This window comes from Streptomyces sp. H39-S7 (assembly GCF_027158205.1).
Taxonomy (GTDB): Bacteria; Actinomycetota; Actinomycetes; order Streptomycetales; family Streptomycetaceae; genus Actinacidiphila.
In genome coordinates, this window is record NZ_JAPVLU010000029.1 from 57213 (window position 1) to 113641 (window position 56429).

The window sequence follows — 56429 nt, forward strand, 5'->3', positions numbered from 1 at the left end:
GACAAGCGGGCAGGGTATCGGCCACCCTGGGCACCATGCCCGCCAAACCCGTACCGGAATTCACCAAGCTCGCCGTCGCCTCCCGACTGCGCGACCACGCCGCGACCCGCTGGCCGCAGCTGACCGACCTGACGGTGCGCTGGCGGGGCCAGTTCGTCTACGCGGCCGCCACCCTGCCCGGCGAGGACGAACCCGCACCCCTGTTCCGCCTGCGCTACCTCGGCACGCCCGACCTGTGGGACTTCGCCATCCACCTGGGCAGCAGCAACGCCTACGAAGACTCCCTCCTGCCCTCAGGCAGCCCCGAGGGCACCCCCGAAGAAGCCCTCGATTGCGCCTGCGGGCTGTACCTCAGCGACCCCTCCGCATGGCTCCAACCACCCCAGCAGGACTAACGCGCGGTAGCACTAGGCGGCGTCGCCGGCGTCCTCGCGGGGGCGCCGCGGCTCTCCTGACCTGTCCTCCTGGGCCAGGAAGAGCGCGAAGACCGGCGGGCGCTGCTGGAGCAGCTCCAGCCGTCCGCCGTCCGCCTCGGCCAGGTCGCGGGCGACGGCCAGCCCCAGTCCGGTGGAGTTGCGGCCGCTGACCGTCCGCTCGAAGACCCGTGCGCCCAGGTCAGGCGGTACGCCCGGCCCGTCGTCCGTGACCTCCACGACCGCCTGGTTGCCGGTCACCCGGGTGTGCAGGCCGACCGTGCCGGCGCCGTGCATGAGCGAGTTCTCGATGAGGGTGGCCAGCACCTGGGAGACCGCGCCGGGAGTGCCGACGGCCCGCAGGCCCGTGGTGCCGGAGCGGGTGATGGTGCGCCCGTCGCTCTGCGAGGCCGGGCGCCACTCCTCCATCTGCTGCTTGATCACGTCGTCGAGGTCGAAGTCGATCGCGGAGCCGGAGCGCGGGTCGCGGGCGTTGGTCAGCAGCCGCTGCACGACGTCGGTGAGCCGTTCGACCTGGCCCAGCGCGATCGTCGCCTCCTCCTTGACGGCGTCCTCGTCGTCCGCGGTGGCGACGATCTCCTCCAGCCGCATCGAGAGCGCCGTCAGGGGCGTGCGCAGCTGGTGCGAGGCGTCGGCGGCGAGCCGCCGCTCGGCGGTGAGCATGCGGCCGATCCGCTCGGCGCTCGCGTCCAGCACGTCGGCGATCCGGTCCAGCTCCGGCACCCCGTAGCGGCGGTGCCGCGGGCGCGGGTCGCCGGAGCCGAGCCGCTCGGCGGTCTCCGCGAGGTCGGTGAGCGGGCTGCCCAGGCGGCGGGCCTGCCGCACCGCGAGGATCACGGCCGCGAGCACGGCGAGGAGCGCGACGGCCAGGATGACCAGCAGGGTCCTGCCGATCTCCTGGCTGATCTTGGAACGGGACTCCTCGACGACGACGGTCGCGCCGTCCTCGCCCCGCTGGGTGGAGGTGATCACCCGGCCGGAGGGCTTCTTCCCGATCTCGATGGGCGCGCTGCCCGGGATCCGTACGACGGCGAACCGGTCGGCCGCCACCTGCTGCGCCAGCGAGCCGGTGTCGACCTTCTCGCCGCCGGCCCGCCGGCTCTCGACGCTCCCCGCCAGCCGGACCGCCTCGGAGTCGACGCTCTCCTGCGCGCTGCTCTCGATCGTGCGCGTCTCGACGATGACGAGCGAGAGCCCGAAGACCGCGATGACGACGAGGACGACGGCGAGCGTGGAGGAGATCAGTCGGCGGCGCATGGGAGAAGCGTGTCAGCCTTCGGCTAGTTCTTCTCGAACCGGAACCCGACACCGCGGACGGTGGAGATGTACCGGGGCGCGGTCGCGTCGTCGCCGAGCTTCTTGCGCAGCCAGGAGATGTGCATGTCGAGCGTCTTCGTCGACGACCACCACGTGGTGTCCCAGACCTCGCGCATCAGTTGCTCACGGGTGACGACCCGGCCCGCGTCGCGCACCAGGACCCGCAGGAGGTCGAACTCCTTCGCCGTGAGCTGCAACTCGTCGTCGCCCATCCACGCGCGGTGCGACTCGACGTCGATCCGCACCCCGTGGGTGGAGGGCTGCGGCGCGTCGGTGGTGCCGCGGCGCAGCAGCGCCCGCACGCGCGCGAGCAGTTCGGCGAGCCGGAACGGCTTGGTGACGTAGTCGTCGGCGCCCGCGTCCAGGCCGACCACCGTGTCGACCTCGTCGGCGCGCGCGGTGAGGACCAGCACCGGGAAGGTGTGCCCCTCCGTACGGATCCTGCGGCATACGTCGAGGCCGTCCATGCCGGGCAGCCCCAGGTCGAGCACCACCAGGTCGACGGCGCCCAACAGGGCGGCTTCGAGCGCGGTGGGCCCGTCCTCACGCACTTCGACCTCGTATCCCTCGCGGCGCAGGGCGCGCGCGAGGGGTTCCGAGATGGATGCGTCGTCCTCGGCAAGAAGTACGCGGGTCATGGGCTTGATGGTAGTCCGCGCGGACAGGGGCCGAGGTAGCGGTGCCAACACCCCTGTGAGGTAGGTCTCAAGACGCCCTATACCACGCGTCGCACTGCCATAAAGTAATGAATCGCCCGTAGCAGTACTCGGGGCCCGTACGCGCGCAACCCGCGCCGAAGGCCCCTTCTGGGACGGGGCCGGTATAAACCGGCATCGAGTGATTGACCTGACGGCCGGGTCCGCGGCGCGAACGCGCGGCGGGCGTGGATCCCGGCGCGCCCCCATAGCGCGCCGGTGCCGGCCACCCCCACCGGGCGCGCGGTCTGTTCCGTCGCGCGTCCCGAGCGAACAAGGATCGACCATGGCGTCCAGCCTGACGAAGGACGCCGCCCCGCAGGGGACCCCTGCTCCGGGCGGCAAGACCTTCTTCGGCCACCCCCGCGGCCTGGCCACTCTCTTCATGACCGAGATGTGGGAGCGATTCAGCTTCTACGGCATGAAGGCCCTCCTCCCGCTCTACCTCATCGCCGGTGGCCCCGGCGCCGAGGAGGGCTCCCAGGGCGGCGGTCTCGCGATGACGGCGGCCACGGCCGTGGCCATCTACTCCATCTACATGGCGATGGTGTACCTGCTCGCCATGCCCGGCGGCTGGTTCGGCGACCGGGTCTGGGGGCCCCGCAAGACCGTCGCCATCGCGGCGGGCATCATCATGGCCGGCCACCTGACGCTGGCCGTCCCCGGCCAGGCGATGTTCTTCGTCGGCCTGGCCCTGGTCGCGCTCGGCTCCGGCCTGCTCAAGGCGAACATCTCGACGATGGTCGGTCACCTCTACGACGGGCCGAACGACCCGCGTCGCGACGGCGGCTTCACCGTCTTCTACATGGGCATCAACATAGGTGCCTTCGCCGCCCCGCTTATCATCGGGACCGTCGGCCAGAACTACAGCTGGCACCTGGGCTTCGCCCTCGCCGCGGTCGGTATGGCGCTGGGCCTCGTCCAGTTCCTTCTCGGCACCCGCCACCTGAGCGCGCGCAGCAGCCTCGTCCCGAAGCCGCTGTCGGTCGAGGAGCGCAACTCCACCGTCCGCAAGGGCCTGCTGTGGCTGATCGCCGCCGCGGTCTTCTACGGTGTGGTCGTCTTCACCGGGCACTACACGCTCAACTGGGCGCTGGTGCCGATCACCGTGATCGGTCTCGTGATCCCGGTCGGCGTCCTGGTGCGGATAAAGAAGGACAAGGAGCTGTCGGCCGCCGAGCAGTCCAAGATGAGCGGCTACATCTGGTTCTTCGTCGCCGCCGCCGTCTTCTGGATGATCTACGACCAGGGCGGATCGACGATGTCGATCTTCGGCGAGACGAAGACGCGGGGTTCGGTGTTCGGCATCGACTTCCCGTCCTCGTGGTTCCAGTCCGTGAACCCGCTGTTCGTCATGGCGCTGGCCCCGGTCATCGCCTGGGGCTGGATCTGGCTGGCGAGGAAGAACCGCGAACCGAGCACCACGGTGAAGTTCGCCATGGGCCTGTTCCTCATCGGTGCCTCGTTCGTCGTCTTCGTCGTCCCGATGGGTCTGGCCTCGGACGGTACGAAGGTCAGCCCGATGTGGCTGGTCATGATCTACATGATCCAGACCATCGGTGAGCTCTGCCTCTCGCCGGTCGGCCTCTCGGTCACCACGAAGATGGCCCCCGCCAAGTACGGCAGCCAGATGATGGGTGTCTGGTTCCTCGCGGTCACCGCGGGCGACTGCACCACCAGCCTGCTGTCCATCGCGGGTGTGGACCTGAACGGCAGCGGCATGGTGGGCCTCGAAGCGGCCCTCGCGATCCTCGCCGGGTTCGCCGTCTGGATGTACCGCAAGAAGGTCGTCGCGCTGATGGGCGACGTCCGCTGACGTCACCTCCCGCGCCCGCGTGACGAGGCCCCGGTGACCGTACGAACGGTCGCCGGGGCCTCGTGCGCGCTGTGCGCGTCGCGTGCGGTGTCAGCGGCGCAGCCTGCGCCACGGGGTGAAGGTGAAGACGGCGCCGCCGAGGAGGAGGACGGTGCCCGCGACGAGGCCGAGGGCGCGCAGCGAGCCGTTGTTGTCGGCGCCGGTCTGGGCGAGACCCCCGCTGGTGGTGGTCGCGCTGTTGGCGGACCCGCCGTCGGTTCCGCCGCTGTCGGTTCCCGTCTCCTTGATGTCGAGCGTCAGCGACACGGCGACGGTGTTGGTCGGCGTGCAGGTCGCGACCGGCGTGCCGCCCTGGGCGAGCTGGACGGCCAGGGCGCCCGGGTGGAGCGTCACCTTTCCGGTCTTGTGCGGGGAGTAGACGCCGGTCAGGGGATCGAGGGTGACCGGGTCGTTCTGGGCGAACGCCTTGGTGTTGGGCGGCGCCTTGACCTGGGCCGTTCCACTGTCCGCACCCGCCACCTTCACGGCCATGGTCGCGGTGATGAAGCCCTTGGGGAGGGCTGCGGGGGTCTTCATGACCGAGCCGAGGAACCGCACGGTGAGGGCGTAGCCGGCGCTGGCCTTGGTGGCGTCGACGACCGCCTGGCCGGTCGGCTTGCCGAACGACCCGCAGTCGAAGGTGACGGAGACCGGTGTGCCCTTGTGCACGGTCCCGTTGGGCTCACCGCCGCCGCCCGTCGTACCACCGGAGGTGGTGCCGCCCGACGTCGTACCGCCGGAGGTCGTGCCACCCGACGTCGTACCGCCGGACGTGGTGCCACCTGACGTGGTGCCACCCGACGTCGTTCCCCCGGAGGTCGTGCCGCCCGAGGTCGTACCGCCGGAGCCCGTGCCGCCCGTCACCTTGATCGTGATCGCGACCGGAACGGCGCCGGTCGGCGCGCACGCGGTGTCAGTCGACATGATGTAGTTCGCGTTGATGTTGTACGCGCCGGGCGACAGGGTCACGTCGCCCGCGGCGGTCAGTTTGATCTTGCCCTTCATGTCGGACAGCACCATCGGGCTGTTCTTGGGGATCGCGGGGTTCGTCCGGGTCCCCGCGACGTCCACCGATCCGGTCTGCGCACCGCCGATCGTCACCTTGCCGGTCGGCAGGACCGAGTTGGCGGGCAGGTCCGCGACGCCCGGGTTCTGCGACGCGGCCTGCACCGTCTTCCACGTCACGTCGATCGTGTCGCCGACCTTCGCCGTCGCCGGCGCGGTGATGTCCGCCTTGGTCGTCCCGTTGATGTCCGGCAGGTTGGCGATCTTCGGCGGTATGCACTTGGTCGCGAAAGAGGACACGGCGGCCTGCGCGGGTGCCGCGATCAGCAGCACCGAGCCGCCGCCGAGCATGAGCGCGACACCGGCCGCGGTGGCGGCCCCGCTCCGCCGCCGTCGCGATAGTCGATTCGTCACGTGTTCCCTTTCGAAGATGGACGGTCGGTACTCGGTGCGGACGTCGGTGGGGGCTCCTCGGCGGCGGCCGGAGCCGGCAGGGTGCCCTGGGCGAACCAGGGCAGCGTGCCGGTGTCGTCCGGGGGCCGGGAGCCCGCCGGGCGCGCGCCGTTGGGCTGCGGCCCGGAGGACTGGGGCGGTGCCGAGCGCCGGGGCGGCGGCAGGTGGAGCAGCGCGGCGGGCCGCCACGGGGCCTTGCGGCGGCGGCCGGAGGCGTAGATCGTGCCGGGCAGCCGCGGCCGTGCCCGGTCCACGACGGCCATCCCGATCCGGAAGACCGCGGCGGGCACGACGACGCAGAGCAGGATCCAGAAGAGCGTGACACCCCAGGGCCGGCCGACGTCCCAGGGCTCCGTGACGAGCACCTTGCCGCCGTACCTGAGCTGCACCCGGTAGTCGCCGTGCGCTCCCGACGTCAGCTCGACGGGCAGCTTGATCTGCTGTTTCATCCCCGGCGCCACGCTGCCGCTCCACCGCTGCTCCTCCCACTGCGGGGCGAAGACGCCGTGCGAGACGCCGACCTGGAACACCGGGTCCTTCACCGGACCCGAGCCGAGGTTGCCGACGGTGAAGACCAGGTGGCGCTGCGGCGGGGAGCCGAACCAGGTGAGCAGTCCGCCGCCGCCCTGCAGCCGGGCGGTGAGCACCGCGAGCCGCCCGGCACCGGACTGCTGCGGCAGCTCGGCGACCGGGTGCCCGGTGACGGTGAAGGGCGCGTCGACGGTGACGGAGTCGCCCGTCACCGTCGCGACGTGCACGACGCAGGGGCAGGGCTTGGGCGGTGCGGCGGCCGGCAGCTTCCGGGTGAAGCCGCCCTTGGCGTCGGTGGTGACGGCGCGGCCCGACGCGTTGGAGCAGGAGTTGGTGCCGCCGATCGCGTTCTGCCCGCAGACCAGGAGGGTGAGCAGCGTGGTCGGCTTCCAGCCCCGGCCGGTGACGGTGATCTCCGTGCCGGGCTTGGCCTCCTGGGGTGACAGCGCCACCGCGGGTTTGTCGGCGGCGGGCGCCCGTACGGCCGCCGGGTTCAGGGCCGCGACCGGCTCGGGGGCCGCCGCGTTCGACGGCTGCGCGGTGAGCGCGGAGAGGATGAGCAGCGCCGTGGCGAACACGGCGGCCGCCACCGCCCGGAGTTGGTCCCTGTGCATGGTGCTCACGCCTGTCCGCCCCTGCTTCCCACGCTCGTGACGCCGACCGCTGTCCCTGCCGTCCCGCCCTCGGGTTCCGGGTCCTCCTCGACCGGCCGCGGCGGACGGTTCCTGCGGCGCCTGATGAGGAACCAGGCGGTGAGCAGCGCCAGTCCGGCGAGCAGTACCCCGGCGGCGAGCCACGGGACGGCGAGGAACGACGCCTCGGCGGTCTCGTTCAGTTCGCCCCGGTCGGTGGTGACGGTCAGCCGCACGCTCACCCGGTCGAACTGCGGCGCCCCGGCCCATTTCTCGGTCAGCTCGACCTGCTGCCCCGGCAGGAGTTCCAGGGGCAGTCCCTTGGCCTGCCGGTCCAGCAGGGTGGTGCCGAACAGCCCGGTGGCCTTGATCCGCAGACGCGGCAGCAGGGAGACGTTGCCCCGGTTGACCAGGGTGTAGTGGATGGTCGCGGTGCTGCTGCCGGTTCCGGGCAGCAAGGGCTGGCCGTGGTCGACGCGGACGTTCTCCACGGAGAGCGCGGGCAGGCTGGGGCCGCTCACCCGGAGGTAGATCCGGGCCCCGACGGCCCGCCGTACGCCGACCGCCACGCTGCCCTTGCTCTTGTCGGTCTCGGTGTTGAGGGCGACGATCGCGCCGGGGTGGTCGCCGGGAGTGGCGGTGTCGGGGATGGTGAGGGTGAACGGGATGTCGGCGCGGGTCCTGGGCGGGACGGTGAGACTGCCCTGTGCGAGCTTCACCCAGGTGCCGATGTCCTTGTTGGTCTCCTCCGGGCCGCGCACGGCGAAGCCGCCGTCGCGCGGGGTGTTGTAGGCGTCGGCGCCGTAGATCTTGAACTGCATCGGCGCGTCGGAGAGGTTGGAGACCGAGACCTTGTCCTTGACGGTGGTGCCCGGTCCCGCTTCCAGCGTGAAGAACTGGCGTTCCTGGCTGGTGCTCGTCCTGTCCTTCGCCCCGCCCGCGGGGGCGGGGAAGACCGACCAGCGCCCGTTGTCCGCGGCGCCGGCCGGTCCTGCCGCGGGACCGAGGCCGATGCCGAGCAACGCGGCGACCGTCAGCAGCACTGCGCACGCCTTGGCCCTCGACATGTCTGGCATCTCCCTCGGTCCGGGTTAACTGACTGTGCGTCAGGTAAGGGTCAGGGTCAAGACTCCGGAATAGGTTCCTGGCGCGGAGTACGCCGGAACGTTCAGCGACAGACCCGCGTCGGCGGTGAACTCACCACCGGTGACAGTGCCGTTGGGGGTGGTGGCCAGCGTGGCGCCGGCCGTGCCCACGGCGCCGGGCGAGCCCGCCGCGCAGACACTGAGGCTGCCCGCCCTGGCGGTGCAGGTGGGGGTCCAGCTGAGCTTGTCGGCGCCGATGACGGTGCCTCCCGGACCCTTGAAGTCGGTGACCGAGCCGGTCAGGGACCAGCCCGCGGCGCCGCCGCGGAAGTCCTTGACGGTGACCGTCTGCAGCGCGCCGGTCGAGGCGCCACCGTCACCGAAGTTCACCGGGGTCATCTCCACGGTGTCGCCGGCCTGGGTCATGGAGAGCGTCCCGGCGGTGACCGAGGCGTTGAGCTTCTGGCTCCCCGGCGGGATGGGGGTGTTGTCGTTGACCTTGTACGCGATCGGGCCCGCCGCGGTGGCCGGGTCGTAGCTCGCGCCCTCGAAGGCGACGATGCCGGTGGTCGCGAGGTCGTTGACGACGAGCGAGGCGGTGAAGCCGCCCTGCGCGTCGGCGGTCGCGGAGGTCATGTCCGCCGTCGGGTTGGACCCTGCGATGGCCAGGACCGTGACGTTGGCGCCCGCGGTGAAGTGGCCACCGGTGACGGCGACCGCGGTGCCCGGGTCGCCCTGGGCCGAGCCCAGTGCCAGCGTGCGCGGGTTGGGGTTGGTCACCGGGCTCGCGGTGACGGTCTCGGAGACCGGCGCGGGCGGGGTGATGACCGTACAGACGGTGTCCAGCTCCAGGATGTAGCTGGTGTGGATGGTGTAGTCACCGGGCGACAGGGTGATGTCCCCCGGAGCGGTGACCACGAAGGTGCCGGTCATGACCAGCGCCGGGAAGGCGCCCTTGCCCGGGATCGGCGGGTTGCTCTTGGGGCCGGTCACGGCGACCGTGCCGGTCTGGGCGCCGCCGAGCACGACGCTGGCGCGGGGGGTGACGACATCGGCGGGCAGCGCGATGTCCGTCGGGTTGCTCGCGGCCGCCTTGGTGAGGGTGTAGGTGACGGTGACCGTGTCACCGACCTTCGGGTTCGCCGGTGCGACCGTCACGGTCGCGTTGGACACACCGTCGATGGGCGGCAGCCCGGCCACGGCGGGCGGGATGCAGTGGGTGTCGAAGTTCACGGCCGTCGCCGCCTGGGCGGGCGCCGCGAGCACCGCACCGCCCCCCACCATGAGTGCGGCGGCCCCGAGCACGGCGGCCAGTCTCCGTCCGCGCATGACGGATCTTCGCGCGTGAGCGATCATCTTGTCCCCTTGATCACGGTCCGGGCGCAGCGTCCCTTTTCCTCTGCGCCGACGCTGGACATTGAGACCGGGTGGCCGAGAGAAGTCAATGGAGCCGGACGACCAGATTTGACTGCCCGTCAGATGACGTGTCCGTACCGGTCAGGGGCGTTGTGGCGGCGGACATGCCGGGCCGCGGCACCGACGCTGCGTCGGTGCCACGGGTCCGGGTCAGCGGGTCCGAGCGGCCCTGCGGGTGAGCCAGAGCACGCCGGCGACACCGGCGAGCAGTACCGTGCCGCCGAAGGTGCCCAGCGCGACGGCGCTGTCGGCCGGACCGGTCTGCGGCAGAGTGGCGGAGTCGTCCGGCGGAGTCGTGGCACCACCGCTGCCGCCGCCCGCCGCCTTGACGTCCAGCGAGAGCGAGGGCTTGGGGCTGTTGGTGGCGTTGCAGGTCGTCACCGTGCCGAGGGCCTTGATGGTGAGCACCCCGGCCGTGAACGTGACCTTGCCCGACTTCTTGGGCGTGTAGGTGCCCGTCAGGTCATTGATCTTGATCGGGGAGTTGGCGGGGATCGCCGCGTCGTTCGGAGCGCCGGCCACCGACACCGTGCCGGGGTCCGCTCCCGCGACCTTGATCGTCGCGCTCGGGTTCATCGCCCCCTTGCCGAGTTCGATCGGGCTGGAGGAGACGCCCTTCTTGAAGGACATCGTGAGTTTGTAGCCGGAGCCGGACGGGACGCTCGTGATGTCGATGGGCGACACCGCGTCCTTCTTCCCGATCGGCGACTGACAGCTGTAGGCGACGTCCACGGTTTCGGCGTGCGCGGCCGGGGCGACCAGCAGCGCAGCTCCCCCCGCCGTCGCCGTCGCGAGGACCAGCACCCCACCGCGGGCGGCCGCTCTGCCGAGGACACTGTTCATGACGTGTTGCACAGGCTCTTCTCCCTTCCGTCACAAGTTACTGACGGCACATCAGATTCGGCGGCCGACAGTACGCCCGTGATCTTGGAGAGGGAAGAGACATTGCCTGCCCGGCGGGTCACCGGTACGTCGTGCACGGGCGGGGCCCGTGGCCCGGGGCCGGGGGAAGCCCTCCGGCGGGGCAGGAAAGGACGCCGGAGCACCTGCGTACGGGTGGTGTCCGAGGGAGACGGTGACACGGCGGCCGTGGCTCAAGCACCCACGCGCCGGCCGGCCGGATCACGTGCCAGGCGTTCGGCTCACGCGCCGGCCGGCCGGATCACGTGCCAGGCGTTCGGCTCACGTGCCGGGCGATCGGATCACGCTCCGGCGGGAGCCGCCAGTTCGGCCCAGACGGTCTTGCCGGGCCGCTCGGGGTGGCGCGCGACGCCCCAGTCGGAACAGAGGCGCTGCACGATGAACATGCCGTGCCCGCCGGGCCGGCCCGCCCGGTGCGGGACGCGGGGGGTCGGCTCGCCGTCGCCGCTGTCGGCGACTTCCAGTCGCAGCGCCTTGGGGCCGTGGATCAGTCGCAGCTCGTCGGGGCCGTTCGCGTGCAGGCACGCGTTGGTGACCAGCTCCGACACGACGAGCAGGACGTCCTCGGCCGCGGCCCGGAGCTCCGGAGTGGAGGCGGGCAGCCATCCCCAGGCCTGCAGCGCCTCGCGAGTGAAGTCGCGGGCGCGCGGCACGATGGCACTCTCACCCAGGAGCCGCAGAACGCGCGCGGATTCGACCTCGGGTGCGACGGTGTCGCCCGGGTCCGAACCGCGGTCATCCGCCGCGGGGGGCCGAGTGGTGCTCATCGACGCCTCACCTCACCGATGCCGACAGTTTCAGGAGTCTCCTGCCCGACGAATCCCCGAGGACACCTCGGAAGCTCTACCGAACAGGGTGGAGTGGGAGATCGCCGCGGCGACACTTCCGTCACTCCTGCAATGCCTCGTCCACAGTGGCGTGAACGGTGAACACGGCTTCGGCGCCCGTGATCTCGAACACACGCGCGACTACCGGCAGCATACCCGCCAGATGTACCTTCCCGCCCACCGCCTCGGCTTTCAGCCGGGCGCCCAGCAGGACGTTCAGTCCGGTGGAGTCACAGAAATCCAACGCGGAGCAGTCCACGACGAGCTTGGTGCAGCCCGCGGCGACACACGCTTCGAGCGGCTCGCTGAGCAGCTCCGCCGTGTGGTGGTCGAGCTCGCCCGCAGGCGTGACGACGGCGCACGTGCCGTGCTGTCGCACATCGACGTGCAACCGGTCCCGGCCGGCCGTACCGACCATCCCGCGGTCCATGTGCGCTCCTCTGGAATCTTGGGTCATGCGCACACCGAACCCTACGCGCATCGCGAATCACGCGGAAGCCGTCCCTCGGATGCCCGGTGGACGCCCCTCCAGTGCCTGCCGTCTGCCCCCTGCGGGGCACGGTAATCGCCTTTCGGACCGGTGACCGAAAATTTGCGCTAGCGGCGTGAAACGGGGTAGGGGTTGAACAACAGCTATCGAAAAACGGCCGCCTCGGAGGCGCAGCACACCGTACTAGAGGCATGGCACCGGCAGCCTGATGCCGCAACCGAGGGAGGAGAGCATGACACCCCGGCCTGACGCGATCATCGCGACGAAGACCCACCCGTCCACAGGCTCCGAACAGGAAGAGCTGGAAGAGCCGGAGGGCCTGGAGGGCCTCCCCGTGATACCCCCGTTCCAGACGGTGGGGCCGGTGGACGCACGCGCTCTGTCCAAGACTCTGTTCCTGCGCCTCGAGACGCTGGACGAGGGCACGTACGAGTACTCCTACGTCCGCAACACGCTCGTGGAACTCAATCTCGCCCTGGTGAGATTCGCCGCTGCCCGGTTCCGTACCCGCAGCGAGCCGATGGAGGACATCGTCCAGGTCGGCACAGTCGGCCTGATCAAGGCGATCGACCGTTTCGAACTCAGCCGCGGAGTGGAGTTCCCCACCTTCGCGATGCCGACGATCATCGGCGAGATCAAGCGCTTCTTCCGCGACACCAGCTGGTCCGTACGGGTCCCGCGCCGCCTGCAGGAGCTGCGGCTCGACCTGGCCAAGGCCGGCGACGAGCTCTCCCAGCAGCTGGACCGCTCGCCGAACGTGGCCGAGCTGGCCGCCCGGCTGGGCATCAGCGAGGAAGAGGTCATCGAGGGCATGGCCGCGAGCAACGCGTACACCGCGAGCTCGCTGGACGCCCAGGCCGACGAGGACGACTCCGAGGGTGCGCTCACCGACCGCATCGGCTACGAGGACACCGACCTCGAAGGCATCGAGTACATCGAGTCCCTGCGGCCGCTGATCGCCGAGCTCCCGGCGCGCGACCGCAAGATCCTCTCGCTGCGCTTCACCGGCAACCTCACGCAGTCGGAGATCGGCGAGGAGCTCGGTATCTCGCAGATGCACGTCTCGCGCCTGCTCTCCCGAACGCTGGCGCGCCTGCGGCGGGGGCTCCTCGTCGAGGAGTGACGGCCCGCACCGTCCGGCCGCCGGTCAGAGCGCGGGAACCCCGTCCTGCCACACGCGGCTGACCAGCGGCACACCCGGCCGGTAGGCCAGGTGCACATGGCTGGGGGCGTCGAGCAGCATCAGATCCGCTCGCGCCCCCGCCGTGATCCTTCCCACGTCGTCCCTGCGCAGCGCCCGCGCTCCGCCGAGCGTGGCCGCCGCGACCGCCTCGTCCGGCGTCATCCGCATGTCCCGGACGGCGACGGCGATGCAGAACGGCATCGAGCTGGTGAAGCTCGACCCCGGGTTGCAGTCCGTCGACAGCGCCACCGCGGCGCCCGCGTCGATCAGCCGGCGGGCGTCGGGGTACTCGGCGCGCGTGGAGAACTCGGCCCCGGGCAGCAGCGTCGCGACGGTCGCACCGCCGCAGGACGCGAGCGCGTCGACGTCCGCGTCCGTCAGGTGCGTGCAGTGGTCGGCGGACGCCGCCCCCAGCTCGACCGCCAGCCGCACGCCGGGCCCGTACGTCAGCTGGTTCGCGTGGACCCGCGGGATCAGCCCGGCCCGCGCGCCCGCGGTGAGGATCGCCCGCGCCTGGTCGCCGTCGAACGCCCCCTTCTCACAGAACACGTCCACCCAGCGGGCGTGCGGCGCGCACGCCTCCAGCATCGGCCCGGTGACCAGGTCGACGTAGCCGGCCGGGTCGTCCGCGTACTCCGGCGCGACGATGTGCGCGCCCAGGTACGTGGTCTCCGGCGTGTGCGCGGCGGCGATGCGCAGGCTGCGCGCCTCGTCGTGCGGGGTCAGCCCGTACCCGGACTTCGTCTCGATGGTCGTGGTGCCCTGCCGCCGCGCCTCGGCGACGTAGCGGGCCACGTTCGCGTCCAGCTCGGCGTCGCTGGCGGCCCGGGTCGCGGCGACCGTGGTCCTGATGCCGCCCGCGGTGTACGGCGTGCCGGACATCCGGGCGTTGAACTCCTGGGTGCGGTCACCGCCGAAGACCAGGTGCGAGTGCGAGTCGACGAACCCGGGCAGGGCCGCCCGGCCCCCCGCGTCGACGACCTCGTCCGCGGCGGGCGCCCGGCCGGCGGGGCCGACCCAGGCGATACGGCCCTCCGCCATGACCACCGCCGCGTCCGCGACCAGGCCGAGCGGCCCGGTGCCGAGGGACGGGTCGTTGGTGACCAGGCTGCCGATGTTGGTGATGACGGTCGTGGGCATCGCGCGGTCCTCCGGGGAAATGGGGGGGCACCTCCCAGCGGTAGCTGGGGGAGGTCAGGAACGCCGCAGCCGGGCCACGGCCTCGCCCATCGCCGCCGGGACGTCCGGCACCAGCTGGTGCGCACCGTCCCGGACGATGTGCCGCCCGCCGACCACCGTGTGCCGCACGTCCGCGGCGGTCGCGGCGAACACGGCCGTCTCCGCGGCCAGCCGCGGCAGCGTGCCGGCGGTGCGGACCGAGTCCAGGGCGACGGTGGTGAAGTCGGCGAGCGCGCCGGTCTCGATCCGGCCGGCGTCCGGCCAGCCGAGTGAGGCGTGGCCGTCGGCGGTGGCGGCCCGCAGCAGCTGGGCCGCGGTCCAGTGCCCGCGGGTGCGGGTGCGCAGCCGTTCGTCGAGCTCCAGGGCGCGGGCCTCTTCGAGCAGGTCGATCACGGCGTGGCTGTCGCTGCCGAGCGACAGCGGGCTCCCGGCGCGCTGGACGTCGCGCGCCGGACCGATGCCGTCGGCGAGGTCCCGTTCGGTGGTGGGGCACATGCAGACGACGGTGCCGCTGTCGCCGAGCAGCCGGATGTCCTCACCGGCGAGGTGGGTGGCGTGCACGGCGGAGGTCCGCGGGCCCAGCGCACCGTGGTCCGCGAGCAGCCGCGTCGGCGTGCGGCCGTGCGCCTTCAGACAGGCCTCGTTCTCGGCCGGCTGCTCCGACAGGTGGACGTGCAGCGGTGCGCGGCGCGCCGCCGCCCACTCCGCGGCCCGGGAGATCCCGGCCGGCGGTACGGCGCGCACCGAGTGGATCGCCGCGCCGATCCTGGCGTGGTCACGGTCCTTGAGGGCGTCGGCGCGCTCCGCCCAGGCGTCGGGGCCCGCGTCGGCGAAGCGCACCTGGTGCCGGTCGGGGGGCGCGCCGAATCCGGACGAGAAGTAGGCCGTGTCGAGCAGCGTGATCCGGATGCCCGCCTCGCCCGCGGCGGCGATCAGGGCCTCGCCCATGGCGTTGGGGTCGTCGTACGGCGTGCCGCCGGGCGCGTGGTGCAGGTAGTGGAACTCACCGACGCAGGTGATGCCGGCCAGCGCCATCTCCGCGTACACCGCCCGCGCGAGCGCGTAGTAGGTGTCTGGGTCGAGTTCCGCCGCGATCGAGTACATGATCTCGCGCCAGGTCCAGAAGGTGCCGGACCCGACCTGGACGGTGCCGCGCAGCGCCCGGTGGAAGGCGTGCGAATGCGCGTTGGCCAGCCCCGGCAGGGTGAATCCGCGCAGCGCGACGGCGCCGGGGGGCGGGGTGTCGACTCCGGTCCTGACGGCGGCGATCCGGCCGTCGGCGGTGTCGATCGCCACGCCCGGCTCGACGACCCCGTTGAGCCAGGCGTGTTCCGTCCAGTACGTCAGCTGCACGCGAGACCTTCCAGTACGTCGGCGAGCGCGGTCACCCCGGCGAGGCAGTCGTCCTCGGCGGCGGTCTCGGCGGGTGAGTGCGAGACGCCGGTGGGGTTGCGTACGAACAGCATGGCGGTCGGGGCGCTCGACGACAGGATCCCGGCGTCGTGTCCCGCGCCGGTCGGCAGCACCGGGGCGGCACCGCCGAGCAGTTTGGCGACCTCGTCGCGCAGCGCGTGCTGGAACTCGACGACCGGGGTGAACGACTCGCGGGTGACGCGGACGTCGATGCCGTCGCGGGCCCCCCGCTCGGCGGCGGCGGCCTCGATCCCGGCCACCACCCGGTCCAGGGTCTCCTGGTCGGCGGCCCGGGAGTCGAGCCAGCCGCGCACGAGCGAGGCGATGGCGTTGACGCCGTTGGGTTCGACGCTCACCTTGCCGAAGGTGGCCAGCGCCCCGGCGGCCCGGGCCTCCCGGCGGGCGGCCAGCACCGTGTCGGCGTAGCTGAGCATCGGGTCGCGGCGGTCCTCCAGGCGGGTGGTGCCGGCGTGGTTGGCCTCGCCGTGGAAGTCGAACCGCCAGCGGCCGTGCGGCCAGATGGCGGACGCGATGCCGACGGCGTCACCGCTCAGGTCCAGCGCCCGGCCCTGCTCGACGTGGAGTTCCACGAACGCGCCGATGCGGGCGAGCCGCTCCGGGTCCGGGCCGATGGCGGCGGGGTCGTAGCCCGCCTTCTCCATGGCCTGCGGCAGGCTGACGCCGTCCGCGTCCCGCAGTGCGTACGCCTTGTCCTTGGTGAGCTGCCCGGCGGCCAGCCGTGATCCGACGCAGGCGAGCCCGAAGCGGGCGCCCTCCTCGTCACCGAAGTTGACAATGGCCAGCGGCTTGGCGAACGCCGCGCCGCGCTCGCGCAGTTCGTCGAGGGCGGCGAAGGACGAGACGACGCCGAGCGGCCCGTCGAAGGCGCCACCGTCCGGCACGGAGTCCAGGTGCGAGCCCGTGACGACGGCTCCGCCTGCGGCGGGATCGCCCAGCCACGCCCACTGGTTGCCGTTCCGGTCGACCTCGTACGTCAGCCCGCGTTCCGCGGCCTGCGCACGGAACCACGCCCGGCAGTCCAGGTCGGCGCCGCTCCAGGCGTAGCGGCGGTATCCACCGGAGACGGAGCTGCGGCCGATGGGCAGCAGCTCCGTCCACATGCTGTGGAAACTCACTGGGAGTCGCCCTCGCGCATCGGGATCCGCACGCCGCGCTCGTCGGCGATCTCGTCGGCGCGGTCGTATCCGGCGTCCACGTGCCGGATGACGCCCATGCCGGGGTCGTTCGTCAGCACCCGGCGGATCTTCTCGCCCGCGAGCTTCGTGCCGTCCGCGACCGTGACCTGTCCGGCGTGCAGGGAGCGGCCCATGCCGACGCCGCCGCCGTGGTGGATGGAGACCCAGGACGCGCCGGAGGCGACGTTGACCATGGCGTTGAGCAGCGGCCAGTCGGCGATGGCGTCGGAACCGTCGAGCATCGCCTCGGTCTCGCGGTACGGCGAGGCCACCGAGCCGCAGTCCAGGTGGTCGCGCCCGATGACGACCGGCGCGGCCAGCTCACCGCTGGCGACCATGTCGTTGAAGCGCTCGCCGGCCTTGTCGCGCTCGCCGTAGCCGAGCCAGCAGATGCGGGCGGGCAGGCCCTGGAAGTGGACCTTGTCCTGCGCCAGCTTGATCCAGCGGTGCAGCGACTCGTTCTCCGGGAACAGGTCCAGGATCGCCTTGTCCGTCTTGTGGATGTCCGACGCCTCGCCGGAGAGCGCCGCCCAGCGGAACGGCCCCTTGCCCTCGCAGAACAGCGGACGGATGTAGGCGGGTACGAACCCGGGGAAGTCGAACGCCCGCCCGTACCCCGCGAGCTGCGCCTCCCCGCGGATCGAGTTTCCGTAGTCGAAGACCTCGGCGCCGGCGTCCATGAAGCCGACCATGGCCTCGACATGGCGGGCCATCGACTCGCGGGCCCGGATGGTGAAGTCGGCGGGCTTCTCGGCCGCGTACGTGGCCATCTCGTCGAACGGGATACCCACCGGCAGATAGGCCAGCGGGTCGTGCGCGGAGGTCTGGTCGGTGACGATGTCGATCGGCGCGCCCTCGGCGAGCATCTGCGGCAGCAGCTCCGCCGCGTTGCCGAGCAGCCCGATCGACAGCGGCTCGCGCCGGTCACGGGCCTCGGTGGCGAGCTGCATCGCGTGCGCCAGGGAGTCGGCCTTGACGTCCAGGTAGCGGTGCTCGATGCGGCGGGAGATCGCGCGCGGATCGACGTCGATGCAGATCACGACGCCGCCGTTCATGGTGACGGCCAGCGGCTGGGCGCCGCCCATGCCGCCGAGCCCGGCGGTGAGCGTGATGGTGCCGGCCAGCGTGCCGTCGACCCCCTTACCGATGGAACGCAGCTTGGCGGCGACCGCGGCGAAGGTCTCGTAGGTGCCCTGGAGGATTCCCTGGGTGCCGATGTAGATCCACGAGCCGGCCGTCATCTGGCCGTACATGGTCAGGCCCAGCGCCTCAAGCCGCCGGAACTCCTCCCAGTTGGCCCAGTCGCCGACCAGGTTGGAGTTGGCGATGAGCACCCGGGGCGCCCACTCGTGCGTCTGCATCACGCCGACGGGACGGCCGGACTGGACGAGCATCGTCTCGTCCTGTTTCAGCGTCCGGAGGGTGCGGATCATGGCGTCGAACGAACGCCAGTCGCGGGCGGCCTTGCCGGTGCCTCCGTAGACGACCAGCTTCTCGGGGTGCTCGGCGACCTCCGGGTCGAGGTTGTTCTGCAGCATCCGCAGCGCGGCTTCCTGCTGCCATCCCTGAGTGCTCAGTTCCGTACCGCGCGGCGCCCGCACGATCCTCGGTCCCGACATCGGCCCGGCCTCCCTCTGCTCCTCGATGGATCTATCCATTCATATCCTGTCCTGATGAATACATCTAGTCAACAGGCTGGGGGTACCCCGGCCGGAGGCCGGGGGATGGCAATGCCCCCGGCCGGGTGATGGGATGGCCGGTATGACGTCGGACGCGACAGCACGACGGGGCCACGCGCTGCGCGCCGCAGTGGATCAGAATCTACTCTCACCGGACATACCAGTCATCGGCCTCCTGGACGTCACCGGCATCCACGAGGCCGTGGCCGCCCTCCAGGAGGCCTTCGCCCCTCCCGGTGCGACCGTCACCCACACGTTCGCGGTCAAGGCCGCCGCGCTCGTCCCGGTCCTGCGGCTGCTCGCCGGTCTCGGCCTGGGCGCGGAGGTCGCCAGTCCGGGCGAACTCGCCATCGCCCGCGCCGCGGGCGTGCCGGCCGGCCGCGTCGTCCTGGACTCTCCCGCCAAGACCGTCGCCGAACTGCGCGAAGCGCTCGCCCTGGGCATCGCCGTGAACGCCGACAACCCGCAGGAACTCACCCGCCTGGACGCACTGGTCGCCGCAGCCCCGACCGCCTCACCCATCGGCCTGCGCGTCAATCCGCAGGTCGGCGGCGGCAGCATCGGCGCCATGAGCACCGCGACCGCCACCTCGAAGTTCGGCATCGCGCTGCGCGACGACGGCGCCGAGGAATGGGTCCTCCGCGCCTACGCCGACCGCCCCTGGCTCAACCGCGTGCACACCCACACCGGCTCCCAGGGCGTACCGCTCGACCTCATGGCGGCGGGCGTCCGAGCCGCCTACGACCTCGCGGAGCGCGTCAACGCGGCTGCCGGCCGCCGGCAGGTCACCACCCTCGACATCGGCGGCGGCCTCCCCGTCAACTTCACCTCCGACGAGGTCACGCCGGCCTTCCACGACTACGCGCGCCTGCTGCGCGCCACGGTCCCCGGCCTCTTCGACGGCCGCTACCGCCTCGTCACCGAGTTCGGCCGCTCACTGCTGGCCAAGACGGGCACCGTCCTGGCCCGCGTCGAGTACACGAAGTCGGCCGGCGGCCGCCCCATCGCGATCACCCACGCAGGCGCGCAACTCGCCACCCGCACGGTCTTCGCCCCCGACGCCTGGCCGCTGCGCGTCGAAGCCCTCGACGCCGGGGGCCGCCCCAGGATCGGCGACCCCGTCGTCCAGGACGTGGCCGGCCCGTGCTGCTTCGCCGGCGACCTCCTGGCCCGGGCCCGCCCCCTCCCCCTCCTTGCGGAGGGCGACCTCATCGCCCTCCTCGACACCGGCGCGTACTATTTCTCCACCCACTTCGCGTACAACTCGCTACCGCGACCGGCGGTGTACGGCTACCACGCCTCCCCGGACGGGTCGGTGAGGTTCGCGCTGGTGCGCGCGGCCCAGACGACGGAAGAACTCCTGGCAGAGAGCGGCGCGGCGGAGAGCGAAGCGCTGATGGGGCTCGGGCGGAGCTGAGGGGGCGAGCCCGCCGGCCCCCGCGCCGAGCCGTTCCGCCGCGGCGCCGACGGACACGGGCGGCCGATGTCAGCGTCCACCCGCACGAGTGATGGCATCACTCAATCGGTGAACAGCCCCCGCGCCGCCGCCCGCGCGTCGAACTCCTCCAGGCGCGCCTGCGCGTCCGGCAGGTGGTCGCACATCGACTCCAGCAGGACGCGTCCGAGAAGCATCGGCGCGCACGCCGTGTCGAAGGCGAGCCCCGTGCCCACCGCGGCCGGCAGCAGCAGGTCCGAGCAGGCGGCGACCGGGGCGAACGCGCTGTCGGCCACGGTCACGACCGTCAGTCCGGCCTGCCGCGCGTACGTCAGGGCCTCGACGACCTCACGGGGGTGCCTCGGCAGGGCGAAGCAGAGCAGCGCGCTCGCCCCGGCCCGGACCGCGCCGTCGACGCGGTCGGCGAACATCGTGCCGCCCTCGTCGAGCAGCCGGACGTCGGGGTGGACCTTCGCGGCGAAGTACGCGAAGCCGCGCGCCTGCGCGCCGGCCGCGCGCAGACCGAGGACCGGCAGCGGACGGGACGCGGCGAGCACCGCGCCGGCGCGGGCGACGGGCGCGGGGTCGGCGAGGAGCGCGGCGAGGTGCCGGAGGTTCTCGATCTCGGCGTGCACGGCCTGCTGGTACTCGTTGAACGCGGCGGCCTCGGGGCCGGGCCGGACCGGCGCGACCTCCCGCAGGTGGCGGCGCAGCGCCGGGTAGCCGTCGAAGCCGAGGGCGACGGCGAAGCGGGTGACGGACGGCTGGCTGACCCCGGCGAGCTCGGCGACCTCGACGCTGGACAGGAACGGCGCGTCGGCCGACCGGCGCACCAGGCAGTGGGCGATCCGGCGCTGCGTGGGGGTCAGCCGGTGGGACTCGAACAGCTTCAGCAGCCGCGCCGAGGCGCCCTCGCCGGCGCCCGCGCCCGCCTCCGCGGCGTCGCCCCCGTCCTCCGTCGTACCCATCTACGTCCTCCTGGCCCATTCAGTCGTCGCTGACTCTGCATGAATCCATGCAGCATTGGCAAGGAGTGTCCACCGGACGCACCTGACACCGAACCGGCCACCGAACCGGCTACACCGCGGGCAGCCGCCCCTTCTGCGGCTTGCCCATCGCGTTGCGCGGCAGTTCGTCCAGGAACCGGACCTTGCGCGGCCGCTTGTGCACCGACAGGTGCTGGGCCACGAAGTCCATCAGCTCGGCCTCGCCCACCCCGTCCGCGACGACGAAGGCGACGATCTCCTGGCCCAGGTCCTCGTGCGGTGCGCCCACCACCGCCGCCTCCCGGACCGCGGGGTGGTCGAGCAGCGCGCTCTCCACCTCGCCCGCGCCGATGCGGTAGCCGCCGGACTTGATGAGGTCGGTCGAGGCGCGGCCGACGATCCGGTGCATGCCGTCCGGCTCCGCCGTCGCCATGTCGCCGGTGCGGAACCACCCGTCGGCGGTGTAGGAGGCGGCGGTGGCCTCCGTACGGCCGAGGTAGCCGTCGAAGAGCGTGCCGGAACGGATCTGCAGCTCGCCGACGGTGGCGCCGTCGTGCGGGACGGGAGCGCCGTCCTCGTCCACCAGCCGGGTCTCCACACCCGGCAGCGGCAGCCCGACCGAGCCGGGGCGCCGTTCGCCGGCCGCCCGCGTGCTGAGCGTGATCAGCGTCTCCGTCATGCCGTACCGCTCCACGGGACGCTGTCCGGTGAGCGCCTCCAGGTCGCGGAAGACGGGTGCGGGCAGCGGGGCGCTGCCCGAGACGAGCAGCCGGGCGCCGGACAGCGCCCGCGCGGCGGCCGGGTCGCGCACCACGCGCGACCAGACCGTCGGTACGCCGAAGTAGAGGCTGCCGCCGGCCGCCGCGTAGGCCTGCGGGGTCGGCCGTCCGGTGTGCACCAGCCGGCTGCCGGTGCGCAGCGCGCCGAGGACGCCCAGCACCAGGCCGTGCACGTGGAACAGCGGCAGCCCGTGCACGAGCGTGTCGTCGGCGGTCCACTCCCAGGCGTCGGCGAGCGCGTCGAGGTCGGCGGCGATCGCGCCGCGCGAGACCACGACGCCCTTGGGCGGGCCGGTCGTGCCCGACGTGTAGAGGATGAGCGCGGCTTCCTTCGGCGCCGGCTCGGGCCCGCTCCGGTCGGCCCGCTCGGCGAAGTCGACGGGGAGCAGCGCCGCGCCGGAGTCGCCCAGGATGTGGTTCTGCTCGGCCGGCCCCGCGTCCGGCGGCACCGGGACCACCGGCACGCCGGCCAGCAGGCCGCCCACCACGGCGGCCACCGTCTCCAGCGACGCCGTCGCCCGCACCGCGAACGCCGGGGCGCCCGCCACCCGCGCCGCGACCGCGCCCGCCGCGCCGAGCAGTTCCTCGTACGAGCACGAGCGCCCCGCGACGGTCACGGCGTCGGGCCGGTCCGCGCCGCCGGACGCGGTGAGGGCCGTCAGCAGGGAGGGAACGGTTGGCAGCGGCACGGGTGTGCTCCTCTGAAGGTCTCTGGCCGAGATGTCTCTCTCCGAGAGTCTGCCCCGCGGCGCCGTCGGCGGGAGGGGGCACCCCCGAGAAGAATCGGGGGTTTCCCCCAGTGCCGCGCGCCGCCGCGCTTTGTACGGTGGCGTCATGGACGCCCGCGACCCGGAACTCAAGAAGGAACTCGCCGCCACCCTGCAGGCCCGCAAGGACCTCGGTGCGGAGTACGAGTCGGAACTGGTCGACTCGTTCATGGAGAAAGTGGACCAGCGCCTCGACAGCCACGTCGAGCAGCGGGTCCGCCGCCAACTGGCCGAGCAGCAGACCTCGTTCGCCCGCGCCGGGCGCAACCCCGGCCACCCGGAGCCCAACGCGCGCTTCGCTCGCTACGGCTTCGCCGGCTTCACGATGATCGCCGCGATCCCGCTCTCCGCGATCGGTGTGGTCAACGCGGGGGGCGGCGGTCTGTTCATCACCTGGGCGGGCATCGTGGGCGTGAACGTCGCCCAGTCCCTCGGTCACATCTTCGCGGGGGACCGCGGCGAGCGCCGCAGGAAGTCCGACAGCGACTGGGACTAGGACTACGACCAGACGGCCGATCGCAGGAGTCCCGGAGCGGGGAGTCCGGAGCGGGCCGGAAGAAGGAGGAGCGGGGACCGCCGCACCCCCGGTCGCCCGGGGGGCGGGACGACGGCGGTCCCCGTTTCGGACGCGGGCCGGGTCAGGACCAGACACCGCGTCCAGGGAGGGTCACCTCAGCCGTCCGGGAGCCGCTCCGGAGTTCCTGGGTGCCACATCCTGTGGTGCCGGGCTTCTCTTCCCGGCGGACACCAATCTGCCCGACGCGTGTTAAGCGCGTGCTGCGGTCGCATGACGCGGATGTAGCACTTTCGGATCCCCGGATGAACAGCAGGCCACGGGCCCAACGACGTTCCCTCCGCGGGCTGCTGACACCTGAAGGCCGGCGCGGCGGCGGTTCAGCGCTGCGCGATGGTGAGGTTCTTGGCGATCTTCTCGGTGAACGCCACGCCGGCGGCGCCCAGGTCGGCGGACTGGACCGCGTAGAACGTCGTGATCACGCTGTTGCCGACGCGGGTCGCGATCAGGGTGGTGCCGCCCTCCCAGTGGTCCGAGGTGAGCACGGCCTTGATGGACTGGCCGTTCGATCCCGCTATCGGGCCGCTCTTGACCTTCACCGGGACCGGCGCGCCGCTGTCGGAGTCGGTGAAGTGCGCGCAGCGGGTGAAGGCCTGCTGGATGCGCGTCATGACGGTCTGCGCGCCGGCGCCGCGGAAGGTGTCGACCTCCTGGCTGAACTCCTCCCGCTTGGGGTTGAGGAAGTCGCCCTGGGCGAACGCCGCGCTCTCGATCCCGGCGATACGGATCCAGCCGGTCTGCTCCAGTGCCCCGCACGCTCCGGGGGCGCCGTCCTCGGACTCCGGGGCGAGCTCCAGGCCGCTGTCCCGCGTGGCGTCCGCGTTGGCCCGGTACCCCTTGGGCAGCACGTCGCCCCGCAGCAGGACCGCCCGCAGCTTGTCCCCGGTGAGCAGCCTGGCCGCCTTGGCGGCGGGGCTCGCGGTGGCGGGCGACGTGGTCGCGGCGGGCTTCGTCGAAACGCTTCCGGCCGCGGAGTCCGTGCCCGACGAGCAGGCGGCGAGCGCCAGCGGCAGGAGCATCAGGGAGGCAGCGCGGAGCGCGGCGGGGGTGCGGGGGGTCATGACGGGCCGTTCTGCTGGGCGGGAGAGGATGCGGGGCCCGGTCCGGAACCAATCGTTCCGCCGGGCGAGCAGAAAATACACGAGGCCCCCTCCCGGTCCGGGAGGGGGCCTCGTCCTCCGCGCGCTCTCGCGGCTCCGCGGACTACTTCGCCAGGAACGCGAGCAGGTCCTGGCGGCTCACCACGCCGGTCGGCTTGCCCTCGACGAGGACGATCGCCGCGTCGGACCTGGTGCCCAGAACCTTCATCAGGTCGGAGACCGGCTCGCCGGAACCGACCTGCGGCAGCGGTCCGCTCATGTGCTTCTCCAGCGGGTCGCCCAGCATGGCGCGCTTGGCGAACAGCGCGTCCAGGAGGTCCCGTTCGGTGACGGAGCCGATGACCTCGGCCGCCATCACGTCCGGGTGACCGGCGCCCGGCTTGACGATCGGCATCTGCGACACGCCGTACTCGCGGAGCACGTCGATCGCCTCACCGACGGTTTCCTCCGGGTGCATGTGCAGGAGCTGCGGGATGCCGCCGCCCTTGTGCTCCAGCACGTCGGCGACGCGGGCCTGGCCGCTGCCCTCGTCGAGGAAGCCGTGCGACGCCATCCACTCGTCGCTGAAGATCTTCGACATGTAGCCGCGGCCGGAGTCCGGCAGCAGGACGACGACGACGTCGTCCGGGCCGAGCTTCTCCGCGACGCGCAGCGCCGCGACGACCGCCATGCCGCAGGAGCCGCCGACGAGCAGGCCCTCCTCCTTGGCGAGGCGGCGGGTCATCTGGAAGGAGTCCTTGTCGGACACGGCGACGATGCCGTCCGCGACCTCACGGTCGTAGGCGGTCGGCCAGAAGTCCTCGCCGACACCCTCGACCAGGTACGGGCGCCCGGAGCCGCCGGAGTACACCGAGCCCTCGGGGTCGGCGCCGATGACCTGGACGCGGCCCTCGCTGGCGTCCTTCAGGTAGCGGCCGGTGCCCGAGATGGTGCCGCCGGTGCCGACGCCCGCGATGAAGTGCGTGATCCGCCCCTCCGTCTGCTCCCACAGCTCGGGGCCGGTGGAGTGGTAGTGCGACAGCGGGTTGTTCGGGTTGCTGTACTGGTCCGGCTTCCACGCGTTCGGGGTCTCGCGCACCAGCCGGTCGGAGACGTTGTAGTACGACTCCGGGTGGTCGGGGTCCACGGCGGTCGGGCAGACCACGACCTCCGCGCCGTACGCCCGGAGCACGTTGATCTTGTCGAGCGACACCTTGTCCGGGCAGACGAAGATGCAGTGGTAGCCCTTCTGCTGCGCGACGATCGCGAGGCCGACACCGGTATTGCCGGACGTCGGCTCGACGATCGTGCCGCCGGGCTTCAGCTCACCGCTCTGCTCCGCGGCCTCGATCATCCGGACCGCGATGCGGTCCTTGACCGAGCCTCCGGGGTTGAAGTACTCGACCTTGGCCAGGACGGTCGCCTGGATGCCCTCGGTCACGTTGTTGAGCCGCACCAGCGGGGTGTTGCCGACGAGACTGATCATCGAGTCGTGGAACTGCACCATTGTCTCCGGGTTCTCCGTGAATGTGCGGCAAGCCTATGGCCTAACGCGCCGTCTCTCAGCTCGTCCGTGGCTCGATCGCTTCTCCTTCCCTCCCCCCTAATGTCGGTTGATCACCACTACGGCACGTTGCAGCGGGCGCGCCACGGGGCAACAAGATGTTGTACGCACAAAGCACGGGAGGTGAGCGGGGTCGATGTCGAGGGCGAGGGTGGCACGGCGGATTGCGACCGCGGCGGCATTCGGGGGTGGCGGGATCAGTCTGCTGGGCGGGGCTGCCATCGGAGTACTGCTGGCCGAGGTCAGCCTGGCGAAACGGACGGTCGGCGGCTCCGACGACGTACCGCCGCGCGCGGACGGCCGATACGGGTCGGCGTTCGCCCACCGAACGGGTGACGTTCCGCTGCGGCTCGGCTTCCTCGGCGACTCGACCGCGGCCGGGCAGGGCGTGCACCGGGCGCGCGAGACCCCGGGCGCGCTGCTCGCCTCCGGGCTCGCGGCGGTCGCGGAGCGTCCCGTCACCCTGGTGAACGTGGCGAATCCGGGAGCACAGTCCAACGACCTGGCGCGCCAGGTCGCCCTGCTGCTCGACGTGGGCGCACCGCCCCCGGACGTCTGCGTGATCATGATCGGCGCGAACGACGTCACCCATCGGATGCCGCCCGCGAAGTCCGTCCGTCTGTTGTCGGAAGCGGTCCGCCGGCTGCGCGCGGCGGGCAGCGAGGTGATCGTCGGCACCTGTCCCGACCTGGGATCCGTGGAGCCGGTGTACCAGCCGCTGCGCTGGGTGGCCCGCCGGATGAGCCGCCAGCTCGCCGCCGCGCAGACCATCGGGGTGGTCGGCCTGGGCGGGCGTTCGGTCTCGCTCGGCGATCTGCTCGGTCCCGAGTTCGAGGCGCACCCGCGCGAGATGTTCGGCCCGGACAACTACCACCCCTCCGCGGAGGGGTACGCGACGGCGGCCATGGCCATGCTGCCGACGCTCTGCGCCTCGCTGGGCGTGTGGCCGGAGGACGAGCACCCGGACGAGCTGCGCGGCGAGAGCTTCCTGCCGGTGGCGCAGGCTGCGGCGGAGGCCGCGTCCGAGGGCGGCACCGAGGTGGTCGCGGCAGCGCACGGCGTCTTCGGGCCCCGCGGGCGCTGGGCACTGCTCAAGCACCGCCGCCGTCAGCGGCTGCCGCACGCCGCCGAACCGGCGGCCACGTCGTCGTCGGCCTGACGGGACGGCGGACGACGTCCTCATCGGCCTGACGGGGGCGGACGACGTCACACACCGGCGCCGACCGGCGCATACGCGTCGGCCGGCACCGGTGACCGCGGGCACGGGCGGTCCCGGCCCGGGGGTGCGGCCGGGCACCGGACTAAGCGCTCGCTCAGAAAGAGTCCCGTGTCACAGCCCACAGCCCGTGACTCCTCTCGATACGTACAGGTAACTTCCCAGAGAGTCCTGAGTCCTGCCGCCTCGACGAGGAGTGTGTGTCGCGATGCCCGAAGCCGTGATCGTCTCAGCCGCCCGATCCCCCATCGGCCGCGCCTTCAAGGGATCCCTCAAGGATCTGCGCCCTGACGACCTGACCGCCACGATCATCCAGGCCGCCCTCGCGAAGGTCCCGGAGCTGGACCCGCGGCTGATCGACGACCTGATGCTCGGCTGCGGTCTCCCCGGCGGCGAGCAGGGCCACAACCTCGGCCGGATCGTGGCCGTGCAGATGGGCATGGACCACCTGCCGGGCTGCACGGTCACCCGCTACTGTTCCTCGTCGCTCCAGACGACCCGCATGGCGCTGCACGCCATCAAGGCCGGCGAGGGCGACGTCTTCATCTCGGCCGGTGTCGAGATGGTGTCGCGCAGCATCAAGGGCAGCTCGGACGGCCTGCCGGACACCAAGAACCCGCTCTTCGCCGACGCCGAGCTGCGCACGCTGGGCCGCGCCGAGAAGGGCGGCGGCGAGTGGCACGACCCGCGCGAGGACGGGCTGATCCCGGACGCGTACATCTCGATGGGCCAGACCGCCGAGAACCTCGCCGCGATCAAGGGCATCACCCGCGCCGACCAGGACGAGTTCGGCGTGCGGTCGCAGAACCTGGCGGAAGCCGCCATCAAGAACGGCTTCTGGGAGCGGGAGATCACCCCGGTCACGCTGCCCGACGGCACGGTCGTCTCCCAGGACGACGGCCCGCGCGCGGGCGTCACCCTGGAGGGCGTCCAGGGCCTGAAGCCGGTCTTCCGCCCCGACGGCACGGTCACCGCGGGCAACTGCTGCCCGCTCAACGACGGCGCCGCCGCCCTCGTGATCATGTCCGACGTGAAGGCGCGGGAGCTGGGCATCACCCCGCTCGCCCGGGTCGTCTCCACCGGCGTCTCCGGCCTCTCCCCCGAGATCATGGGCTACGGCCCGGTCGAGGCGTCGAAGCAGGCGCTCCAGCGCGCCGGCCTGGGCATCGGCGACATCGACCTGGTCGAGATCAACGAGGCGTTCGCCGCGCAGGTCATCCCGTCCTACCGCGACCTCGGCGTGGACCTGGACCGGCTGAACATCAACGGCGGCGCGATCGCCGTGGGCCACCCCTTCGGCATGACGGGCGCCCGCATCACCGGCACCCTGATCAACTCGCTGCAGTTCCACGACAAGCAGTTCGGCCTGGAGACGATGTGCGTCGGCGGCGGCCAGGGCATGGCGATGGTCATCGAGCGGCTGAGCTGAGTCGCAGCGGAGGGTAGGGACCGTCCGAGGAACGAGGGCGGTACCTGCCCGCAGCGGAGGCGAAGCTCAGCGCGACCAGCAACATCGAGCGGCTGAGCTGAGTCGCAGCGGAGGGTAGGGACCGTCCGAGGAACGAGGGCGGTACCTGCCCGCAGCGGAGGCGAAGCTCAGCGCGACCAGCAACATCGAGCGGATTTCGTCATCCTTCTGCCGTCACGCCGTGTGATCTAAGTCGCAATAGAACCGCCCCCGGGTTGTTATACGAGCCCGGGGGCGGTGCGTTTTCGCAGGTCAGAGGGGTCCCACCCGGATGGCCCAGGACCTCAGACCCACCCAATTCGTGACGTTCCGCACTGCACAGGGCAGAGGTTTACCGGCACAGTGATGTGTGGGGGATGTTTCGCCCACTCGACAGTGGGCACTGCTCGGGATCACGTCAGTCGGGAGTACGTCTGTGAGCGCCCTGTTCTCCATCTTGCTGGTGGTCGCGGTCATCGCCGTGGCCCTGGGATCTGCCGCCCTGTTCTCCGCCCGCGGTCTGCGCCGTGAGCTCGCCGGTCTGCGCGGCGATCTCGCGGTCGCCGGCGCCGCCGACGGTGCCGGCAGCACGTCCGTGCCGGCCGCCCGGTCGGTGCCCGCCGACGAGATACGCGCCGCCGTCGCGGACGCGCTCGCCGACGAGCGGGAGCGCGAGCTCGCCGAGGCGCGGGCCTTCTGGGCCGAGCAGGAAGCCCGCGAGTCCGCGGACACCCCGTTCTTCCGCGGTGGCATCCCCGCGGCGGGCGCCGACTACGCCGAGTACGAGATCCCGACGGTGCTGCCGTTCCTGCCCCGGCAGTCCGACCTCGCCGGGCTGGAGTCCGAGCTGGCCGTGCCGGCTCCGGGCTTCTTCCCGCACCCCTCGGCGCAGGACCAGGCCGAGTACCCGGACTTCCCGGACCTGCACAGCGTCCCCGGCCCCTCCGTCGTCGCCGATCCGGACCAGACGGCCACCCGCCTCACCGACCTCGCCGAGGGCCGCGTACCGCTCGCCGACGTCCGTCCGGGCCCGCTCGGCACGCTGGACGTGTACGTCTTCGCCGACGGCACCACGCTCTGCATGACCCCGGGCCACCGGGAGACCGCCCTGCTGCTCTCCGAGGCGCTGGAACGCGGTCAGGCCCCCGTCCTGCTCGGCGGCTCCGCCGTGGGCGGCGCGTACGCCCTGACGTTCACCTACGGCGACGAGAGCGTCTTCATCCTCGCCGACCGGGTCGTCGCCTCCCTCTGAGCCACCACGAGGACCCGGCCGGCCCGCCGGACCCGTGCGCCCCCTCAGACCCCTCAGACCCGTCCGACCCCCGCACGCCGCGCGGCCCCGTCGATCCGGACGAGGGCCGCTTCGAGCACCTCGCCGCGCTCCGGGCGCAGTTCGAGCGCCGCCGCGAGGTCGTTCCCGGCCACCGCGATCTGGTCGCCCACGGTGAAGGCGCCGTCGTCCGGCATCAAGGCCGGTTCCCGCCCGGGGAATTCAAGCCGCTGTGCTTCCACAGCGAGCCATCGCGCCAGTTCAAGGCCCACTTCGGCAGCACCGCCGCCCAGCCGGCTCTGGGGCAGGGCGCGAAATCGGCCCGCCAATCGGTCAACGGCGGAGCGCAAAGGAGTGCAGTCGGGCATGTCGGCGAGCGTACCGGGGGCGTGTATCCCGGCCACGCACTCACATCCGCCTGCCAGGGATGGTTGCCAACACCGCAACAGTCAGGCACGGTGAGATGACCGGACACCGTATACCGGAGGCGCCGATGTCCCAGATCTTCTCCGAGGAAACCCACCGGAACCTGCTCTCCCGCATCCCTCATTGCACCGGCCGCGAAGTACGCGACTGGCTCCGCGCGGTCGATGACGGCCCAGCCTTCCTCCGCTTCGACGAGAAAGTCAGCTGGCTCCGCAGCGAACATGATCTGTCCTACGGACACGCCAAGGCGATCGTCCACGAATACGACTTGAGGCGGGCAGCCCGCAATCTCCGGTAGCCCCGGGCGTACGACGACGGGCCCCCGGGAGGCACTGCCTCCCGGGGGCCCGTCATGTACGGGGTGACGCGGCCGGATCAATCCCTCAGGATCGAGATCAGCCGCAGCATCTCCAGGTAGATCCACACCAGCGAGAGCGTCAGGCCGAAAGCGGCCAGCCACGACTCGTTCTGCGGAGCGCCGTAGCGGAGGCCGTCCTCGATCTGCTTGAAGTCGAGCGACAGGAAGAACGCGCCCAGGCAGATGGCGATGACGCCGACGATGATGCCCAGCGGACCGTTGCTGCGCAGGCCGCCGTCAGGGGCGGCGCCGAACAGGACGAACAGCAGGTTCACGAACATCAGCAGCACGAACCCGATGGCGATCGCCATGCCGATGCGCTGGTAGCGCGCGGTCACGCGGATCAGCCGGGTCTTGTAGGCGACGAGCATGCCGACGAAGACCGCCATCGTGCCCAGCACAGCCTGGAGCGGAGCTCCGGACCACACGTTGTTGTACATGTGGCTCCACACGCCGAGGAAGATTCCCTCGAAGAACGCGTAGGCCAGGATCAGGGCGGGCACCGGCGTCGCCTTGAACGCCTGGATCATGCCGAAGACCAGGGCAACCAGTGAGAAGGCCACCGCGATGCCCAGGTTCACCGGCAGCAGCGCCCACGCCAGCGCCGCACCCACGACCACCGTCCCCAGCGTCATGCCCGTCCGCATGACGACGTCGTCCATCGTCATGCGGCCGGTCTGTGCGGGACCGGCCGGCGGGGCCTGGTACATCTGCTGGAGCTGCTCGGGGGTGAGTTGCTGCTGGTCCGCCGTGGCGTACGGGTTACCGCCCTGCGCGTACGGGTTTCCACCCTGCGGCGCGTTCGGGTTCCCCTGCTGCGCGTACGGGTTCCCCGACCCCTGCGGGGCCGCGCCCTGCTGCTGCGTGCCGAAGCCCGCGTATCCGTCACCGCGGCTGAAGCCTCGCCGCGAGAAGACCGGGTTGCTGCTCCTCATCTCACTCCTCCATGGCCGCGCGTTACGGCATTGCCCCAAGAGTAATGGGTTAGCAAAGAAGACGGAGTACAGCCGGAGGAGGATCTTCTGTCGCGCGCGCCTCGCGGGTGATGTGAGGTGCCCGGAGCCGGACTCGAACCGGCACGGCCATGCGGCCAGCGAGGTTTAAGCTCGCCGTGTCTGCGTTCCACCATCCGGGCGGGGGCGGGGTCTCGACGCAGGACGAGCGTATCGGGGTTACTGGGCCGAACAGGGCACGATCCGCGTCATGTTGTCTGATTTTAGGGGTACCTGACGCAGCCTCAAGTGGGCCTTGAGGGGGTGGATCGGGAGCCCCGGAGCCTTCACGTGGCGCACACACGTCATTCGCATATGACGCGAAATCGATCACGCCGAAAACCCTCCCGGAGCCCCGCCGGGCCCGCACCGGGACGGCCCGCGCGCCGCGCGGCCCATCCGGCCTCAGGGCTCGCTGTCATCCGCAAGTAGTACAGCGGACCCCCGGGGTCCCTCCCAGGACTGCCTACGAAACAGCAGTCTGGACTGATCCCGGGAGCGGATCCGGGCGTCACCATGGAGGAGTCCCGTTCACCCCACTCCAGGAGCCGCCCCGTGACCACCACCGGAACCACTTCCCGCACCTCGACGGTGGCGGCGCGCGCCACGGACCTCAGCAAGGTCTACGGCGAGGGCGAGACCCGGGTCGTCGCTCTGGACGGTGTGTCGGTCGATTTCCGGCGCGCGGAGTACACGGCGATCATGGGCCCGTCGGGCTCGGGCAAGTCCACGCTGATGCACTGCATGGCGGGGCTCGACTCCGTCTCCGCCGGATCGGCGCGGATCGGTGAGACGGAACTGGCGTCGCTCAAGGACAAGCAGCTCACGCAGTTGCGCCGCGACAAGATCGGCTTCATCTTCCAGGCGTTCAACCTGCTGCCGACCCTCACCGCGGCCGAGAACATCACGCTGCCGATGGACATCGCCGGACGCAAGCCCGACAAGCAGTGGATGGCCCAGGTGATCGCCACGGTGGGGCTGGCCGACCGGATGTCGCACCGGCCGAACCAGCTGTCCGGCGGACAGCAGCAGCGCGTGGCGGTCGCCCGCGCCCTGGCGAGCAAGCCGGAGATCATCTTCGCCGACGAGCCGACCGGCAACCTGGACTCGCGCTCCGGCGCCGAGATCCTCGGATTCCTGCGGAACTCGGTGCGCGAGCTGGGCCAGACGATCGTCATGGTCACCCACGACCCGGTCGCCGCGTCCTACGCGGACCGGGTCATCTTCCTCGCCGACGGCCGCGTCGTCGACGAGCTGCACGACCCGACCTCGGACGGCGTCCTGGAGCGCATGAAGCGCTTCGACGCGAAGGGCCGCACCAGCTGAGCCGGGCGCATCCCGCCGGCCCCACCGCACCTCGGTACGCCCCCGGCCCCCGGCCCCACTCCCCGACCCCAGTAGCCGCCCGCGCCGCAGCCCTGCCGTGGTGCCGCTCCGCCGTGCCTCCGCGCTGCCGTCGTGCCGATCGCGCACGCCCGCCGCACCGCCGCCCGACCGAACGAACCAGGACTGATCCCCATGTTCCGCACCGCCTTGCGCAACGTCCTCGCGCACAAGGCCAGGCTGCTGATGACCGTGCTCGCCGTCATGCTCGGCGTCGCCTTCGTCTCCGGCACCATGGTCTTCACCGACACCATCGGCGCCGCCTATGAGAAGAGCTCGGCCAAGAGCTACGAGAACGTTTCCGTCGCCGTGAAGCCCGGCTCCCCGGCCCCCTCCGGCGACGGCCGGGACGAGACGCCGCACCTGACCCAGCGGCAGCTGGACACCGTGCGGGCACTGCCCGGCGCGGCCTCCGCCACCGGCATCGTCTCCGGCTTCACCGCCGTCGCCGACAAGGACGGCAAGCTGATCGGCGACGGCTGGTCCACCCGGGGCGGCAACTACTCGGCCGGCAAGGACGGCACCGACGCCCGCTACGCGATGACGGACGGCCGCGCCCCGCAGAAGGCGGACGAGGTCGCGCTCGACGGCAAGACCGCCGACCGCGCGGGAGTGCAGGTCGGCGACACCATACGGATGTCCGTCGACGGCCCGGTCATGCGCCAGACCGTCACCGGCGTCTTCGACACCGACGACGGCAACGTCGCGGCGGGCGGCAGCCTCGTCCTCTTCGACACCCCCACCGCGCAGAAGCTCTTCGCCAAGGCCGGCCAGTACGACGAGATCGACGTCAAGGCGGCCCCCGGCACCAGCCAGGCCGCGCTCAAGGCGGCGACCGAGAAGGTGCTGCCCCAGGGCACCGAGGTGGTCACCGGTCAGAAGCTGGCGGACGAGGAGGCCAAGAGCATCGCCTCGATGATGAGCGGTCTCAACACCGGGCTGCTGGTCTTCGCCGGCATCGCGCTCTTCGTCGGCACGTTCATCATCGCCAACACCTTCACCATGCTGGTCGCGCAGCGCACCAAGGAGCTGGCGCTGATGCGCGCGGTCGGCGCGAGCCGCCGCCAGGTGACGCGCTCGGTGCTGATCGAGGCGTTCGTGGTCGGTCTGACCGCCGCCGTGGTCGGCTTGGTGACGGGCATCGGCATCGCGGTCGGCATGCGGTCGCTGCTCGGCACGACCGGTGCGACGCTGCCGGACGGACCCCTGGTCGTCGGCTCCGGCACGATCATGTGGTCGATGATCGTCGGCGTGGCCGTCACCATGCTCGCCGCCTGGCTGCCGGCCCGGCGGGCGTCCAGGATCGCGCCGGTCGCCGCGATGAGCAGCGTGCACGCCCCAGCCACCACCAAGAGCCTGGTGCTGCGCAACACCCTCGGCGCACTGCTGACCGGTGCGGGCGCCGCCCTGGTGCTGGCCGGCGCGGGGATGGACGCGCAGAGCGGCAAGATGCCGCTGGGCGCGGGCGGCGGGCTGCTGCTCATCGGGGTCTTTGTCCTGACGCCGCTGCTGTCGCGGCCGCTCATCGCCGCGGCGGGCCCGCTGCTGCGACCGTTCGGCGTCACCGGCAAGCTCGCCCGGCAGAACTCGGTGCGCAACCCGCGGCGCACCGCCGCCACGGCGTCGGCGCTGATGATCGGCCTGACGCTGATCACCGGGCTCACGGTGATCGCGACCTCCGTCCAGAAGGGCATCGACAGGATGGCCGCGGACTCCATCAAGGCCGACTACACGGTCAGCATGGTCAACGGCATCATCGACCTCTCCCCCGAGGTCGCGAAGACGCTGAACGGCCTCGACGGCGTGACCGCGACCAGCCCGATGCGGAACGCCTGGATCCAGGTGGGCGGCAACGGCGAGTCGGTGACCGGCGTCAACCCCCGGACCATCGCGCAGCTCGTCACCCTCGACTTCGCCCACGGCTCTGCCGGCGGTCTCGGCGGCACCACCGTCGTCATGGACGACAAGACCGCCGAGCGCGGCGGCTGGAAGGTGGGCGACACCCTGCCCGCCGTCTATGACGACAAGGCGAAGGGGACACTGAAGGTCGGCGGCATCTACCAGGGCAACGAGATGCTCGACGGCATCCTCGTCGACACCGCGACCCTCGACCCGCACCTGGCGAAGATCGCCGACACGAGGGTCCTGGTGAAGACGGCGGACGGGACGAGCGCCGCCGTCAAGGACTCCCTCCGGAAGGCGCTGGGCGACAACCCGGCGATCAAGGTGCAGGACCGGGCCGACATCTCCGACGAGGCCGGCGGCGTGATCAGCATGATGCTGAACATGCTCTACGGGCTGCTCGCGATGGCCGTGATCGTCGCGGTCCTCGGCGTCATCAACACCCTGGCCATGTCGGTCTTCGAACGCTCCCACGAGATCGGGATGCTGCGCGCGATCGGCCTCGACCGGCGGGACGTGAAGCGGATGGTCCGCTTCGAGTCGCTGCTGATCTCGCTCTTCGGCGCGCTGCTCGGGATCGGCCTCGGGGTCTTCCTCGGCTGGGCCGCGGGCCGGCTGATCGCCGGCGGCATGAACACCTACACGATGATCGTGCCGTGGGACCGGATCGCGATCTTCCTCGGCGGCGCCGCCGTGGTCGGCGTCCTGGCCGCACTGTGGCCGGCCCGCCGCGCGGCCCGGCTCAACATGCTCAGCGCCATCAAGGCGGAGTAGCGGGCCGGGTCCCACCGCGGCGGGCTCTCCCGGATCCGTCCGGGAGGGCCCGCCGCGTCATGTCACGCCTTCGGCTGCTCGGGCCAGGGCCGGACCGGGGCCATTCCCGCCTCCCCGGTCGGCTTGGTCCTGACGGCCAGGACCTGGTTGACGCCGATGCGGTTCTGTTCGAAGGAGAGCGCGCTGGCGGCCATGTACAGCCGCCACACCCGCGCCCGTCCGGCGCCGGCCAGCCGCACCGCCTCCTGCCAGTGGTCCTCCAGATTGCGCACCCAGGCCCGCAGCGTCAGCGCGTAGTGCTCGCGGAGCGCCTCGACGTCCCGCACCTCGAACCCGGCCTCCTCCAGCCGGGAGACGGTCGAGCCGATCGGTGCGAGTTCGCCGTCGGGGAAGACGTAGCGGTCGATGAACTCGTCGACGTGGTACGCCTCCTCGTCCACCCAGGGGCGGCGGGCGATCTGGTGGTTGAGCAGCCGACCGCCCGGCCGCAGCAGGCCGTAGAGGTGGGTGGCGTACTCGCGGTACAGGTCGCGGCCGACGTGCTCCGCCATGCCGATCGAGGAGATCGCGTCGTACGGGCCGTCCGCGACCGCGCGGTAGTCCTGGACGCGGATGTCGACGCGGTCGGTGAGCCCGGCCTCCGCGACGCGCTTGCGGGCATACGCGGCCTGCTCGGTGGAGAGCGTGATGCCGACGGCACGCACCCCGTAGTGCTCGGCGGCGTGCAGCACCATCGAGCCCCAGCCGCAGCCGACGTCCAGCAGCGTCTGGTCGGGCCGGAGCGCCAACTTGCGGCAGACGAGGTCGAGTTTGGCCCACTGGGCCTCTTCGAGGGTGGTGTCGGGGCGCTCCCAGTAGGCGCAGGAGTAGACCATCGACGGGCCGAGGACGCGCTCGTAGAAATCGTTGCCGACGTCGTAGTGGTGGCTGATGGCGTCCCGGTCGCGTCCGGGACTGTGCAGCGCGCCGAACCGGCGGCGGGCCTCCTCGGGCGGCGGCGCGGGCGGCAGCCCGGGGCCGGCGAGCACCAGGGCCTCGCGGGCGAGCCGGTAGGTGCGCGGGTCGCGCAGCGTGTCCACCCTCCGCCGGAACGTGCCGACGTGCGGTGCGCCGTCGTCGCCGGTGTCCCAGACGACGCCCGCGATCAGGTCGAGCGCCTCGTACAGATCGCCTTCGATGTCCAGGTCGCCGGCCACCCAGGCGCGGGCGAGTCCCAGCTCGCCGGGCTTCCACAGCAGTCGGCGCAGGGCCCGCCGACGCCGTATGACGAGCGTGGGGGCGTCCGGGGGTCCGGCCTCGCTTCCGTCCCATGCGCGGATGCGCAGCGGGAACGGTCCTCGTAGGGCTTTTTCAGCAAGGTCGCGCATGCGACGGGCCGCATCTGCCATACGCACGAGCGTACGACGCGCGACCGCCGGCGCGAGTTATTTTCCGGCCCGACCGGCCGGGCGTCCCCAGGAGTACGCCGAAGGGGCGTCCGCACCACGGATGGCGGACGCCCCTTCGGTCCTACGGTTGTTCGACCGGACCCGTCGGACCGGTGTGACGCGGGGTCAGGAAGCCTTGGCCTTCTCGGCTGCCTGCTCGGCGGTGGCCCCGTTCGCCGGGACGGCCGCCCTCGCGGGGGCCGGCGCCGGACGGGCCGCCTCGTAGAACTCCTCGCGGGGGTTCTCCATGGCGCCGAGCGAGACGACCTCGCGCTTGAGGAACATCGCGAGCGTCCAGTCCGCGAAGACCCGGATCTTGCGGTTCCAGGTCGGGACGGCCATGCCGTGGTAGCCACGGTGCATGTACCAGGCCAGCCGGCCCTTGAGCTTGATCTTGGTCTTGCCGACCACGATCATCGCCACGCCCTTGTGCAGGCCGAGGCCGGCGACCGCGCCCTTGTTGGCATGGGAGTAGGTCTGCTGCGGGAAGCCGCGCATCCCCGAGACCACGTTGTCGCCGAGGACCTTGGCCTGGCGCAGCGCGTGCTGGGCGTTCGGCGGGCACCAGGCGTTCTCGACGCCGGCCTTGCGGGCGGCGATGTCCGGCACCTGGGCGTTGTCGCCGGCGGCCCAGATGTAGTCGGTGCCCTGCACCTGGAGCTGCTCCGAGGTGTCCACGTGGCCGCGCGGGCCGAGCGGGAGGCCGAAGCGGGCCAGGGCCGGGTTCGGCTTGACGCCGGCGGTCCACACGATGGTGGAGGCGTCGACCTCCAGGCCGTTGGCGAGCACCACGTGCTTGTCGACGCAGGACTTCATCGACGTGCTGAGGTAGACCTCGATACCGCGCTCGCGCAGGTGCTCGAGGCCCCACTCGCCGAGCTGCGGGCCGACCTCGGGGAGGATCTTGTCGGCGGCGTCGACGAGGATGAAGCGCATGTCCTCGCGCTTGACGTTCGGGTAGTACTTGGCGGCGTCGCGGGCCATGTCCTCGACCTCGCCTATGGTCTCCGCGCCGGCGAAGCCACCGCCGACGAAGACGAAGGTCAGCGCCTTGCGGCGGACGTCCTCGTCCGTCGTGGAGTCGGCCTTGTCGAGCTGCTCGAGAACGTGGTTGCGCAGGCCGATGGCCTCCTCGACGCCCTTCATGCCGATGCCGTTCTCGGCCAGGCCGGGGATCGGGAAGGTGCGGGAGACCGCGCCGAGCGCGATGATCAGGTAGTCGAAGGGCAGCTCGTAGGTCTCGCCCACGAGCGGCTGGATCGACGCGACCTTGCGGTCCTGATCGATGTTCATGACGCGGCCGGTGAGCACCTCCGCACCGGGCAGCACGCGTCGCAGCGGGACGACGACATGGCGCGGGGAGATGCTGCCGGCGGCAGCTTCGGGAAGGAAGGGCTGGTACGTCATGTACGAGCGCGGGTCGACGACGGTAACCGTCGCTTCGCCGTACCGCATCTTCTTCATGATGCGGCGCGCCGCGTACAGGCCGACGTACCCGCCGCCTACTACGAGGATCCGTGGACGCTCCGAAGTGCTCATGGTTCGAGTATCCAGCACCTGATGGAGGGGTGCTCGTGAGCCCCTTCACAAGGTCCTGGACACCCTCTGCTACACTGCCCGGCCGCGTGATCAGGCACACAGCCCCCCGAGGGAACCCGGAGCCCGGACCGGGCCTCGAGCGCACCATCTGATCAGCGAAGATCGTCGCCCGTTGGGGATGTCTCCACAGGCCTGTAACGCCGCGGAAACACCACACCGCAAGGGTTCCGAGGGCTCCGGCGCCCTACTGCCTGGGAAAACTGGGCAGTAGGGCGGGAACTTCATGTGAAGAGTTTCACAAACTTCGTCCTACGCGATGCTCCAGGCGATGCCGTCGAGGATGTCGTGCTCGCTCACGACGACCTCCTGGGCCCCGATCCGCTCCATGATCTGGAGCAGGACGAGGGCCCCCGCGCCGATGACGTCGACCCGTCCCGGGTGCATCACGGGGATGGCGGCGCGCTCCGCGTGGGTGGACGCGAGGAGCTGTCCGGTGATCTGCCTGACCTGCTCCAGGGAGATCCGCGAATGGTGGATCGCGGCCGAGTCGTACTCCGTCAGCCCCAGCGCGATGGCGGCGACCGTGGTGACGGAGCCGGCCAGGCCGACGAGGGTGCGGGCCCGCTCCAGCGGGACGGAGCCCGCCGCCTCGTCGAGCGCGGCGTTGATGTCGGCCTTGATGGCGGTGATCCGGCCGAGCGTCGGCGGGTCGATGATCGTGCCGTCGTCGGAGGTCAGGTGCCGCTCGGTCATCCGCACGCAGCCGATGTCCACGGACCGGCCCGCGAGCACGGTGTCGTCGCCGACGACGAACTCGGTCGAGCCGCCGCCGATGTCCACCACCAGGTAGGGCTTCGCATGGCCCTCGGCGCCGGTCAGTTCCTTCGTGGCGCCGGTGAAGGAGAACTCGGCCTCCTGGTCGCCGGTGATCACCTCGGGCTCGACGCCCAGGATGTCCACCACCCCGCGCACGAAGTCCGCGCGGTTCTCGGCGTCGCGCGACGCGGACGTTGCCACGAAGCGCAGCTTCTCCGCTCCGAGTTCCTTGATGGCGGCGGCGTACTCGCGGCAGGCCGCGAAGGTCCGCTCCAGCGCCTCGGGCGCCAGCCGCCCGGTGCGGTCCACTCCCTGGCCGAGCCGGACGATCGTCATCCGCCGGTCGAGGTCCTTGAGTTCACCCGTGACCGGGTCGGCGTCGGCGACCAGCAGCCGGATGGAGTTGGTCCCGCAGTCGATGGCCGCGACCCGTGTCACTTCTGCACCTCGTCGGTTGAGGTGGAAACCGCGCAGCCGCCGCTGACGCACGGGCCCTTGCGCCACCAGTCGGGCAGCATCGCGATGGCCTCGTCGCCCAGCGGGTTGACCCCGGGGCCCGCGGCGAGCGAGTGGCCGACCAGGACGTGCAGGCACTTCACCCGGTCGGGCATGCCGCCCGCGCTCGGGAAGCCCTCCAGCACCTCGATGGCGTCCCGGCGGGTGAGGTAGTCCTCGTGCGCGGCCCGGTAGGCGGCGGCCAGCTCCGGGTCCTCGGCGAGCCGGGCCGTCATGTCCTTCATGACGCCGTCGGCCTCCAGCGTCCCGATGGCCGAGTTGGCGCGCGGGCACGTCAGGTAGTACAGCGTCGGGAACGGCGTACCGTCCTCCAGCCGCGGCTGGGTCTCGACCACGTCCGGCTGCCCGCACGGGCAGCGGTGGGCGATGGCCCGCAGGCCGCGCGGCGGGCGGCCCAGCTGCTCCTTGAACGCGGCGATGTCGGCCTCGGTCGGCGTGGTGCGGGGGGTGGGGGCGGGGTGATCTGTCATGAGCCGTTCTCGGTCGTGGAGGGTCGGGGGCGGGTTCCCTGCGGCGGGTGACTACCGCTGTGGAGCCCCGGCGGCGTCGGCGTGGTCGACGCTGTCCCAGAAATTGTCGTACCAGGGGCGGTGTGCGGCGGCCTCGTCGGAGGACCGGCGGCCGTCGGAGTCGCCGTCGGCGGCGCTCGGCGCCGGGTCCACCACCGTATAGCCGGTCTCACCCGGCAACAGGAAGTGCAGCCGCTCGCGGGCCTGGGTCCGCACGTAGTCGTTGTCCTGCCAGCGGGCCTTCTCCTCGCGCAGCTGCTCGACGCGCTGCTTGGCCTGCTGGGCCTCCTTGCGCTGGTCGGCGATGTCCGACCGCTGGGCGATGTACTGCCGCATCGGATAGGCGAGGGCGACGATCAGCGCGCAGAGCACGAGTGCCAGCAGCGCGGCCCGCCCGGTGAGCTTGCTGCGCCGGGGGGCGGGGCGCCTGGTCGCCGCGCGGTAGACGCGGGCCTGTGCCTCCTGGCCGATCGCCTTCAGCCGCGCCGCGGTGGCAAACCGGTCCGCCCCCACGCCGTCTCCCCTCGTCCACACGTACCTACGTCCCCGGCCACGGTACGGGACCGGGGACGGGGACGTAGGTCAGGCGTGCGGGTGGTGCCGCCGATCAGCCGCTGATCAGCCCTTGAAGCGGGGGAACGCGGAGCGGCCGGCGTAGACCGCCGCGTCGTCCAGGATCTCCTCGATGCGCAGGAGCTGGTTGTACTTGGCGACACGCTCGGAGCGGGCCGGGGCGCCGGTCTTGATCTGGCCGCAGTTGGTGGCGACGGCGAGGTCGGCGATGGTGACGTCCTCGGTCTCACCGGAGCGGTGCGACATCATGCACTTGAAGCCGTTGCGCTGCGCCAGCTCGACCGCGTCCAGGGTCTCGGTGAGCGAGCCGATCTGGTTGACCTTGACGAGCAGCGCGTTGGCCGAGCCCTCGTCGATGCCGCGCTGCAGGCGCTCCGGGTTGGTGACGAAGAGGTCGTCGCCGACGATCTGGACCTTGTCGCCGAGCTTGGCGGTGAGGGCCTTCCAGCCCTCCCAGTCCTCCTCGTTCAGCGGGTCCTCGATGGAGACCAGCGGGTACGCGGCGACGAGCTCGGCGTAGTAGTCCGAGAGCTCGCCGGCGGAGATCTGCTTGCCCTCGAAGGTGTACGTGCCGTCCTCGTTGTGGAACTCGGAGGCGGCGACGTCCAGCGCGAGTGCGATGTCCTGGCCGGGCTGGTAGCCGGCCTTCTTGATGGCCTCGACGATGAGGTCGAGCGCCTCGCGGTTGGAGTCGAGGTTCGGCGCGAAGCCGCCCTCGTCACCGAGGCCGGTGGAGAGCCCGCGCTCCTTCAGCACGCCCTTGAGCGTGTGGTAGACCTCGGCGCCCCAGCGCAGGGCCTCGGAGAAGGACTCGGCACCGATCGGCGCGATCATGAACTCCTGGATGTCCACGTTCGAGTCGGCGTGCGACCCGCCGTTCAGGATGTTCATCATCGGGACCGGCAGGACGTGCGCGTTCGGGCCGCCGAGGTAGCGGAAGAGCGGCAGGTCCGACGCCTCGGAGGCGGCGTGCGCGACGGCGAGCGAGACGCCGAGGATGGCGTTGGCGCCGAGCGAGGACTTGTCCGGGGTGGCGTCCAGGTCGAACATCGCCTGGTCGATCAGCCGCTGCTCGGTGGCGTCGTAGCCGACCAGCTCCGGGCCGATCTGTTCGATGACGGCGAGAACGGCCTTCTCGACGCCCTTGCCCATGTAGCGGCTCTTGTCACCGTCGCGAAGCTCCAGGGCTTCGAACGCTCCGGTCGAGGCACCGGACGGCACGGCCGCGCGGCCGGTGCTGCCGTCGTCGAGGCCGACCTCGACCTCGACGGTGGGGTTGCCTCGTGAGTCGAGGATTTCCCGGGCTACGACGACGTCGATGGACGGCACGAGTGTCTCCTTCAGGCTGTGTACAGCTGATGCGTGTCTCTCTGCGCTTTGCGACACGAGCCTAACCGCCCCGGGAGGGTAGACCAGTCGATCGGCCGACCCATGAGACGAAAAGAGGCCCAAAGGCTGACAACAGGTGACCAAAGCCGCCTTAAGGTCCGCGTGACCAACGCCAGAACCCCGGCCCGGCACGCTCGGGGGGAGTGCGTGCCTGGCCGGGGAGCTCTGGGGATCAGCCGAGCGGCAGTGCTCAGCCGAGGTGCAGCTGCTGGCCCGGGTAGATCAGGTCGGCGTCGCTGACGACGGACTTGTTCAGCTCGAACAGCTTCTCCCAGCCGCCGGCGACGTGCTGCGCCTGAGCGATCTTGGAGAGGCTGTCACCCGTGACGACCTTGTACTCGCCGTCGCCCTGCTGGACCGGCGCGGCCTTCTTGGTCTCGACCGGCTTCGCGGCGGGCTTGCTCTTCTTCACCGGGGTGCGCTTCTCGGAGGTACCGCGGCTGGCGGTCTCCGAGGTGTCACGCGACGAGTCGGAGGTGGAGCTCTTCGCGGAAGACGAAGAGGACGCAGAACCGGAGGTGTCGACCTGGGCGGACTCGCCACCGGCGGTCAGGTTGCCGGCGCCGGCGCAGGCCCAGGCACCGGGACCCTGCAGCGCGAGCAGCTTCTCGGCCACCGCTATCTGCTGGTCCTTGGTGGCGAGGTCGGCGCGGGAGGCGTACGCGGTGCCGCCGGCGGCTTCCCAGCTGGACTGCGAGAACTGCAGGCCACCGTAGTAGCCGTTGCCGGTGTTGATGGACCAGTTGCCGCCGGACTCGCACTGGGCGACAGCGTCCCAGGTGGCGACGGAGGCGGCGGAGGCGCCCGAGGCACCCATCAGCGGAACGGCGATCGCGGCGGTGGTGACACCGGCGATGGCGGCGAGGCGGGTGAACTTGGACGCGCGGCGGTGCTTAGCCATGGTGTTTCATCCTCACCGACGCCTACGAGGTCAGCTGTCGGGTTCGGGCGTGAGTTGCCCGGCCGCACGGCTCGCACCGCGCTGCTTCACCCCAAGCCGGTCCGTCCCCCACGAGTTCGGGTCCGGGCCGGCGGAAGACCTTGGGTCCCCCGCTCCTGCCTACGGCGCTTTCGCGTCGACTGTTCCCGTCGGTCGGCGGCAGGACTAGGCGATCCTGACCGGCGGGGCCCGCTGTGGCGAGCAGTACGACGTTAAGCACACGATCCCGGCGAGGACAAACATCCGGGGGTCCCGCACCAAGTCCCCCATCCGGCTGAGCGACCGCACAGATTCGCAGGTCGGAAGGGAGAAAAGCGACACAGTGCGAGCGGGCCGTCACAGCCGCCGCGGAGACCCTTGTCACAGGATCCGGGGGTGCCGGGATCGTGTCGAACGGTCGGTCAGGCGGTCTCAGTAGCTCAAGTCGAGGTGCTGGCCGGGGAGGATAAGGTCCGGATTGTCCCCAACAATCCGGTCATTGGCGCCATACAGCGCCTTCCATCCGCCCTGCAGATGGTGGTCGGCGACGATGTCGCACAGGTTGTCGCCGGGCAGGACGACGTAGTCGCCGTCGCCCGCCGCGTCGCCCTGGCCGGTGTTCTGGGCGCCGCTCCCACCATCGGAGTCGGCGGCGCCCGCGGTCCGGTCCGCGTCGCGCGAGGCGCGGTCAGTGGCGGTCCCGTCGGAGGACTCCGTCGACTCGGGCTTGGCGTGCTTGCCCTGGCTCCGGCCCGGAGTGGTGTCCGCGAGGTCAGGCGTGACGCTGGGGGCGGCCGGGGTGGTGGTCGGCGCGGTGGGGTCCGAGGGAACGGTCGCCGGGTCGTCGGTCGCCGGAGTGCCGGTGGGAGTCGACGGGGTCGTCGGCGTCGTCGTCACCGCAGGCGTCGTGGGGGCCGCAGGCGTCGTAGGCGCCGCGGGGACCGCCGGCTTCGTGGTGGGCGCCGTGGGCGTCGTCACGGGGATGGACGGCAGGATCGAGCCCGGGTCGACCTGCGGCGGCGCTCCGCCGGCGACGAGCCCCGCGGGTCCCGAGCAACCGGGCCAGGCTTCCGGACCGAGTTCGGCGAGCAGCGTCTCGGCCACGGCGATCTGCTGCGAACGGCTCGCCAGGTCGGGGCGCTCGGCGTAGACCGTGCCGCCGTACTGCTCCCAGGTGTTCTCGGTGATCGCCAGACCGCCGTAGAAGCCGTTTCCGGTGTTGGCGCTCCACATGCCGCCGCTCTCGCACGCCGCGACCTTGTCCCAGACCTTGACATCGGCTGCCTGCGCGGCGCCCGCACCGAGCAGTGGGAGGGCGATCCCGGCTCCTGTCACCGCGACCACCACGACGGCGGTAGAGGCCTGGCGCGGTCGGCGATGTCTGCCGTTCCCGGACTTCAGCATGCGGTCACCATCTCCAAAAAAAGATCGACTACGGTCCTGCGTCATATGCGTCAAGCCTGCGATGACCGCAGAACGTAGCGGTGTTGACCGTCGCATCACAAGTCGGTGTAGCGATCATCACGCTCAGGTCACGGTCGATTCCGTCGTTTACCTCGTGTTCTGGACATTTTTGACGCTCCATCAGGGTTTAGCCGGATGAAAGACCGGTCTCAGGGCGTCGATCCGGGGATTCCGCTTTCTCCGCCTCCGCCGGGTCCACCGGCGCGGGCTTCCGGGGTAAAGCCCACCGGCAGTGTCCGCAGCCCGCGCATGATGAGTCCGCCGCGCCACCGCAGGTCGTCCGGCTCGGCCGCCATCCGCAGATCCGGGAGCCGGGTCAGCAGCGTCGCGAGCGCGGACTGCGCCTCCAGACGGGCCAGCGGCGCGCCCAGGCAGTAGTGGATGCCGTGCCCGTAACCGACGTGCTGGTTGTCGCGGCGTGCCAGGTCCAACGTGTCGGGCCCGTCGAACCGGTCGGGGTCGCGGTCGGCCGCCGCCAGCACCACCAGCACCGGCTCGCCCTCGCCGATCCGCTGCCCGCCGATCGTCAGCGACTCCGTCGCGAACCGCCAGGTCGCCAACTCGACCGGCCCGTCGTACCGCAGCAGTTCCTCCACCGCGGTCTCCAGCAGGTCGCTCTCACCGCGGGCGACCGACGCCTGGAGCAGCGCGCGCTGCTCCGGGTGGCGCAGCAGCGTGTGGACGCCGTTGCCGATGAGGTTCACGGTGGTCTCGAAACCGGCGAAGAGCAGGATGAAGGCCATCGCGGCCGCCTCGTTCTCCGACAGGTGCTCCCCGTGGTCGCTGGCCCTGATCAGGCCGGAGATCAGGTCGTCGCCGAGGTCCGCGCGCTTGCGGTGGATCAGCTCCAGCAGGTACGCCCGCATCTTCTTCACCGACCGGGCAACGCCGCCGCGCGGTCCGCCGCCGTGGCGGATCATCATCCCCGCCCAGTCCCGGAAGTCGTCCTGGTCCTCGGGCGGGACGCCCAGCAGGTCGCAGATCGCGTAGATGGGGAGCGGGAAGGCGAACTCGTGGATGAGGTCCGCCTCCGACTTCAGCGCGCCCGTCGCGTCCTTCTGCAGGCCGTCGATGAGCCCGTCGGTCAGTTCCTGCACGCGCGGTGCGAACTCCGCGATCCGGCGCGGGGTGAACGCCTTGGAGACGAGCCGGCGCAGCCGGGTGTGGTCCGGCGGATCGATGTTCAGCAGGTGCGTCATCAGATCGGCGCCGCGCTCGCCCGGGATGCCCACCTTGTTCTTGGCGTTGGCGCCCTCGCTGTGGTGGCCCCGGTTCTTGCTGAGCCGCCCGTCCGCGAGCGCCTGCCGCGCGTCCGCGTACCGCGTCACCAGCCAGGCGTCGACGCCGCTGGGAAGGGTGGTCCTGTGCACCGGCGCGTGCTCGCGCAGCCAGGCGTACGCCGGGTACGGATCGGCGGCGAACTCCCAGGTGAAGAGGGGGGGGGCGGGGGGGGGCGCGGGGATGGCGGCAGTCTCGTCAGGCACCCCCTGACGCTAGCGCGTCCCGGCACAGGCGGTCGGCGAGCCGGGTCGTCTGCGGCAGCCGGTACTCCGGCGCGAGTGCGAGGACGTGCCGGCAGGCGGTGTCCAGGTCGATGCGGTGCCCTGTCGACACATAGACCGGTTTGACGCCCCGCTGGGTGCGCAGCGCGCGGCCCACGGTCTCCCCGCCGTCGACGAGCGGTGCGGACGCGCCGCGTTCAGGGCCCAGCGCGGCCGGGTCGTGGCTCCCGGTGAACGGCGTCTTGGCCACCCCGGCCGTCGGAATGCCGGTGATCACCCCGAGGTGGCAGGCGAGGCCGAAGCGGCGGGGGTGCGCCAGCCCGTGGCCGTCGCAGACCAACAGGTCGGGGACGGTGTTCAGCTTGCGCAGCGCCTCGACCAGGGTGGGCAGTTCGCGGAACGCGAACAGGCCGGGGATGTAGGGGAACGAGGTCTCGGCAACGGCTGTCGCCTGCTCCACCGGCGCGAGGGTCCGCACGTCCAGCACGACGACGGCCGCGGCCACCCGGTCGCCCGTGCCGTTGCCGTCGCCCGCGTAGGCGACGTCGAGCCCGGCGACGAAGCGCGGCTCCCGCGGCCCCGGACCGAGGTGGTCCGCGCGCTCCCGCAACCGGTCCTGGATCTCCCGCGCCTGCGCCTCACCGGCGGGCCACTCGTGCGGTACGTCGATCTGCATGGGAGAACGCTACGTTGCGGCCTGGGGCCCGCCGCGGGCCGGGCCGGGCTACTCCGCGGCGCGCAGGGCCTCGCGGTAGCGGCGGGCGGCTGCCCGCAGCGCGGACTCCGCGTCGAGCCCGGCGGCGGTGGCCGCGGTCGCGAGCGCCAGCAACAGGTCGCCCAGCGCCGTCTCGTCCGCCGGCAGCGCGATGCCCGCGGCGTCCGGCAATGGCAGCCCGGCCCGGCGCGCGCGCCCGGTGAGCTGTGCGGCCAGCGCGAGCGCCGGCTGCCCGACCGGCACCCCGTCCGTCACCGAGTCGCGCTGCTTCTCTATCGCCTTCAGCCGGGCCCAGTTCTCCTGGACGGCCTCGGGGGTCTCGGCGACCTCGTCGCCGAAGATGTGCGGGTGCCGGTGGATGAGCTTGTCGACGAGCGTGCCGGCGACGTCGTCGATCGAGAACGGCTCCTCCGCGTCGTCCTCGGCGATCCGGGAGTGGAAGACGACCTGCAGCAGGACGTCCCCCAACTCCTCGCGCAGCGACTCCCGGTCGCCCTCCTCGATCGCCTCGACCAGTTCGTACATCTCCTCGATGCCGTACTTGGCGAGGTCCGTGTGGGTCCGCTCCCGGGTCCACGGGCACTCCGCGCGGATCCGGTCCATGACCTGCACGAGGTCGAGCAGCCGCGCGCCCGGCAGGTCGTACGAGCCGGGCAGCAGCTCCAGATCCGGCATCGCGACGAGCCCCGACCCGCCGAGGCGGGCCAGTTCACCGGTGACCGCGGGGTCGTTGTCGGCGGCCGGCAGGTAGACGACGGTCCGCTCACCGGCGGTGGCGTCCACCAGCTCCCGCCCGGTCGGCGCGGCGTGCACGACGTGCACACCGGCCTCCCGCAGGTACGGGAGCTGCGGGTGCCCGGGGTCCGCGCAGATGACCTGGTCGGCCCCGCGCAGCAGTTCCCACGCGGGCCACGACAGCAGGCCGGGCGCCACCCGGTGACTGGTGGTGAGCAGTACGAGGCGGCCGGGGGCGGGGGTCATCGAGTCGTCCACCGCACGAACCTACCCCGCCCCGCGCCCGGGGCCGTCCGCGTCCCCCGATCCGGTGGACCGCTCTCAGGCCCCCTGGACGGCGGGCGCCGCGACCGGGGCGAGCCAGGGCTCCTGCGTGGCGCCCAGCTGAGCCTTCTGCGCGTCCCAGGTGCCGTAGCGGGGGTTCACGTCGATCCGCATGGTCTTGGCGGTCTTGGCGAGCAACTCGTTCAGCGCCGCGTTCCCGCCGTCGCTGCCCGGCTCGACGCCGAGGCTGGTGATGATCTTGCCCGCCTCGACCTGCAGCCGGCAGAAGGCGTCGATGTCGGAGGGAGCGACGTTGTACTTCTCCAGCAGCGTCGGCGCCAGCGCGTCCGCTCCTCCGGCCTGGGCCTCCAGCGCCGTCCGCATCCGGCCGACGTCGGAGCGGGTGACGGTGACCCCCGCGTCCGCGGCGACCCGGTCCAGCAGCCGGGTCACCACCATCGTGCCGAGCGTCTGGCTGGTGAGGTCGCTGCTTCCCTCGATCAGTGCCGCCGACTGGGGCGACTTCTCCTGCGCGGTGCGGACCGCGTTGACCTTCGACTGGAGGTCCGAGACGGAGATCGTCTCGTTCTCCACCACGGCGGCGGCCCCCGCATGCGGGGTGCCGCACGCGCTGATCACAGGGGTCATCGCCACGAGTGCGGCGGCGGCGAGCGAGACGGCGGTGCGTCGGCGGACCATGGTGCCTCCCGGCATGGGATCGAGCGGCGGTGCTTCGACCTTGCGAAGATCGAGGATATGGAGCGGACCGCCCCGATATCCAGCACTCCGCCGAACTCGCGCCGCCGTTCGGGCTTCCGGCTCAGCTCGTGGGCAGCTTCTCTGCCGGGCAGGTGTTCAGCTGCTTGCGCATCGCGTCCTTCTCCGCGGCGGTGACCCACACCCCGTACTTCTTCTTCACCGCGACCTGCCGCGCCACGTACGCGCACCGGTACGCCTTGTTCGGCGGCAGCCAGGTCGCGGTGTCACCGTCGCCCTTGGAGCGGTTGGCGGACGCGTCGGCGGCGATCAGGTTCATCGGGTCGTTGGCGAACTGCACCCGCTTGTCGGTGGTCCACTGCCCGGCACCCTTCTGCCAGGCGTCGGAGAGCGCGACCGCGTGGTCGATGTCGATCGTGCTCCTGCCCCGGGTGAAGGTGAGCTGCTGACCGGTGTACGGATCGTCGAGCTTGCCCGAGGAGACGACGCAGTCGCCGCCCTTCTCCGCCCGAAACGTTTCCGCGGTGAGGTCGCGCTTCAGTATGTCGTCGCGCGTCCCGCAGCCGTTGTGGTCGGTGTCGACCCAGGACTTGCCGAACTTCTCCCGCGTGTAGCCGGTCTTCGGCGCGCGCCCCTTGACGGCCAGGGTGTCGACCGCGGCCAGCGCGCTGCCGCCGGGTGCGCTCTTGGCGGGTCCTTCGCCGTTGCCGGACCCGCTCTCGGTGTCGGCCTTGCAGCCCGCCGCGCCGAGCAGTCCGGCGACGGCCAGGCCGCAGAGGAGTATGTGTGGTGCCCGTGACCCGCGTTTGACCATGTTCGCACCCTATGGCGTTGAATGCCCGGCGTACCCGGCGGCCCGGTCGGACCGCCCATCTGCTCGCCTCATGCCCGCACTTGGCCCAGCCATGCCAGGGTGCGGCGCAGTTCGGCGCAGAACGTGTGGTGCGGTCCGTGCACGCGGTCGGCGTCGTAGAGGAGCCGGCCGAGCACCTCGCGGGCGGTCGTGCGGTCGCCGACGGAGAGCAGGAGGTTCCCGATCCGGCGGCGGATCTCCAGCGGGAGGACCGGGTCGGTGGCCGCGTACTGCTCGAAGTACGGCAGGAGGGTCCGGTATTCGCCGAGGGCGGCGCCCGCCTCGCCGAGCTGTTCGAGGCACTGCGCCGCCTCGTAGCGGAACCGCAGGACCTGACGGTCGCCGGGACCGCTCTGGCTCGCGAACTCGTCCGCCAGGCGGCGCAGTTCGGGGAAGGCGCGGCGGTACTGGCCGTCCTCCATCAGCGTGGCGGCGTACTGCTTGCGCAGCATGCGCAGGATCGGTGAGTGCTCGCCGTGCTTCGCCGCGGCGGCGGGCAGCACGCCGCCGAGGATGTCGACGGCCTGCGTGATGCGGCCCGCGTCGAGGAGCCGTCTGACCTCGTCGACGGCGGCGGCGATGTCCGGGCCCGCCGGGGGCGTCGACGGCATGGCCGGCACCTGGGCCGCGTCGGGGCCGCCGACGCCGGGCCGGTCGGGCCAGGGGGCGTGCGGACGCAGGAAGGGGCGGGTGGGGTCCATCGGCCCCGGCGCGCGCTGCGCGCTCCCGGCGGCCGGGAGCAGCGACGCGAGCTCGCCGTAGACCCGCTGGGCGTCGGCGGGCCGGTGCTGCGGGTCCTTGGCGAGCAGCCGCAGCACGAGGGACTCCAGCGGCTCGGGCACCTCGGGCCGGAGCTGACGGAGCGCGACCGGGGCCTCGTAGAGATGGCGGTGCAGGACGCCGAGCGCCGTGGAGCCGTGGAACGGGACGTTGCCGCTGAGCAGTTCGTGCAGGACCACGCCGAGCGCGTACAGGTCGGTACGCGGCCCGACGGCGCCGCCCATCGCCTGTTCCGGGGCCATGTAGGCGGGGCTGCCGATCGGGGTGCCGGTGTGGGTGAGGCGGGTGGTGTCGGTGTCCATGACGGACGCGACACCGAGGTCGAGCACGACGACGGTGCCGTCCGGACGCACCATCATGTTGCTCGGCTTCAGGTCGCGGTGCACGATCGGCACGGCGTGCACGGCGGAGAGCGCCGCGCACAGCTGGGCGGCGACCGCGACCGCCCAGGGCCACGGGTAGGGGTCGTGCTCGGCGAGGTGGTCCCCGAGGTCCTGGCCCTCGACGTGCTGCATGACGAGGTACAGCTCGTCCCCGTCGGTGCCCGCGTCATGGACGGTGACCAGGCCCGGGTGGTCGACCTGGGCCGTGACCCGGCACTCGCGGTCGAAGCGCTGGCGCAGCTCCACGACGTTCTCGCCGCCCGCGACCTTGTCGGGACGCAGCAGCTTCACCGCGACCCGGCGGTCCAGGCGGCGGTCGTACGCCGTCCAGACCTGGCCCATGCCGCCCTGGCCGAGGACGGTGGCCAGCTCGTACCGCCCGGCGACGAGCCGGCCGTTCATCTGCCCTCCTCCTTGCGGAGGTAGTCACTCAGCTCGTCCAGTTCGGCGCGGACCTGGTCGATGCGCGGCGCGGGCGGGCCGGCCGGGCCCGCCGTCGGCACCGGGGTCGCGGTCGGGTCCGGGGCCGGGACCGGGGTCGGGATCGGCGTCGGCGGCTGGGCGGGGCCCGGGGTGGGGGTGTCGCGGTACGGGTTGTAGTCGGCCCGTGCGGAGGGCAGCTGCGTCTGCTGCTGGTGCTGCGTCCGCGCGGCGCCGTAGGGGAACTGCTGCCGCCCCTGCTGCCCGTACGCACGGGACGCCGCCTGCGCGTCCATCTCCTGGAAGTGCCGGATGTCGGTGACGAGGTAGTACACCGCCACCACGATGGCCTGGATCACCAGGATGGAGACCACCGCGTTGTCCCGCGGGCTGTTGTCGTTGCCGCTGTCCCCGCTGTCGCCCCCTTCGCCGAGGAGGATCACCAGCACCACGGTGAGGAGGAAGCTGGCGCCGCAGAGCACCCAGTCCACGGCGTTGCGCCGGCGCAGGATGGCGATGCGCAGCAGCGGCGTCCAGGCGAGCATCCCGCACGACATCACCGCGAGCAGCACGAACACGACGCGCAACCCGGTCCGTGCGCCGTCGTTCGGCTGGGGCGGCACGATGCCTGGGCCGTTCATGGCTGCTCCTGAGCAAGAGTCTCGGCTGGGAAAGCGAGCGTATCGGCACGTGCGGACGTGCGGTCGGGCGATGCCGCAACAATTCGGACCGGGCCGGACCCCGCGCCCGTCCCGCCCGTCTGGCCTCCGTCACCGGGAGCGACGCATACTGCGATACGCGTGGTTGCGGTGACCGGAGGAAGAACGGTTGAACCGCACCCCGGCGCCACTCACGTATCTTTTCGTGGCGGGCGTGCACCGGCCGAGGGTGCCGCGCGTCGTCCCGTGCGAAAGGAACGCAGCATGGACATGGCTACTACGGCCATCCCCGCCCAGCACGGGAACAGCGCCACGCCCAGCACGCGCGGGCGGCGCCTCCTCCGCCCCGGGCTGGATCCGTACTGGCTGGCCGGCGCGCTCTTCGTCGCGTACGCCACCTTGTCGGTGTGCAGGTTCCGGCGGATGGCGACGATGTCCTGGGACCTCGGGATCTTCGAGCAGGCGATCAAGTCCTACGCGCACCTCCAGGCGCCGGTCGCCGACCTCAAGGGCCCCGGGACCAACATCCTCGGCGACCACTTCAGCCCCATCACCGCCCTGGTCGCACCCTTCTACCGGGTCTTCCCCTCACCCATCACCCTCCTCGTGGTGCAGGCGGCCCTCTTCGCGCTCTCCGTCGTCCCGGTCACCCGGGTCGGCGCGCACCTCCTCGGCCGCGGTCGCGGGCTGGCCGTCGGGGTCGCCTACGGCATGTCGTGGGGCGTGCAGCGGGCCGTCGAGTTCGACTTCCACGAGATCGCCTTCGCCATGCCGATGCTCGCCTTCTCGCTGGAGGCCGTGCTGCGCAAGCGGTGGACGACCGCGATGTGGTGGGCGCTGCCGCTGATCCTCGTCAAGGAGGACATGGGCGCGACCGTAGCCGCCATCGGCGTCGTCGTGCTGCTGCGCTCCCGGCGGGACGATCCGCGGGCGGCCTCGTACGCGATCTGGCTGATCGGCTTCGGCGTCGCCTTCGCCGCCATCGCCTTCGGCGTCCTCATCCCCGCCTTCAACAACAGCGGCGGCTACGACTACTGGAACAAGCTCGGCGGCAGCGGCGCCCCGGTCACGGGGAACATCCCGCCGGACACCGCGCTCCGCACCCTGCTGTGGATCCTGCTGCCGACCAGCGGCCTGCTCGCGCTGCGCTCCCCGCTGCTGATCGCCGCCCTGCCCACCATCGGCTGGCGCTTCATCTCGCACGACGACCACTACTGGGGCCTGGACTGGCACTACAGCGCCGTGCTGATGCCCGTCGTCCTCCTCGCCCTCGTCGACGCCGTCAACGAGTCGCGCGACAGCCCGCGGGGCTGGCTGCGCTCCTACGCCTCGCACATGCCGGCCGCGGCCGCCGCCGCGGCCCTGGCGCTGAGCACCACGCTCCCGCTGGCGGACCTCACGCACACCGCCACGTACCAGCCGGGCGCGCACGTCCGGGCCGTCGAGAAGCTGCTGCTGCAGATCCCGGACGGGGCGAGCGTCGAGGCCAACGTCGGGCCGATCAGCAGACTCGTCAACCGCTGCACCGTGTACTGGGTGGGCGGCGCCAAGACCGTCGCCCCCGACTACATCGCGATCGACAACGGGGACGGCTGGGTCCCCGACCCGGTGAACTACGCCCACCAGCTCCACCCCACGGCGACCTACACGGAGATCGCCGGCGGCGAGGGCTACGTCATCCTGCGTCGCGCGTAGCCGGCGCGAGGACGGGCTCCTGTGCGGGAGCCGGCTGCTCCGACGACTGCTCTGACGGCTGCTCCGACGGCTGCTCGCGGGTGAGCAGGATCCGCCGGGACAGGACGAAGGTGACGGGGATCGCGGCGGCCGCCGCGATCAGCGGGGCCGGCTTCTCCCCCACCCCGCACCACTCCACCAGGACGTACATGCCCACCGAGGTGACGGTGAAGTTCGTCAGGTTGGTCAGCGGGAAGAACAGGAACTTCCGCCAGGTCGGCCGGGTCCGGTAGGTGAAGTACGTGTTGAGGAAGAACGAGCCGACCATGCTCAGCACGAACGCCGCCACGTACGCCGGGTAGTACGGCATCCAGCGGTGCAGCAGCAGGTAGCAGCCGTAGAAGGTGCCGGTGTTCACCACGCCCACCAGGCCGAAGCGCACCACCTGCAGCAGACGCGCGGGCATCAGCGCAGGCCCTCCGCCGCCGACCGCGCGGGCCGCTGCGCCAGCAGGGCCTCGCCGCTCACCGGCTTCGCCTGGCCGCCGAAGGCGGAGGGCGGCACGTTGGTCTCCTTCACCAGGAAGTGCGGCCGCCGCTTGGACTCGTAGTAGATACGGCCGATGTACTCGCCCATCAGCCCCAGCATCATCATCTGCAGCCCGCCCAGCCCGACGATGGCGACGATCAGCGTCACGTAGCCGGGCGCGGTGACCCCGCCGACCACCGCGGCCACCGTGACCCAGGCGGCGTACAGCCCGGCCAGGCCGGCCAGCGCGAGCCCGAGGTGGATCCCCGCCCGCAGTGGGCGGTTGTTGAACGAGATCAGCCCGTCGATCCCGTAGTTGAGCAGCGCCCCGAACCGCCACTTCGTCTCCCCCGCGGCACGGGCGGCGTTGCGGTAGTCGAAGGTGACGGTGTCGAAACCGATCCAGGAGAAGAGCCCCTTGGAGAAGCGGTTGTACTCCGGCATCGACAGCAGCGCGTCGACGGCCCGCCGGGAGAGCAGCCGGAAGTCGCCGACCCCGTCGGTCAGTTCGACGTCGACCCACTTGTTGACCATGCGGTAGTACAGCCGGCTCACCGTGCTCCGGACGAACTTGTCGCCCTCCCGGGTGCGGCGCGCTATCACCTGGTCGTGGCCGCGGCTGAACAGCTCCAGCATCCGCACGATCAGCTCCGGCGGATGCTGGAGATCGGCGTCCATCAGCACGACGGCGTCGCCGGTGGCCTCGCGGAGCCCGGCGAGCATGCCGGCCTCCTTGCCGAAGTTCCGGCTGAACGAGACGTACCGGGTGCTGCCCACGTGCTTCTCGGCCAGGCTGCGCAGGCGTTCCAGCGTCGCGTCCGAGCTGCCGTCGTCCACGTAGCAGAGCTCGTACTCGACGGGCAGGAGGTCGAGGGTCTCCCGGATCTTCGCGTCGAAAAGCTCTACACCGGATTCCTCGTTGTAACAGGGAACGACAACGGACAGGCGCATGGATTCACTTTCCGTGGGATACACGGAAATGCTGCCCGCGCCACACGACCCCCGCGCGGCGGCCGCGCGAGGGCCACATGACGTTGATCTGAACGCCACGTGACGCACGGCACGGGCCCCCGGGGCCCGTGCCGCCCGGTGGATCAGTTGTCGAGGATCGTGGTCAGGAACTCCGACGTCCAGAGCAGGAGTTCCCGGCCGATGACGGGCGTGCCGCCGATCTTGGCGGTGGTCGGGCGCGGCACGAGGACCTGACGGGTCGCGCCCTTCATGACCGTGCGCGGGTAGAGCCGGTTCAGCCGCAGCTCCTGCGACTCGCGCAGCTCCACGGGACCGAAGCGGACGTTGCTGCCCGCCAGGGTGATATCGCTGACCCCGACCTTGCGGGCGAGCAGCCGCAGCCCGGCCACCAGCAGCAGGTTCTCCACCGGCTCCGGCAGCTTGCCGTACCGGTCGGTCAGCTCCTCGCGGACCGCGGTGATGTCGTCGTGGCTGTTGGCGGCGGCGATGGCGCGGTACGCCTGGAGGCGCAGCCGCTCCCCCGGCGCGTAGTCGTGCGGGACGTGCGCGTCCACCGGCAGTTCGATCTTGACGTCGAGCAGCGTCTCCTCGGGCTCGCCGGCGCCCTCCAGGGCCGAGCGGTAGTCCGCGACCGCCTCGCCGACCATCCGGATGTAGAGGTCGAAGCCGACGCCCGCGATGTGCCCGGACTGCTCGCCGCCGAGCAGGTTGCCCGCGCCGCGGATCTCCAGGTCCTTCATCGCGACGTACATGCCCGCGCCCATCTCGGTGTGCTGCGCGATGGTCGCCAGCCGCTCGTGCGCGGTCTCGGTGAGCGGCTTCTCCGGCGGGTACAGGAAGTAGGCGTAACCACGCTCGCGGGACCGGCCGACACGGCCGCGCAGCTGGTGCAGCTGCGACAGGCCGAAGTTGTCGCCGCGCTCCACGATGAGCGTGTTCGCGTTGGAGATGTCGATGCCGGACTCGACGATCGTCGTGGAGACCAGCACGTCGAAACGCTTCTCCCAGAAGTCGACGACGACCTGCTCCAGCGCGCTCTCGCCCATCTGCCCGTGCGCCGTGGCGATCCGTGCCTCCGGCACGATCTCGCGCAGCCGCGCCGCCGCCCGGTCGATCGACTCGACCCGGTTGTGGATGTAGAAGACCTGGCCCTCGCGCAGCAGTTCACGCCGGACCGCGGCGCCGATCTGCTTCTCCTCGTACGGCCCGACGAAGGTCAGCACCGGGTGCCGCTCCTCCGGCGGGGTGGTGATCGTCGACATCTCGCGGATGCCGGTGACCGCCATCTCCAGCGTGCGGGGAATGGGGGTGGCGGACATCGTCAGCACGTCCACGTTGGCGCGCAGCTTCTTCAGCTGCTCCTTGTGCTCGACGCCGAACCGCTGCTCCTCGTCGACGATGACCAGGCCCAGGTCCTTGAACTTCGTCTCGGACGAGAAGAGCCGGTGGGTGCCGATGACGACGTCGACCGTGCCCTCCCGCAGCCCCTCCAGCACGGCCTTGGCCTCGCTGTCGGACTGGAAGCGGGACAGCGCCTTCACCGTCACGGGGAACTGTGCGTACCGCTCGGAGAAGGTCGTGAAGTGCTGCTGCACCAGCAGCGTGGTCGGGACCAGCACCGCGACCTGCTTGCTGTCCTGGACCGCCTTGAAGGCCGCGCGGACCGCGATCTCGGTCTTGCCGTAACCGACGTCGCCGCAGATCAGCCGGTCCATCGGGACCGACTTCTCCATGTCCTCCTTGACCTCGGCGATGGTGGTCAGCTGGTCGGGCGTCTCCACGTAGGGGAAGGCGTCCTCCAGCTCGCGCTGC

Annotated in this window: 49 protein-coding genes, 1 tRNA gene and 1 riboswitch (1 of these 51 only partly in view); of the genes, 12 read left to right on the forward strand and 38 right to left on the reverse strand. The window is 71.6% G+C overall.

Features of this window, described 5'->3' with window-relative positions:
- Nucleotides 1-35: 35 nt before the first annotated feature.
- Complete coding sequence (locus tag O3X23_RS26300; RefSeq protein ID WP_269274032.1) at nucleotides 36-395, forward strand: hypothetical protein; 360 nt, start codon at nucleotides 36-38, stop codon at nucleotides 393-395.
- 12 nt (nucleotides 396-407) lie between these two features.
- Here the strand turns inward: O3X23_RS26300 and O3X23_RS26305 are convergent, their stop codons facing one another.
- Both O3X23_RS26305 and O3X23_RS26310 read right to left on the reverse strand, forming a co-directional pair.
- The gene (locus O3X23_RS26305; protein ID WP_269274033.1) at nucleotides 408-1691 is read right to left on the reverse strand and encodes an ATP-binding protein; all 1284 of its coding nucleotides are present in this window, start codon (nucleotides 1689-1691) and stop codon (nucleotides 408-410) included.
- A gap of 23 nt (nucleotides 1692-1714) precedes the next feature.
- On the reverse strand, nucleotides 1715-2389 hold the full coding sequence (locus O3X23_RS26310) for a response regulator transcription factor (RefSeq protein WP_138356121.1): 675 nt from the start codon (nucleotides 2387-2389) through the stop codon (nucleotides 1715-1717).
- Between the two features lie 343 nt (nucleotides 2390-2732).
- On the opposite strand from O3X23_RS26310, the gene O3X23_RS26315 reads away from it, so the two are divergent.
- Nucleotides 2733-4262 carry a peptide MFS transporter gene (locus O3X23_RS26315; RefSeq protein ID WP_269274034.1) on the forward strand — a complete coding sequence of 510 codons (1530 nt, stop codon included), beginning with the start codon at nucleotides 2733-2735 and terminating at the stop codon, nucleotides 4260-4262.
- A gap of 90 nt (nucleotides 4263-4352) precedes the next feature.
- Here O3X23_RS26315 and O3X23_RS26320 read toward each other — a convergent pair whose 3' ends face one another.
- From O3X23_RS26320 to O3X23_RS26350, 7 genes are all read right to left on the reverse strand, one after another.
- The gene (locus O3X23_RS26320; protein ID WP_331283951.1) at nucleotides 4353-5720 is read right to left on the reverse strand and encodes a hypothetical protein; all 1368 of its coding nucleotides are present in this window, start codon (nucleotides 5718-5720) and stop codon (nucleotides 4353-4355) included.
- Complete coding sequence (locus O3X23_RS26325) at nucleotides 5717-6904, reverse strand: hypothetical protein (RefSeq protein ID WP_269274077.1); 1188 nt, start codon at nucleotides 6902-6904, stop codon at nucleotides 5717-5719. The genes O3X23_RS26320 and O3X23_RS26325 overlap by 4 nt, the downstream gene beginning before the upstream one ends.
- A 5-nt stretch (nucleotides 6905-6909) precedes the next feature.
- Nucleotides 6910-7989 carry a WxL protein peptidoglycan domain-containing protein gene (locus O3X23_RS26330; RefSeq protein WP_269274035.1) on the reverse strand — a complete coding sequence of 360 codons (1080 nt, stop codon included), beginning with the start codon at nucleotides 7987-7989 and terminating at the stop codon, nucleotides 6910-6912.
- A gap of 39 nt (nucleotides 7990-8028) precedes the next feature.
- Nucleotides 8029-9336, reverse strand: a complete 1308-nt coding sequence (locus tag O3X23_RS26335) for a beta-xylosidase (RefSeq protein ID WP_269274036.1) — start codon at nucleotides 9334-9336, stop codon at nucleotides 8029-8031.
- 237 nt (nucleotides 9337-9573) lie between these two features.
- Nucleotides 9574-10266 carry an LPXTG cell wall anchor domain-containing protein gene (locus O3X23_RS26340; protein ID WP_269274078.1) on the reverse strand — a complete coding sequence of 231 codons (693 nt, stop codon included), beginning with the start codon at nucleotides 10264-10266 and terminating at the stop codon, nucleotides 9574-9576.
- A 359-nt stretch (nucleotides 10267-10625) separates the two neighbouring features.
- Nucleotides 10626-11111: an ATP-binding protein gene (locus O3X23_RS26345; RefSeq protein WP_269274037.1), complete on the reverse strand. Its 486-nt coding sequence runs from the start codon at nucleotides 11109-11111 to the stop codon at nucleotides 10626-10628.
- A gap of 121 nt (nucleotides 11112-11232) precedes the next feature.
- Nucleotides 11233-11601 carry an STAS domain-containing protein gene (locus tag O3X23_RS26350; protein WP_269274038.1) on the reverse strand — a complete coding sequence of 123 codons (369 nt, stop codon included), beginning with the start codon at nucleotides 11599-11601 and terminating at the stop codon, nucleotides 11233-11235.
- A gap of 292 nt (nucleotides 11602-11893) precedes the next feature.
- Between O3X23_RS26350 and O3X23_RS26355 the strand changes: the two genes are divergently transcribed.
- Nucleotides 11894-12784: an RNA polymerase sigma factor SigF gene (locus tag O3X23_RS26355; protein WP_269274039.1), complete on the forward strand. Its 891-nt coding sequence runs from the start codon at nucleotides 11894-11896 to the stop codon at nucleotides 12782-12784.
- A 24-nt stretch (nucleotides 12785-12808) separates the two neighbouring features.
- Here O3X23_RS26355 and hutI read toward each other — a convergent pair whose 3' ends face one another.
- From hutI to hutU, 4 genes are read right to left on the reverse strand one after another with little or no spacing between them, the layout of a single operon-like run.
- Nucleotides 12809-13984 (reverse strand): imidazolonepropionase, encoded by a 1176-nt coding sequence (gene hutI / locus O3X23_RS26360; RefSeq protein WP_269274040.1) that lies wholly within the window; start codon nucleotides 13982-13984, stop codon nucleotides 12809-12811.
- A 54-nt stretch (nucleotides 13985-14038) separates the two neighbouring features.
- Nucleotides 14039-15376, reverse strand: coding sequence for a formimidoylglutamate deiminase (locus O3X23_RS26365; protein WP_269274041.1), 1338 nt, complete (start codon nucleotides 15374-15376; stop codon nucleotides 14039-14041).
- Nucleotides 15367-16557 carry an allantoate amidohydrolase gene (locus tag O3X23_RS26370; protein ID WP_269274079.1) on the reverse strand — a complete coding sequence of 397 codons (1191 nt, stop codon included), beginning with the start codon at nucleotides 16555-16557 and terminating at the stop codon, nucleotides 15367-15369. The genes O3X23_RS26365 and O3X23_RS26370 overlap by 10 nt, the downstream gene beginning before the upstream one ends.
- A gap of 11 nt (nucleotides 16558-16568) precedes the next feature.
- Nucleotides 16569-18251, reverse strand: coding sequence for a urocanate hydratase (hutU, locus tag O3X23_RS26375; protein WP_269274042.1), 1683 nt, complete (start codon nucleotides 18249-18251; stop codon nucleotides 16569-16571).
- A gap of 142 nt (nucleotides 18252-18393) precedes the next feature.
- On the opposite strand from hutU, the gene O3X23_RS26380 reads away from it, so the two are divergent.
- Entirely contained in the window at nucleotides 18394-19728 is a 1335-nt protein-coding gene (locus tag O3X23_RS26380) for a diaminopimelate decarboxylase (protein ID WP_269274043.1), read from the forward strand.
- Between the two features lie 101 nt (nucleotides 19729-19829).
- Here the strand turns inward: O3X23_RS26380 and O3X23_RS26385 are convergent, their stop codons facing one another.
- Together O3X23_RS26385 and O3X23_RS26390 are read right to left on the reverse strand one after the other, a co-directional pair.
- Nucleotides 19830-20714: a MurR/RpiR family transcriptional regulator gene (locus tag O3X23_RS26385; protein ID WP_269274044.1), complete on the reverse strand. Its 885-nt coding sequence runs from the start codon at nucleotides 20712-20714 to the stop codon at nucleotides 19830-19832.
- A 109-nt stretch (nucleotides 20715-20823) separates the two neighbouring features.
- Nucleotides 20824-22176 (reverse strand): acyl-CoA synthetase, encoded by a 1353-nt coding sequence (locus tag O3X23_RS26390; protein WP_269274080.1) that lies wholly within the window; start codon nucleotides 22174-22176, stop codon nucleotides 20824-20826.
- Between the two features lie 169 nt (nucleotides 22177-22345).
- On the opposite strand from O3X23_RS26390, the gene O3X23_RS26395 reads away from it, so the two are divergent.
- Nucleotides 22346-22774 (forward strand): hypothetical protein, encoded by a 429-nt coding sequence (locus O3X23_RS26395; protein WP_269274045.1) that lies wholly within the window; start codon nucleotides 22346-22348, stop codon nucleotides 22772-22774.
- Between the two features lie 398 nt (nucleotides 22775-23172).
- On the opposite strand, the gene O3X23_RS26400 is transcribed toward O3X23_RS26395, so the two are convergent.
- Nucleotides 23173-23913, reverse strand: coding sequence for a hypothetical protein (locus O3X23_RS26400; RefSeq protein WP_269274046.1), 741 nt, complete (start codon nucleotides 23911-23913; stop codon nucleotides 23173-23175).
- A gap of 142 nt (nucleotides 23914-24055) precedes the next feature.
- Nucleotides 24056-25435, reverse strand: a complete 1380-nt coding sequence (locus O3X23_RS26405; RefSeq protein ID WP_269274081.1) for a cystathionine beta-synthase — start codon at nucleotides 25433-25435, stop codon at nucleotides 24056-24058.
- A 196-nt stretch (nucleotides 25436-25631) separates the two neighbouring features.
- Between O3X23_RS26405 and O3X23_RS26410 the strand changes: the two genes are divergently transcribed.
- The 3 genes from O3X23_RS26410 to O3X23_RS26420 all read left to right on the forward strand — a co-directional run bounded on the left by O3X23_RS26410 (nucleotide 25632) and on the right by O3X23_RS26420 (nucleotide 29410).
- A complete protein-coding gene (locus O3X23_RS26410) occupies nucleotides 25632-26654 on the forward strand; it encodes an SGNH/GDSL hydrolase family protein (RefSeq protein WP_269274047.1) in 1023 nt (340 codons plus the stop codon).
- A 265-nt stretch (nucleotides 26655-26919) separates the two neighbouring features.
- Nucleotides 26920-28140 (forward strand): acetyl-CoA C-acetyltransferase, encoded by a 1221-nt coding sequence (locus tag O3X23_RS26415; protein ID WP_269274048.1) that lies wholly within the window; start codon nucleotides 26920-26922, stop codon nucleotides 28138-28140.
- 454 nt (nucleotides 28141-28594) lie between these two features.
- The gene (locus O3X23_RS26420; protein WP_269274049.1) at nucleotides 28595-29410 is read left to right on the forward strand and encodes a hypothetical protein; all 816 of its coding nucleotides are present in this window, start codon (nucleotides 28595-28597) and stop codon (nucleotides 29408-29410) included.
- 53 nt (nucleotides 29411-29463) lie between these two features.
- Here O3X23_RS26420 and O3X23_RS44310 read toward each other — a convergent pair whose 3' ends face one another.
- Nucleotides 29464-29625, reverse strand: coding sequence for a hypothetical protein (locus O3X23_RS44310; RefSeq protein WP_443047981.1), 162 nt, complete (start codon nucleotides 29623-29625; stop codon nucleotides 29464-29466).
- A 296-nt stretch (nucleotides 29626-29921) separates the two neighbouring features.
- Between O3X23_RS44310 and O3X23_RS26430 the strand changes: the two genes are divergently transcribed.
- Nucleotides 29922-30152, forward strand: coding sequence for a DUF4287 domain-containing protein (locus O3X23_RS26430; RefSeq protein WP_138356104.1), 231 nt, complete (start codon nucleotides 29922-29924; stop codon nucleotides 30150-30152).
- A 77-nt stretch (nucleotides 30153-30229) separates the two neighbouring features.
- Here the strand turns inward: O3X23_RS26430 and O3X23_RS26435 are convergent, their stop codons facing one another.
- A complete protein-coding gene (locus O3X23_RS26435; protein WP_269274051.1) occupies nucleotides 30230-31147 on the reverse strand; it encodes a Bax inhibitor-1/YccA family membrane protein in 918 nt (305 codons plus the stop codon).
- A 118-nt stretch (nucleotides 31148-31265) separates the two neighbouring features.
- Nucleotides 31266-31347, reverse strand: a tRNA-Leu gene (locus O3X23_RS26440).
- Between the two features lie 412 nt (nucleotides 31348-31759).
- On the opposite strand from O3X23_RS26440, the gene O3X23_RS26445 reads away from it, so the two are divergent.
- Nucleotides 31760-32530, forward strand: a complete 771-nt coding sequence (locus O3X23_RS26445) for an ABC transporter ATP-binding protein (RefSeq protein ID WP_269274052.1) — start codon at nucleotides 31760-31762, stop codon at nucleotides 32528-32530.
- A gap of 192 nt (nucleotides 32531-32722) precedes the next feature.
- Entirely contained in the window at nucleotides 32723-35263 is a 2541-nt protein-coding gene (locus O3X23_RS26450) for an ABC transporter permease (protein WP_269274053.1), read from the forward strand.
- 62 nt (nucleotides 35264-35325) lie between these two features.
- On the opposite strand, the gene O3X23_RS26455 is transcribed toward O3X23_RS26450, so the two are convergent.
- The 15 genes from O3X23_RS26455 to O3X23_RS26525 form a co-directional block, all read right to left on the reverse strand.
- Nucleotides 35326-36651, reverse strand: coding sequence for an SAM-dependent methyltransferase (locus O3X23_RS26455; RefSeq protein WP_269274054.1), 1326 nt, complete (start codon nucleotides 36649-36651; stop codon nucleotides 35326-35328).
- A 165-nt stretch (nucleotides 36652-36816) separates the two neighbouring features.
- The gene (locus O3X23_RS26460) at nucleotides 36817-38229 is read right to left on the reverse strand and encodes an NAD(P)/FAD-dependent oxidoreductase (RefSeq protein WP_269274055.1); all 1413 of its coding nucleotides are present in this window, start codon (nucleotides 38227-38229) and stop codon (nucleotides 36817-36819) included.
- Between the two features lie 309 nt (nucleotides 38230-38538).
- Nucleotides 38539-39483 (reverse strand): Ppx/GppA phosphatase family protein, encoded by a 945-nt coding sequence (locus O3X23_RS26465; protein ID WP_269274056.1) that lies wholly within the window; start codon nucleotides 39481-39483, stop codon nucleotides 38539-38541.
- The gene (locus tag O3X23_RS26470; protein ID WP_269274057.1) at nucleotides 39480-40031 is read right to left on the reverse strand and encodes a DUF501 domain-containing protein; all 552 of its coding nucleotides are present in this window, start codon (nucleotides 40029-40031) and stop codon (nucleotides 39480-39482) included. Before O3X23_RS26470 ends, O3X23_RS26465 begins: the two co-directional genes overlap by 4 nt.
- Before the next feature lie 51 nt (nucleotides 40032-40082).
- Complete coding sequence (locus O3X23_RS26475) at nucleotides 40083-40583, reverse strand: FtsB family cell division protein (protein ID WP_269274058.1); 501 nt, start codon at nucleotides 40581-40583, stop codon at nucleotides 40083-40085.
- Nucleotides 40584-40688: 105 nt separating this feature from the next.
- The gene (gene eno / locus O3X23_RS26480) at nucleotides 40689-41972 is read right to left on the reverse strand and encodes a phosphopyruvate hydratase (protein WP_269274059.1); all 1284 of its coding nucleotides are present in this window, start codon (nucleotides 41970-41972) and stop codon (nucleotides 40689-40691) included.
- 250 nt (nucleotides 41973-42222) lie between these two features.
- Complete coding sequence (locus tag O3X23_RS26485) at nucleotides 42223-42933, reverse strand: transglycosylase family protein (RefSeq protein WP_269274060.1); 711 nt, start codon at nucleotides 42931-42933, stop codon at nucleotides 42223-42225.
- Nucleotides 42934-42937: 4 nt separating this feature from the next.
- A riboswitch (cyclic di-AMP (ydaO/yuaA leader) is annotated at nucleotides 42938-43110 on the reverse strand.
- Between the two features lie 273 nt (nucleotides 43111-43383).
- Complete coding sequence (locus tag O3X23_RS26490; RefSeq protein ID WP_331283952.1) at nucleotides 43384-44355, reverse strand: LysM peptidoglycan-binding domain-containing protein; 972 nt, start codon at nucleotides 44353-44355, stop codon at nucleotides 43384-43386.
- 209 nt (nucleotides 44356-44564) lie between these two features.
- Entirely contained in the window at nucleotides 44565-45899 is a 1335-nt protein-coding gene (locus O3X23_RS26495) for a cytochrome P450 family protein (RefSeq protein ID WP_269274061.1), read from the reverse strand.
- A complete protein-coding gene (locus tag O3X23_RS26500) occupies nucleotides 45892-46593 on the reverse strand; it encodes an endonuclease V (RefSeq protein ID WP_269274062.1) in 702 nt (233 codons plus the stop codon). Before O3X23_RS26500 ends, O3X23_RS26495 begins: the two co-directional genes overlap by 8 nt.
- Before the next feature lie 48 nt (nucleotides 46594-46641).
- Complete coding sequence (locus tag O3X23_RS26505; RefSeq protein WP_269274083.1) at nucleotides 46642-47613, reverse strand: nucleoside triphosphate pyrophosphohydrolase; 972 nt, start codon at nucleotides 47611-47613, stop codon at nucleotides 46642-46644.
- Nucleotides 47614-47688: 75 nt separating this feature from the next.
- Nucleotides 47689-48330 carry a SurA N-terminal domain-containing protein gene (locus O3X23_RS26510; RefSeq protein ID WP_269274063.1) on the reverse strand — a complete coding sequence of 214 codons (642 nt, stop codon included), beginning with the start codon at nucleotides 48328-48330 and terminating at the stop codon, nucleotides 47689-47691.
- A gap of 121 nt (nucleotides 48331-48451) precedes the next feature.
- A complete protein-coding gene (locus O3X23_RS26515) occupies nucleotides 48452-49162 on the reverse strand; it encodes an HNH endonuclease family protein (protein WP_269274064.1) in 711 nt (236 codons plus the stop codon).
- A 68-nt stretch (nucleotides 49163-49230) separates the two neighbouring features.
- Nucleotides 49231-50766, reverse strand: a complete 1536-nt coding sequence (locus tag O3X23_RS26520) for a serine/threonine-protein kinase (RefSeq protein WP_269274065.1) — start codon at nucleotides 50764-50766, stop codon at nucleotides 49231-49233.
- Nucleotides 50763-51425 (reverse strand): hypothetical protein, encoded by a 663-nt coding sequence (locus O3X23_RS26525; RefSeq protein WP_269274066.1) that lies wholly within the window; start codon nucleotides 51423-51425, stop codon nucleotides 50763-50765. The genes O3X23_RS26520 and O3X23_RS26525 overlap by 4 nt, the downstream gene beginning before the upstream one ends.
- Nucleotides 51426-51707: 282 nt before the next feature.
- Here O3X23_RS26525 and O3X23_RS26530 point away from each other — a divergent pair, with 282 nt between their 5' ends.
- The gene (locus O3X23_RS26530) at nucleotides 51708-53138 is read left to right on the forward strand and encodes a DUF2079 domain-containing protein (protein ID WP_269274067.1); all 1431 of its coding nucleotides are present in this window, start codon (nucleotides 51708-51710) and stop codon (nucleotides 53136-53138) included.
- On the opposite strand, the gene O3X23_RS26535 is transcribed toward O3X23_RS26530, so the two are convergent.
- The 3 genes from O3X23_RS26535 to mfd all read right to left on the reverse strand — a co-directional run.
- Nucleotides 53119-53583: a GtrA family protein gene (locus O3X23_RS26535; protein WP_269274068.1), complete on the reverse strand. Its 465-nt coding sequence runs from the start codon at nucleotides 53581-53583 to the stop codon at nucleotides 53119-53121. The two genes, O3X23_RS26530 and O3X23_RS26535, sit on opposite strands and share 20 nt — an antisense overlap.
- The gene (locus O3X23_RS26540; RefSeq protein ID WP_269274069.1) at nucleotides 53583-54596 is read right to left on the reverse strand and encodes a glycosyltransferase family 2 protein; all 1014 of its coding nucleotides are present in this window, start codon (nucleotides 54594-54596) and stop codon (nucleotides 53583-53585) included. The genes O3X23_RS26535 and O3X23_RS26540 overlap by 1 nt, the downstream gene beginning before the upstream one ends.
- A gap of 143 nt (nucleotides 54597-54739) precedes the next feature.
- A protein-coding gene (gene mfd, locus O3X23_RS26545; protein WP_269274070.1) for a transcription-repair coupling factor crosses the window boundary here: on the reverse strand, nucleotides 54740-56429 show its end. It continues 1871 nt past the right edge of the window; 1690 of the gene's 3561 nt are visible here — the last part of the coding sequence; its start codon lies beyond the right edge, outside the window; the stop codon is at nucleotides 54740-54742.

What these genes read in the sequence shown, in the direction of transcription:
- O3X23_RS26340 (WP_269274078.1), bottom strand. Translation starts at nt 10,266, where the DNA reads ATGAACAGTGTCCTCGGCAGAGCGGCCGCCCGCGGTGGGGTGCTGGTC.
- O3X23_RS26330 (WP_269274035.1), bottom strand. Translation starts at nt 7,989, where the DNA reads ATGTCGAGGGCCAAGGCGTGCGCAGTGCTGCTGACGGTCGCCGCGTTG.
- O3X23_RS26490 (WP_331283952.1), bottom strand. Translation starts at nt 44,355, where the DNA reads ATGCTGAAGTCCGGGAACGGCAGACATCGCCGACCGCGCCAGGCCTCT.
- O3X23_RS26355 (WP_269274039.1), top strand. Translation starts at nt 11,894, where the DNA reads ATGACACCCCGGCCTGACGCGATCATCGCGACGAAGACCCACCCGTCC.
- O3X23_RS26515 (WP_269274064.1), bottom strand. Translation starts at nt 49,162, where the DNA reads ATGGTCAAACGCGGGTCACGGGCACCACACATACTCCTCTGCGGCCTG.
- O3X23_RS26385 (WP_269274044.1), bottom strand. Translation starts at nt 20,714, where the DNA reads ATGGGTACGACGGAGGACGGGGGCGACGCCGCGGAGGCGGGCGCGGGC.
- O3X23_RS26505 (WP_269274083.1), bottom strand. Translation starts at nt 47,613, where the DNA reads ATGACCCCCGCCCCCGGCCGCCTCGTACTGCTCACCACCAGTCACCGG.
- O3X23_RS26520 (WP_269274065.1), bottom strand. Translation starts at nt 50,766, where the DNA reads ATGAACGGCCGGCTCGTCGCCGGGCGGTACGAGCTGGCCACCGTCCTC.
- O3X23_RS26345 (WP_269274037.1), bottom strand. Translation starts at nt 11,111, where the DNA reads ATGAGCACCACTCGGCCCCCCGCGGCGGATGACCGCGGTTCGGACCCG.
- O3X23_RS26350 (WP_269274038.1), bottom strand. Translation starts at nt 11,601, where the DNA reads ATGGACCGCGGGATGGTCGGTACGGCCGGCCGGGACCGGTTGCACGTC.
- O3X23_RS26455 (WP_269274054.1), bottom strand. Translation starts at nt 36,651, where the DNA reads ATGGCAGATGCGGCCCGTCGCATGCGCGACCTTGCTGAAAAAGCCCTA.
- O3X23_RS26400 (WP_269274046.1), bottom strand. Translation starts at nt 23,913, where the DNA reads ATGACCCCCCGCACCCCCGCCGCGCTCCGCGCTGCCTCCCTGATGCTC.
- O3X23_RS26415 (WP_269274048.1), top strand. Translation starts at nt 26,920, where the DNA reads ATGCCCGAAGCCGTGATCGTCTCAGCCGCCCGATCCCCCATCGGCCGC.
- O3X23_RS44310 (WP_443047981.1), bottom strand. Translation starts at nt 29,625, where the DNA reads ATGCCGGACGACGGCGCCTTCACCGTGGGCGACCAGATCGCGGTGGCC.
- O3X23_RS26335 (WP_269274036.1), bottom strand. Translation starts at nt 9,336, where the DNA reads ATGCGCGGACGGAGACTGGCCGCCGTGCTCGGGGCCGCCGCACTCATG.
- O3X23_RS26395 (WP_269274045.1), top strand. Translation starts at nt 22,346, where the DNA reads ATGGACGCCCGCGACCCGGAACTCAAGAAGGAACTCGCCGCCACCCTG.
- O3X23_RS26315 (WP_269274034.1), top strand. Translation starts at nt 2,733, where the DNA reads ATGGCGTCCAGCCTGACGAAGGACGCCGCCCCGCAGGGGACCCCTGCT.
- O3X23_RS26410 (WP_269274047.1), top strand. Translation starts at nt 25,632, where the DNA reads ATGTCGAGGGCGAGGGTGGCACGGCGGATTGCGACCGCGGCGGCATTC.
- hutI (WP_269274040.1), bottom strand. Translation starts at nt 13,984, where the DNA reads ATGCCCACGACCGTCATCACCAACATCGGCAGCCTGGTCACCAACGAC.
- O3X23_RS26305 (WP_269274033.1), bottom strand. Translation starts at nt 1,691, where the DNA reads ATGCGCCGCCGACTGATCTCCTCCACGCTCGCCGTCGTCCTCGTCGTC.
- O3X23_RS26525 (WP_269274066.1), bottom strand. Translation starts at nt 51,425, where the DNA reads ATGAACGGCCCAGGCATCGTGCCGCCCCAGCCGAACGACGGCGCACGG.
- O3X23_RS26535 (WP_269274068.1), bottom strand. Translation starts at nt 53,583, where the DNA reads ATGCCCGCGCGTCTGCTGCAGGTGGTGCGCTTCGGCCTGGTGGGCGTG.
- O3X23_RS26380 (WP_269274043.1), top strand. Translation starts at nt 18,394, where the DNA reads ATGACGTCGGACGCGACAGCACGACGGGGCCACGCGCTGCGCGCCGCA.
- O3X23_RS26450 (WP_269274053.1), top strand. Translation starts at nt 32,723, where the DNA reads ATGTTCCGCACCGCCTTGCGCAACGTCCTCGCGCACAAGGCCAGGCTG.
- O3X23_RS26540 (WP_269274069.1), bottom strand. Translation starts at nt 54,596, where the DNA reads ATGCGCCTGTCCGTTGTCGTTCCCTGTTACAACGAGGAATCCGGTGTA.
- O3X23_RS26530 (WP_269274067.1), top strand. Translation starts at nt 51,708, where the DNA reads ATGGACATGGCTACTACGGCCATCCCCGCCCAGCACGGGAACAGCGCC.
- O3X23_RS26435 (WP_269274051.1), bottom strand. Translation starts at nt 31,147, where the DNA reads ATGAGGAGCAGCAACCCGGTCTTCTCGCGGCGAGGCTTCAGCCGCGGT.
- O3X23_RS26485 (WP_269274060.1), bottom strand. Translation starts at nt 42,933, where the DNA reads ATGGCTAAGCACCGCCGCGCGTCCAAGTTCACCCGCCTCGCCGCCATC.
- O3X23_RS26500 (WP_269274062.1), bottom strand. Translation starts at nt 46,593, where the DNA reads ATGCAGATCGACGTACCGCACGAGTGGCCCGCCGGTGAGGCGCAGGCG.
- O3X23_RS26325 (WP_269274077.1), bottom strand. Translation starts at nt 6,904, where the DNA reads ATGCACAGGGACCAACTCCGGGCGGTGGCGGCCGCCGTGTTCGCCACG.
- O3X23_RS26510 (WP_269274063.1), bottom strand. Translation starts at nt 48,330, where the DNA reads ATGGTCCGCCGACGCACCGCCGTCTCGCTCGCCGCCGCCGCACTCGTG.
- O3X23_RS26460 (WP_269274055.1), bottom strand. Translation starts at nt 38,229, where the DNA reads ATGAGCACTTCGGAGCGTCCACGGATCCTCGTAGTAGGCGGCGGGTAC.
- O3X23_RS26430 (WP_138356104.1), top strand. Translation starts at nt 29,922, where the DNA reads ATGTCCCAGATCTTCTCCGAGGAAACCCACCGGAACCTGCTCTCCCGC.
- O3X23_RS26470 (WP_269274057.1), bottom strand. Translation starts at nt 40,031, where the DNA reads ATGACAGATCACCCCGCCCCCACCCCCCGCACCACGCCGACCGAGGCC.
- O3X23_RS26310 (WP_138356121.1), bottom strand. Translation starts at nt 2,389, where the DNA reads ATGACCCGCGTACTTCTTGCCGAGGACGACGCATCCATCTCGGAACCC.
- O3X23_RS26300 (WP_269274032.1), top strand. Translation starts at nt 36, where the DNA reads ATGCCCGCCAAACCCGTACCGGAATTCACCAAGCTCGCCGTCGCCTCC.
- O3X23_RS26370 (WP_269274079.1), bottom strand. Translation starts at nt 16,557, where the DNA reads ATGTGGACGGAGCTGCTGCCCATCGGCCGCAGCTCCGTCTCCGGTGGA.
- hutU (WP_269274042.1), bottom strand. Translation starts at nt 18,251, where the DNA reads ATGTCGGGACCGAGGATCGTGCGGGCGCCGCGCGGTACGGAACTGAGC.